Genomic DNA, 57671 nt, shown 5'->3' on the forward strand with positions numbered 1-57671 from the left:
TAGCTCAAACGGTTTTAAAGTGCCAGAAGAATATAAATCTCGTGTAAGACGTCGGATTGCCGTGTTGAAGAAGTTGGATACCATGGAGCGACTAATTGGTTTTTTGATGCTTTTAAAAGAATTAAATGCTGTTTCGGCGAATCTAAAACCGCTTTCTGTCGGTGGTCTGCGGGAATGGGAAAATGGGACTTTGCGCATTCATGACATTTGTCGCTATGTGAAAGAAAATTTCAAAAGAAACATTAGCCTAGAAGAGGTGGCAAGCCATGCGAACCTGACACCTCAAGCTTTTTGCCGCTACTTTAAAAAGCATACTGGATTGACCTTTGTAAGCTACATGAATGAACTTCGTATTCAGGAAGCCTGTGAATTGATCACGTCTGAACGCTATGAAAGCATAGGATTAGTTGCCTATAATTCGGGGTTTAATAGTATTACCAACTTCAATCGCGTATTCCGCACCGTAACGGGTTTTTCTCCCAAAGAATATTATGGACGATATAAAAACAATGTCCATTGACCGTTATGTTAAAATTTGGTAAGACTTGATTAAAACACGAGGAGTATCTTACTGCGATTGGCCATAATTTTGATGAAAACAAAAATATAATATGGCTAATTTAAATTGGAGCGGAATTTTTCCGGCTACGTTGACCCCGTTTCACGAAAATGGTGAATTAAATTTTGAAATGCTTTCTGTTAATATTGAAGCTCAACTGGAGGCTGGTATTGAAGGTATAATTTTAGCAGGTTCCCTAGGCGAAGCAAGTGTATTAACTGCAGACGAAAAATTTGAACTTTTGACCTACGCCTTGAATGTTATAAAAGGGAGAATACCGGTACTTCTTAATCTTACTGAAAATACGACAAAAGATGCGGTGGAATTTGCGCAAAGAGCGGAGGCGCTAGGAGCAGATGGGTTGATGGTACTTCCGCCGATGCGATACCGAGCTGATGATAGAGAGGTGGTGGATTGGTTCCGTACAATAGCGCAGAGTACGAAACTACCGATACTTGTTTATAACAATCCGGTTGATTACGCTACATATATAACACTGGACATGTTTGAAGAATTGCTTCAAGAACCTAACATTGAAGCGGTGAAGGAATCGACTCGTGATTTGACAAACATCACCAGATTACGTAACAGATTTGGAGATCGTTTAAAAATCTTAGCGGGCGTTGATACCATTTTTGTAGAATCCCTGATCGTCGGTGCTGATGGAGTAGTGGGAGGGCTTGTCGACGCTTTTCCAAAAGAAACGTTTGCTATTTTTGATGCTGTTAAAAAAGGTAATTTGCAAAAGGCGTTAGAAATTTACCGGTGGTTTATGCCCGTTTTAGAACTAGATATCCATCCGAAGTTAGTACAGTATATCAAATTGGCAGCGAGCAAGGAAGGATTATGTACGCCTTATACTCGTGCACCAAGACTACCGTTGGTTGGCGAAGAAAGCGACAGGATAAATAAAATAATTGATGATGCGTTAGCATCAAGACCTCAAATTTGATTTTTTATGCATATTGAAATGTCCAGTGAACAAATCCAAGCTATTGTAGAAGATTCATTAATTGGATACCAATATTTACAGCGTATTTCGTTAGCAGAGCGTGCAGCATTGATGCACATTGTTGCGGATGAAATAGAAGCTTTAGATGACGAATTGATCCAAACTGCCCACGACGAGTCGGCGTTGCCGATGGCGCGTCTGGTAGGAGAAAAAGCGCGTACCGTGAATCAATGGCGTTCCTATGCGAACGCCATTAAAACGGGAATTTATGTGGAAGCTCGAATAGATACAGGTGATGGAGCAGCAAAAGCGAATATCCGTAAATATAATAAAGGGATAGGTCCTGTCGCTATTTTCGGTGCCAGTAACTTTCCCTTTGCTTTTTCTACAGCAGGGGGTGATACAGCGAGTGCAATAGGTGCCGGTTGCTCGGTCGTATTTAAAGAACATCCGGGACATCCGAAAACGTCGCAGCTTATGGCAAAGGCAATTGTGCAGGGTTTGACACGATTCGGTGCGCCGGAATCTGTATTTGGTTACGTGCAAGGAGGTTCCCATGAGGTGGGTGAAACCTTAGTGAAGCATCCGGTTATTAAGGCCGTAGCTTTCACAGGGTCTTTCGGGGGCGGAAAAGCCTTGTATGATATCGGTGTGTGTCGGGAAGAACCGATTCCCGTATTTGCAGAAATGGGAAGTATTAATCCTGTTTTTGTCCTCCCGGGATATTTAAAGGGTAATGCCGCTCGTTTTGCTACGCAATACGTGGCTTCTGTGGTCTTAGGTGTTGGACAATTCTGTACAAACCCCGGGCTTTTACTTGTCGTTAAGGATGATCCAGTGGAAGATTTTAAAAGAGAACTGTCCGCGGCGATTACCCAGGTCGGCGATGCCAAGATGTTACATGCCGGAATTACGAAAAGCTATATCGAAGCAAAATCCAGATTGGTAGATCAAACAGGAGTTACGCTTATTGGGGAAGGAGCGGCAGCGCAAGAAAATACAGCAGTAGCCGCAATTTATAGTGCTTCTGCCGCCACTTTCTTGGAAAATAACGTGCTGTCAGAAGAGGTTTTTGGGCCGACGAGCTTGTTGATCGAGTGTGAAAATGTGGAAGAAATGGAAGCTGTGTTAAAGGTTCTACCCGGTCAGCTCACGATGACATTTGCCGCAACCGAAGATGACATAAAGCAGCATACATCGCTGTTTAATATAGCGCAGGAAAAATGTGGGCGTTTATTGTTCGGTGGCATGCCGACGGGTGTAGAAGTGGTATATGCGATGCATCACGGTGGGCCATATCCGTCTACAACTGATAGCCGGTTCACTTCCGTTGGTCCGGATGCCGTGAAGCGTTTTATGCGTCCCATAAGCTATCAAAACTGGCCGAACGAATTTTTGCCGTTGGAGCTAAGGGATGAAAACCCATTGCAAATAGAAAGAATAATAGATAATCGTCGTACAACAGCTTCACACTAAAATGAAGAAAACTTTTTTTTGTATAGACGCACACACCTGTGGTTGTCCTGTTCGATTGGTTGCGGGGGGCGCACCGCTACTCACTGGAAATTCCATGATGGAAAGACGTTTGCATTTTATGAGGGAGTATGACTGGATACGCAAAGGACTTATGTTTGAACCTAGAGGCCACGATATGATGAGTGGAAGCATGTTATATCCCCCGGTCGATCCCGAGAATGATATTGGTATACTCTATATCGAAACAAGTGGTTGCCTACCGATGTGCGGACATGGTACGATTGGCACGGTGACAATTGCTATAGAAGAAGGCTTAGTCATACCCAAAGTGCCAGGGAAACTACGCTTGGAAACGCCTGCTGGTCTCGTTCTGGTAGATTACAAACAAATTGGTGAAAAAGTAGAATTTGTCAAATTCACCAATGTAAAATCTTTTCTGCATAGTGAAGCATTGGCCGTAAACTGTCCAGATCTGGGAGATATAACGGTGGATGTAGCTTATGGCGGTAACTTTTACGGAATTATTGATCCACAACAAAACTTTGTCGACATCAGCGCTTTTTCAGCAGGCCAACTTATTTATTACGGTAAGATCATCCGCCGCTTATTGAACGAAAAATATGAGTTTATACATCCCGAAGATAGCCGTATACAGGGGCTGAGTCACATCCAATGGACGGGAAAACCGACGAAACCTAATTCATCCGGACGGAACGCTGTGCTAGTAGGCGAAAATGCTTTGGATCGATCGCCCTGCGGAACAGGTACATCGGCTCGGATGGCGCAATGGTATGCAAAGGGAAAACTACACCGAGGAGAAGAGTTTGTACACGAAAGCTATATCGGGTCACAATTCATCGGGAAGATCGAAGAAGAAACCAGCGTGGCCTCCCGACCTGCGATTGTCCCGTCGGTGGAAGGTTGGGCAAGGATTACAGGTTACAATACCATCTTTATAGACGATCAAGATCCTTATAAAGAAGGGTTTCAGGTTATATAATACTATTAAAACAACGTAAATGTTGAACGCGGAATCAAAAAATAAGGGAACAGTAATCATTATTGGAGCTGGGATAGCGGGTTTATCTTCGGCTTTTTATTTGGTACAGGAAGGCTGGAAAGTGGTTGTATTGGAACAAAATACATTAGATAATAGTTGCTCTTACGGGAATGCCGGAATGATTGTGCCGAGCCATTTCACGCCGTTAGCTGCTCCGGGAGTTGTGGCACAAGGTATCCGGTGGATGTTTAATAAAAAAAGTCCTTTTTATGTACGCCCTAGTTTAAGCTGGAACCTGTTGCGTTGGGGAGTGAATTTCTTAAAGTATGCGAATAAGCAACATGTAGATAAACATGTCGAGATTTTGCGTGATGTAAACCTGTATAGTAGCGGTTTATATGACGAATTGGCAAAAATGCCGGGATTCGATTTTGAATTGGAACAGAACGGAATTATGTTGCTTTATAAGACCAAAGAGGTGCAACATGAGGAAATAGAACTTGCCAAGCGTGCACAGGATTTGCAGTTGGATGTAGAAATCTTGGATACAGAAGCGATACAAGCATTAGAGCCTCAGATGAAATTGGATGTGTTGGGTGGAGCATTCTATAAATGTGACGGGAAATTGTATCCACAAAAACTTATGAAACAACTGATTGCCTATTTAAAAGACGCTGGTGTAGAATTTCATGAGCAAACGACCGTTACGAAGTTCCTGCTCAGCGGACAGAAAATAAAAGAAGTAAATACGACCAAAGGCAATTTCGCTGCGGATGAGGTGGTACTTGCAACGGGAGCAGATATTTCTAAATTGGCCGCGAAACTTGGTGTGAAAATACCGATTATGCCCGGAAAAGGATATTCCTTTATGTATACCCCCTCGGAAAGCCATCGTCTTCGACACGCCGCGCTTTTGTTAGAAGCGCGTGTTGCGGTCACACCCATGGCGGGACAAATTCGGTTCAGTGGAACGATGGAATTGGGGTCGACAAATGATATAATATATAGAAATAGGGTACAAGGTATTGTGGAATCTATTCCGAAATATTTCCCAGATTTGAACGTGGCATATCCCGAAGATAACGTCTGGTTCGGATATCGACCTTGTTCTCCTGATGGCATACCTTATTTAGGCCGGCTAAGTAAAATCTCAAATGTGACGGTTGCCGGAGGAGCAGGTATGATGGGGTTGAGTGTAGGTCCGGCATTCGGAAAGATTGTCGCCGATACGCTGGCGAACCGATCACCGCAAATAAAAATCGAGACGTTTAAACCAGATAGGTTTTCTCCATAATAAGACGTAAATCCCTAAAATATGATGATATCAATAAACGTAACCAAGACGATGGCCTGCCTATCGTTCGTATTCTTTTCAACCATGATCAGTGCCCAAAAACAAAATCTATACAATCATACCACACCTATTGAACCGCTTGTTATACAATATGGTCATGATGTACAGGCAATAAACTATTTTTACGGTCCTATGCCCAAAGACTGGGGCACTCAGCGGGCGACCGCTTCTCCGGAGCAGCTGCAACGCTTGGCGGAATTAGACCAATCGTATTTGGAGAAACTGAAAGCTTTTCCATATGACCTGCTGGAAACAAACGGGCAGGTAGATTATATTCTGCTGAATCGGAAGATAAAACAAAATATAGAGAAACTACAGGACGAGAAAAAGCAGTATATGCAATTAGGACGTTATTTCCCATTTGCAGAAGATATTTACGACTTGGAGAAGAAGAGAAGAAGAGGTGTCCCGATTAACGGAGAAGAAGTCGCCGGAAAACTAAACGCTATCACTAAAAAAATAGAACAAACAGAAAAAAGCGTTGCATACGATACCTCATTGACGTTTGAGGATGTGGCGTTCTTAAACCAGGTGCTGGAATCGCTAAAACTTAGATTGAGTAGCGTGTACGATTTTTATAACGGTTATGATCCGATGTTCACTTGGTGGGTACCGCAACCGTACAAGCAGCTTTCTGAAAAATTGGATCAATATACAGCGGTATTGAACGGGTCGGTAGAACGTCAAGTTTTTGATGACGGTAGCCAGATAGGTGGCAATCCTATCGGACGGGAAGCGTTAAACAAACAACTAAGAGACGAGATGATAGTTTACACGGCAGATGAACTGTTACGCTTGGCTGATCAAGAATTTGCATGGTGTCAGGCAGAGCTATTAAAAGCATCTCGGGAAATGGGGTTTGGAGACGACTGGAAAGCTGCGCAAGAGAAATTGAAAGATGCATACGTTTCCCCAGGCCAACAACCAGAACTGATCTTGAAGCTATACAACGCCGCACAGGAATTTATTCGGGAGCACGATTTAATGGATATCCCATCCTTGGCGGATGAAACCTGGGGGATGATCATGATGACGCCCGAACGACAATTGGTGAACCCATTCTTTACAGGCGGTCGGGAAATAAGTATTTCTTATCCTACCGATGGGATGACACATGAACAGAAACTGATGAGTATGCGTGGCAATAACCCCTATTTCTCCTACCCGACGGTGCAACATGAGCTAAATCCCGGACACCATTTACAGTACTTTATGAATAGGCGGCATAAGCCCTATCGTGAGCACGCTTTTAATACGCCATTTTGGACAGAAGGCTGGACATTGTATTGGGAGCTCCTGTTGTATGATAAAGGATTTGCGAAAACTCCGGAAGAACGTATGGGTATGCTGTTTTGGCGGATGCACCGATGTGCGCGAATCACCTTTAGCATCAAGTTCCATTTAGGCGAATGGACTCCGCAACAGTGCATCGACTATTTGGTCGATAACGTAGGTTTTGAAGTGGCGAATGCCCACGGTGAAGTAAAGCGTTCTTTCGAAAGCCATTATGGTGAGTTGTATCAATTGGCCTATTTAGTGGGTGGTTTGCAATTAATGGCAATTAAAAACGAACTGGTAGATGAAGGAGGAATGTCTTACAAAGCATTTCATGATCGTGTTATCAAGGAGAATTACATGCCCATGGAGATGTTAAGGGCTGTTTTGATTGGACAGGATTTGTCTCCTAACCATGAAACGAAATGGGAATTCTATAATTTCAAATAACGGAATTTATGGTAGAAACTAAACAGTCGTTTCATAAATCTATGGGGCTTTTGGATGCAACAATGCTTGTTGCAGGAAGCATGATTGGATCCGGTATCTTTATCGTTTCTGCAGATATTGCCCGTAATACAGGGTCTGTAGGTTGGATGATGCTGGTTTGGGTAATATGTGGTTTTATGACACTCATCGCCGCACTCACCTATGGCGAACTCAGCGCGATGTTTCCGAAAGCCGGCGGACAGTATATATATATCCGCGAAGCCTATAATCCACTAGTAAGCTTCGTATTTGGGTGGACATTTTTTGCCGTGATACAAACCGCTACTATTGCAGCAGTCGGCGTTGCATTTGCAAAATTTACGGCGTATCTTTTTCCTGTATTGGATGAAGATGTGTATCTGTTGGTCGTGGGGAATTATCAAGTATCTTCCGCACAGTTGGTGTCTATAGGCGTCATTATCTTATTAACCTTTATTAATTCGCAGGGTATCAACAGTGGGAAACGTGTGCAAACAACCCTTACGTTGATTAAGATTTTTAGTCTCTTGCTACTCATACTTTTTGGTTTCTTGGCCTTTAAACATGAGATATGGAACCTTAATTGGCATGCAGAAGAGATGTGGAACTTACGACGTTTGAACATCGATGGGACGTTTGAGAATTATACGACGTTTGGCGCCTTTGGCGCGCTTTCCGCAGCTTTGGTAGGAGCACTGTTCAGTAGTGATTCTTGGCATTCCTCATCTGCTGTGGCAGGCGAAATTAAAAATCCGCAACGTAATATAGGTCTCAGCTTGGCGTTGGGAACGACAATCGTAACGGTGGTTTATATCTTGGCAAACATTATGTATACGAGTGTTTTGGATTTGCAAGCGATGGTGAGTGCTCCTAAAGACCGTATCGCGATGAGCGCTGCCCAAGAGATTTTCGGACCTTTTGGAATTACGATTATAGCCGTCATGATTATGATCAGCACATTTGGCTGTAACAACGGTATTATCTTAGCCGGTGCGCGCGTTTATTATTCTATGGCACAAGACGGGTTGTTCTTTAAAAAGGTAGGGATATTGAATAAGAATGCTGTTCCGGCATATGCTTTATGGATACAGTGTGTTGTAGCCTCTCTGTGGTGCCTTAGCGGTAAGTATGGAGACTTATTGGATATGATTACAAGTGTAGTTGTTATTTTCTATGTGTTGGCAGTCGCGGGGGTTATTCGCCTGCGTTATACGCGTCCAACCTTAAAGCGTCCTTATAAAGCTTTTGGATATCCTTACTTACCACTTGTTTACATTTTGATGGGCCTTTCCTTTGTGCTGCTGATGATAATCTATAAGCCAAATTATACGCTCCCTGGGGTTTTTATTGCCTTGTTAGGGATTCCTATTTTTTATGTTGTAAATAATAAAAGAAAGAAACATGTTTAAAAAAAGTTTGAATACATGCCTATGTCTCCTTGTATTCTCTGGAGGCTTTGCGCAAGGTACAATAGAAGATTATGCCCGTGCAAAGGAATTACCCCATAAAATAGCAGACAAACTCTTCGATGTACCTCTACATGTGCAGTGGAATGAAGAAGGTACATTATGTTGGTATGAAAAAAATACCCTGAGCGGGAAAACGTATGTGTTGGTGAATCCTGCGTCGAAATCAAAATCTGTGCTATTTCAAGCAAAAATCGTAGAGCAGGCGCTGAGCAAGCAGCTGGGTAAAACAGCTAAATGGGACGCTGTCTCCACAAGGGACATGAAATTAATCGACACCACACGATTTGAGTTTGTGTATGATTCGGTTCGGTGGATATGGGATAACGAGGTACGAGAATTGACAAAAAGGGATAGTATAAAAAAAGGAGATAGACGCGGTGGTTATTGGGGACATCGTTTTGACGATAGCAAAGGAGAGCCCGTAGAATCACCAGATAAAACAAAGATTGCCTATCTTAAAAATAACAATATATATGTAGCCGACAGGAGTAACCCTACAACGGAACGACAGCTGACGTTTGATGGTAGCCCCGGTGAATTTTATGCGGCTAATATAGTATGGTCGCCTGATGGAAAAAAAGTTGCAGGCATGAAGGTACGGAAGGCAGCGATCCGTCAGCTTACCCTTTTGGAATCTTCTCCCACAGATCAGTTACAACCAAAACTCCAGACAAGAGATTATGTGAAGCCTGGAGATGCATTGCCGCAGTATTACCCGGTAATTGCTAATTTGGAATCAAGCAAGTTGATCGAAGTCGATAAAAAGATGTTGGATAATCAATTTTCCTTGAGTCGACTCGAATGGAGGCAGGATAGCCGAGCAATAACTTTTGAATTTAACAAACGCGGACACCAACAGTACGCTGTTTTGGAACTCGACGCCGCACAAGGAAATACGAGGGCTGTAATTAACGAAACAAATAAGACGTTTATCGATTACAGTGGCAAACGATATCGGTACGACATCGACGATGGGAAGGAAGTAATTTGGGCTTCTGAACGGGATGGCTGGAATCATCTGTATCTCTATAATGGGGAAACCGGACGAGTTACCAATCAGATTACAAAGGGGGATTGGGTTGTACGTAATGTTGTGCATGTAGATGAACAAAAACGAGAGATTATCTTTGAGGCGAGTGGAAAAAATACGAAGCAGGATCCGTATTTTATCCACTATTACAAAATAGGCTTTGACGGAAAGAATTTACGCGAGTTGACGGAGGAAGATGCCAGTCATAAGGCTTATTTTAACACGAGTCACAGTTGTTTTGTGGATGTCTATTCGAGAATCGACCAAACACCTACCGCAGTTCTGCGTGATGCAGCAGGACGTGTGATGATGGAATTGGAAAAATCCGATGACGGAGCATTAAAAGCGACAGGCTGGAAAGCACCAGAGGTATTTACTGCGACAGGCCGTGATGGTGTGCATGCTATATGGGGGATTATTATCCGGCCTACAAACTTTGATCCTCATAAACAGTATCCGGTCATTGAATATATCTATGCGGGGCCACACAGTTCATTTGTTCCAAAGACATTTATCCCTAATCCGAGTGGTATGCAGGAATTAGCAGAACTAGGATTTATTGTCGTGCAGATTGACGGTATGGGAACATCTAACCGCTCGAAGGCTTTCCATGATGTCTGTTGGAAAAACCTTAAAGATGCTGGTTTTCCCGATCGTATACTGTGGCTGAAGGAAGCCGCTAAAAAATACCCGTATATGGATTTAGAACGTGTCGGCATTTACGGAACATCCGCTGGGGGGCAGAGTTCTACCGCTGCCTTGTTGTTTCATCCGGAATTCTATAAAGTTGCGGTATCCTCTTGCGGATGTCACGATAACCGTATGGATAAAATTTGGTGGAATGAACAATGGATGGGATGGCCTATAGGTCCGGAATACGCTGAATGCTCTAACATTGAGAATGCCGGGAAGTTGGAAGGGAAATTGTTGTTAATCGTTGGCGAATTGGATGACAATGTCGACCCGTCTTCGACCTATCAGCTGACAAATGCGTTGATTAAGGCGAATAAAGACCACGAATTAATTATGGTGCCTGGAATGGGGCATTCTTCGGGAGGTGAATATGGTGAAAGGAAACGCCGAGACTTCTTTGTGAAGCATTTGATCGGGATAACTCCGCCGGATTGGAGGATGAATTAGTTGAAGAACAATGACATATAAAGATTTGAATGGTATGTTTTCAGCAGAAACATACCAAAATAGACGGAAGATATTAAAGAAAAATGTATCAAGTGGGGTGATCCTTTTGTTAGGTAATATTGAAAATCCCATCAATTTTGAGCATAATACTTATCCTTTTCGACAAGACAGTTCTTTTCTATACTATGTAGGTGTGCGGGAGCCGCGGCTAGCCGCTGTTTTCGATATAGAAGAAAATTTGAACATCGTCTTTGGGGATGAATTACGTTTAGAAGACTTGGTTTGGAAGGGCAGGCAAGAAACTTTACGGGAGAAATGCTCAAAATCCGGTATTATAGAAGTCCGGCCATTTCATCTGCTGGTAGACTATATCCAACTCGTATTGAAAAAAAACAGAAAGGTACATTATCTTCCGCCTTACCAGTCACATAACAAAATTCTATTAAGTCAACTTCTAGACATCCCTATTGCAGAAATTCGATCTTCCGTAGATTTGATAGAGACGGTTGCAGCCCAACGCTCGGTTAAGGAAGCGCAGGAAATCGAAGAAATAGAACGCGCCATTCAGGTATCTGTGGATATGCATTTGTTGGTAATGCAGATGACAAAGCCGGGGATGAAAGAATATGAACTTGTTAATGCCATTCAGAAATTTGCGGCAGATCAATGTTGTCCTTTAGCGTACCCGCCTATTGTTACGATACACGGAGAAATATTGCATAATCAGTATCGTCAACATACGATTAAAAGTGGTGATATGATTTTGAATGATTCCGGTGCCGAGACAGCGCTAGGATATGCAGCTGATTTAACACGCACGTTTCCGGTGGATCGATCATTCACCGTACAGCAAAAAGAGATATATAATATTGTGTTGAAAGCTTTTACAAGTGCTCGCAATATGTTGCAGCCAGGAACCAGATTCAAAGATGTACATCTGTATGCAGCGAAGACATTGGTAGAAGGTTTGATCGAACTGGGGATCATGCGTGGAGATCCGGAAGAAGCTGTCCAAAACCACGTCCATACACTATTTTTCCAATGTGGCTTAGGGCATCTGATGGGATTGGATGTACATGATATGGAAGATTTAGGCGAACAATACGTTGGCTATACAGCGGATGAGCCTAAAGATACAGCGACTTTTGGATTAAAATCTTTACGGCTGGGGAAAGCGTTATGTCCCGGCTATGTCGTAACCATAGAACCCGGTATATATATTATTCCAGATTTGATTGACCAATGGAAAGCAGAAAAAAGACATGAAAGCTTTATTAACTATGCCACACTGGAACGATATCGAAACTTTGGAGGTATCCGTATAGAAGATGATTTTTTGATCACAACGGATAGTTACCGCTTATTAGGCCCGGAACTGGCAAATACGGTAGAAGAAATAGAGGGAATGAGAAGTTAGAGCAATACTAAAACGAACTTTCCCAAAATTCATTTAGGTGTTTCTTATGTTAAAATTTGGTTAATCTTTGGTAATATAGATGTGTTATTGACATTTATTCGATTGTAACTTTAATGTTATTAAACACTAATAACATTTAGTTATGAAAAGAATCATGATATTGTTTTTATTACTGTGGAATGTAAGCTTTTCGACCCACGCTCAGCAAAAGTTGAGTTTGCGTGGAAAGGTGATCGATTCCACCGGAGACCCGATAACGGGTGCAACGCTATCTGTTGAAGGACAAGATGGTCAAACCTCCTCTAGGGCAGATGGCACATTCTCGTTGGAATATCAGAAGGGGGATGTGCTACTCGTTTCCTCGATCGGATACCTGCCATTTCGTGTAGTATTAGCGGGACAAACAACATTGGATGTACAATTACAGTCTTCATCCGAAGCCTTGGATGAAGTGGTGGTTGTGGGTTATGGAACACAGAGGCGAGGGGAAGTAACCAGCTCCATAGCCAGTGTAAAATCAGAAGATTTTACGAAAGGAGCTGTAAAGGATGCCGGGCAGCTTGTCCAAGGTAAAGTTGCCGGATTGCGGATCAGTACACCGAGTGGAGATCCCGGAGAATCCTCACAAATAAACCTTCGGGGGCTTAATTCCATCAACGGTTCACAAAACCCATTGGTTATCGTTGATGGTGTCCCCGGCGACCTGAATACCGTAGCGCCCGAAGACATCGAATCTATCGATGTACTGAAAGATGGATCGGCAGCGGCAATTTACGGAACACGGGCAACAGCCGGGGTCATCTTGGTGACGACACGCAGGAATACGGCTACCGAAAACCGGACCACAATCGAATACAACGGCTATGCAAGTTTGCAGACCTTGTTTAGAAAACCGGAAATGATGGATGCAAGTGATTACCGTAGGCTGATTGCCGAAGGCGTTCCTTATGATGATTTAGGCGGTGAAACCAATTGGATCGATGAGGTGACACGCAACCCGTCTAGCCATAACCACAACCTCACCTTATTTGGTGGAAATTCACGCACCAACTTTACCGGATCGATCAATTACCGAGATTGGCAAGGTGTTTTGTTAAAAAGCGGACAAGAACGCTTGAATATCCGCACCAATCTGAACCACGATATGTTTGATGGTAAGCTGAAGACCAATGTGCAGTTGATCAGCCGTAGTGCGAAGAGTAATAATGGAGGTTCCACTCCTTATATGTGGAGACAAGCGATTATTCGGAACCCAACGGATCGTATATATAATGACGAAGGGAAATGGCAAGAGCGTGATGCTTACTTTTATGACAACCCACTGGGTATGATCCACGAGTCTATCAATGATTCGCAATTTCGGGAAACCCGCTTGAATGGTTCGGTAGATTACCGACCGCTTGAAGGGTTGAGTTTGAAAATGCTATTGTCACGTGTGCAAAATAATAATTTGTTTGGAGGGGCAACAACGTTTGATCACGTGAACACTACAAAAAATAACTTGAACGGTACCGCATCCCGCGATACACGTTCGGCGGTTGAAAACCTGATGGAGCTCACGGCCAATTATACGAAAACCTTTGAAGGACATAAAATAGACGTTCTTGGAGGATATAGCTGGCAAGACGATACCTATGAACAGTTTTATGCTTATAACTTTGATTTCCCGACCGATAATTACACCTATAATAAGCTAGAAGCCGGTATGGCACTGCAGCGTGGTCTGGCAGAAATGACGAGCTATAAAGAGAATCGGAAGTTGGCTGGTTTTTTCGCCCGTGTAGCCTACAATTACCAAGAGAAGTATATGGTCATGGCGAGCATCCGTCGAGAAGGATCCTCAACTTTCGGTGAAAATAATAAATGGGGCAGTTTTCCCGCGATTTCCGTTGGTTGGGATATTGCCAAAGAGGATTTTATGGCGAATGTAACACCCATAAATCAGTTGAAATTAAGAGCCGGATTCGGTGTGACAGGTACAATCGTATCGGCCGCGTACATGTCGCAGACCAGCTATAATTTTGATAGGGGCCAAGGAGGTTATGTCAATGGCCGATGGGTGCCGGGCTTTGTGCCGACACGAAACTTCAACCCCGATTTACGCTGGGAGAGAAAGCACGAATACAATGTCGGACTGGATTTTAGCATACTCGACAATAGAGTTTACGGATCACTCGATTATTATACTCGTCGGGTAAAAGATTTGCTGTACCAGTTTAATGTACCCTCGCCACCTTATCTGTATCCAAGTATGATGTTAAACTCCGGAGAGATGAGCAACAGTGGTTTTGAAGCCTTGATCAATGTGGACGCTTTTCGTCAGGGCGAATTTAAATGGAAGACCGGCTTGACAGTATCGACCAATAAAAATAAGCTGATCAACCTTTCAAACGATCAGTTTAACGTAACGGTTCCTTTCTTTGAAGCAGGCTATACGGGCGAACCGATACAGATTGCGACACACCGCGTAGAACTGGGTCGTGCAGTGGGTGATTTTTTTGTATTGAAAACAGTGGGCGTAGACGAAAATGGGAAATGGCTGGTTGAGAACAAAGAAGGTGAAACGATACCGATCAGTGAATCGTCGCCAGACGATCGACAATATTACGGGAACGGGATACCGGATGTCAATTTAGGCTGGAACAACAGCTTCAGTTACAAAAATGTCGATTTCAGTTTCAACTTACGCGGTTCTTTTGGTCACCAGATACTGAACATGACGCGATTGTATTACGAGAACCCGATCAATAAAGCTTATAATGTACTGAAAACAGCCTATGATCCGGTGTATGGACAAACGTTGACCAACGACCTTGTGTACGTATCGCACTATATCGAGGATGCTGATTTCCTCAAACTGGATAACGTGACCTTAGGGTATACCTTTAAACCCAATGCGATCAAAGGAATCCAGAACCTGCGTGTATATGCGTCTGGTTTTAATCTTATGACGATAACGGGCTACAAAGGGCTAGATCCGGAAGCTGCGAGCTATGAAGGAGATTTTACGTTTGCACCAGGTATAGAACATCGGGATCGTTATCCTACAACGCGGACGTTTACTGTTGGATTGAATGTTACATTTTAAAATACCTATATCATGAAAAGAATATATAAATCTATATATAGTACAATGTTGATGGGTGTCGGGCTGTGCGGCTTCGTGTCATTCAATGCCTGCACCAATCTGGACGAAGAAGTGTTTTCGGAAGTTCTGGAGAAGGATTTTGCGCCGACAGAGCGGGATTTGCCATTTATCGTTGCACCTGTATATGCCTCCTTTCGTAACCTGATGTTTGGATGGCAGGGCTATTTCGACCTGCAGGAAGAATCGGCAGATCATATTATTACGCCGGTCAGACCCAATGGATGGGACGATGCCGGAACATACCGGCGTATGCACCAACATACGTGGAATACCATCCAATGGCAACCTTACAATACTTGGCAACAGGCCTATTCCAGTATTACCAAAGCTAATATGATCATCATGCAAATTGAAGAGGGAACGCTCCCTTTGCCTGAGGATATTGCTGCTTCCGCTATTGCGGAACTGCGCGCTGCGCGGGCTTTAGCCTATTATTTATTGTTGGATAATCACGGGAATGTACCGATCGTAACGGATTACAGGGACGTTGATCTGCCCGATCAAAAAACGAGACAAGAGGTTTATGACTTTGTTGTTGACGAGTTGAAGGAAGTGATCCCGCTACTGTCTGAAGATGTAAGTGCCATGTACGGGCGTATGAATGTATGGGCCGCAAAAGCGCTTCTGGCAAAAATATACCTCAATGCCGACGTGTATATCGGGCAGCAACGCTGGGGCGAGGTTATCACAGAAACGAATGATATCATCCAATCTGGCGCATTTCGGTTAGATCCCGAGTATAAGAATATTTTTTCCCATACGAATGATGAATCTCCTGAAATTATTTTTGCCGTACCTTATGATGAAGTGTATGGACACGGAAACCAATTGCACATGAAAACCTTATCTCCGCTGAGCCGCCTGGTATATAATATGGCAGCAGGGCCGTGGGGTGGAAATTGTGCGGTACCACAGTTTATCGATACGTATGATGAGGACGATCAACGTCTTTATGACAGTTGGTTGCAGGGACCGCAATACCATGCCGTAACCGGAGAACTGGTGATTACCTACGGTAAAGAGGTTCCCGGTATTGGTGGAGATGGAACGATTGCCGCTGATAATGCGGGGTATCGACTAGGGAAATATGCTATTAAAAACGGGGCAACGAACAATTTGGACAATGACTACCCGATGTTTCGTTATGCGGATATTTTAATGATGAAGGCGGAAGCACTCCTCCGTACAGGAAGATCAAATGAGGCAGCCTTGTTAGTTTCCGAAGTTCGGGAACGCGCATTTAAACTAACTCCTGAAAAAGCGACAGTGACGGGGGCAGATCTTGAAAAAGGAAGTACATACAACTATGGTTGGCAAGATAAAGACGGAACAGTTGCCGGTCAAAATGGTGGAGCAGATATCGAGTTCGGTCGGTTCTTGGATGAGCTGGGATGGGAGTTTGCCGGAGAAGCACGCAGACGTCAGGATATTATCCGCTTCGGTGTGTTTCAGACAAAATCATGGTTTAACCACCGTCCGCATGCACGGGCACAAAGCCGGACATTATTCCCTATTCCGAATGATGAGAGAAACAAAAATCCAAAGCTAGACCAGAATCCTGGTTATGATGATTAAGTTTAGCTTGTTTTTATAAGAAAAAGGCTATCGCATTACGCGATGGCCTTTTTTGTATGCAATTACTTAATCTGTTTTTGTTTTATTTCAACGTGACATCCAAATAAACAGAATGACGTCCATAAGTATCGTAAAACGGTTTAAAGACGATATCATCTATTGAAAACTGCAACTGTTGCGGATCGCCTTTGATTGTCTTGCCGATATCGTTGGCATCCAATGTTACTTTCCGCCATTCTTTTCTAGCTTCTGTTTCCTGAGCTGCGAGTAAGATCGGGCCATAAAACAAACTAGCAACATTTTGCTGATCCATCACGGGATCCAAGTGGAATTGGAAAGGCATTTTTAATTCAACGACATCGTCATCTTTCCACGCACGGCTTATCTTAAGATAGCTGCCCGGTTTGCTGTCGAGTTTTTGCGCTTTACCGTTGATCGTGACAAAGAAACCTTTGGTAGCCCAGTTCGGTACACGTACGTGAAGATCAAACTTACCGCTTCCTTTTATGGTTAGGCGCGTATGGTCTTCTTTCGGGAAGCTTGTGGTCTGCTCCACAGTTATCTGGCGCTCTGTCCAGTCAAGGGTAGATGGAATATAGAGATTGACGTAAAGAGCCTGGTCATCCTTGCTCTTAAAGTAAATGGAGTTTTGAAGTTTTGTGCTGCTCTCTATCGCCGTTCCATTACAACAGGTAAAGCCGGTCATATTCGGGTTGCCAAACTGTTTGATCGATCCCGGTCTAAGCGGAACGTGATAGGTGTTGGCCGGGCTATCTTCAGCGACAGACGCCAGGATATGGTTGTATAGCGCACGCTCATAGTAGTCCATGAGTTCTGCCCGCTGGTCGAAGAGGAAAAGGCTACTGGTGAGCTTTAACATGTTGTACGTCGCGCAGGTTTCATTTTGTCCGCCACTGGAAAAGCCGTTTTCGTATAAGGTAGCTGGCTGGCTGATAAAACATTCTGCATTGGCTGGGTTACGTGCACCGGCAACACCGCCGATACTGTACATGTAATCATTGACCGCCTTATACCAGAAATTGTCTGCTACTTTATAATATTCCGGGAAGTTCGATACATGATACATTTCTATACTTCCAACAACCTGCGGAATATGCTGATTGGCATGCAGTCCACGGAATGTATCTACATTTTTGGCCAGTCCGTGTGCGTGGTCGGCATCTCCAAAGAACATATCGATATTATCAAATAATTGGGCCGCTTTGAGGTATTTCTCTTGATTGGTGATGCGGTATAGGTGGGCCATGGTCTCGTTCATTCCGCCAAACTCACCCGCGATATAGGTGTTCCATACGCTGATGAGCGTTTCCTTAGGTAGTTGCTCCAAACGCGCGTATACCCAGTCACTCATGCCGATGGCTATTTCAAGCGCTTTCTCATTGCCACTGACCTCATATATATCGATCAAACCAGCCAAGATTTTATGAAGGGTATAATACGGCGCCCAAACTTGCGTGTTTTGCCCACCGTAAGTAGCTCCTTTTTCGAGCATAATAAATTGATCCGGTGGATAAGCACTGATATATCCTTCTCCCCAGTTCCAATAATCGGTGCGGATGCCTTCTTCACTAAGATCCGAATCGTAGCCTGATTTGCCCGGACCCGGTGGCACGGCAGTAGGATCGGAAACAAGCTCGCCACCCGCTGTAGCTGCTTTGCCAGACAATTGATATAAGTCGTAGAGGGCATTGACCATGTACGCTATTTTTTCGGAGAAATTGGCCTGTAGCTCCTTATCATAACCTGTGCTGGCGTAGGCTTGAGCTATCGCTGTCAGGTAATGACCCGTCGCATGCCCTCTTAACTTTGTATCCTGGCTATCCCAGACGCCTAGAGGTTTGGCACCCGCCGGCTGTGGTTGGCCAAAGGCATTACGGAACATATAAAGGAAAGAGTTCGGATCGGTTTGCACTAAGGTATTGATAAATTTATCGCGATTTTCGATAAATTTCGTTTCGCCATTGTGTGTGTCCGTCTCCAACGAAATCTGATCCAGATTAAAAGTTGCTAGGGTGACACTCGGGGTAGCCGATTTGTTGTTGCCTTTAATCGTGACGCTCGCTTTCGGTCTGAAATCGGTGCCGGGTACGCGTCCTGTAATCGTATAACGACCTGCACTTAGGACAGCACTGTTATCGATAGGAGAAGGCCAGAGGACACGGACTTTGGGGCCTACCATGCCGTCTTTGTATGTGCCCTGCACATAGGCCGGTAGCCGGGGAAGGTATCCTATTTCAGTTTCGACCTCAACGTCCGAAACTTCCAAGAGATAGGCATTATAAAGCTGTGCATGGGTGAGTGCAAACTGCTGAACGTCATCCTCCGATTCGCGTACATTGACCGAAACGTCTGCGGCAACGCCCCAGGAGTTGTTGTAAATACCCGCTACCTGATTTCTGCTCAGTGCAACACGGTACACGCGGAAGTCGTGTATCAGCGCGTTTAAATTTGGTGTGCCACCGACGAAAGATTTTCCGATATAAAGTTGGTTTTTGTCTGTCGACTGCTTGCCGAATACTTCAGCCAATTCCGCAGGGATGTCTTTTGTTTCGCCTGCCGGTTTGCCATCCACGTAGGTTCTTAACGATTTTGACGGAATATCGACCACAACGGCTATATGTGTCCATTTATTGGATGCAACAGCTGGAGAGACAGCTTCTTTTTTATCGCTTCCACCGGATGTGATAATCGCCTGAAAGCCGTCTTGTCCGTTGCGCCCTACGGGAGCCGCAGAAAAATGTTTCGAGGCATCCTGACCAAAATCAAACAGATGTTGGCCGGATTGATCGGAGCGCAGGTATATCCATCCCGATATACTCAGGGACTCGAGGTCTGTCAATACCGCGGAGGGTAGTGTGATAAAGGCAGAACCGTTGCCAGAGAGCGATAGAACTTTTCCGAATCGCTCATCGCTCGTAAATTCGGCTTCGCCTCCGCTGAATTTAGCATGTAGGTTGTTTCGTGACCAGTCTCTGAGATCCCCGTCGAAGAGGTAGCGTGCAATCATGTCTGTCTCGCCGATCCCATCCAATATCTGGTCTCCACTTTGTGCGTGGATGATGTTGATACCTAGTGTATAACCACCAATAAATAAGATAATACGTAAGAGTATGTTTTGTATTTTCATTTTATAAAACTAATAAGACACTTCGTATTTCTGTACGTCTATTTTAGCTAATGATCACAAGATATTAACGCATTATCCTTATATTAGCCCTATGAGACTATCATGATTTATTCAACCATTATCTTTAAAGACAACCGAGTGCAACGAGTTCATTTATTTCATTGAAATCTTACACTTATAAATAATTATATCGATGAGAATAGCTTTCTTTTCAACCCAACCTTATGACCGTATGTTTTTCAATCGCGAAAACCAAGACGAACGGTTTACGTATCAGTTTTATGAAACACATTTAGGCCCGCATATCGTGCAAGCTATAAACGATGTGGATGCGGTATGTGTCTTTGTCAATGATCGCGTAAACCGTGAAGTAATCGAGGTGCTCGCATCGCGTGGCGTGAAAATAATAGCATTGCGCTGTGCCGGCTTCAATAATGTCGACTTGGATGCAGCCAGAGAATTTGGTATATCCGTATGCCGCGTGCCGGCCTATTCTCCGGAAGCAGTGGCAGAACATGCGATGGCTATGCTCTTGACGTTGAACCGCAAAACGCATAAAGCCTACAACCGGGTTCGAGAGCAAAATTTTTCGTTAAACGGTTTGTTAGGTTTCAACCTTCACGGAAAAACAATTGGTGTTGTTGGAACCGGGAAGATTGGCAAGGCCTTTTGTCGGGTAGTAAAAGGGTTTGGTTGTGAATTGCTTGCTTTTGATGTCTATGAAGATGAACAACTAAAGGACATAGGCGTGTTGTATGTTGATATGGATACTTTATATAGATCCTCCGATATTATTTCACTCCATTGCCCATTAACACCCGAGAATAAACATATGATTACTCAATCGACCATTCAACAAATGAAAGATGGGGTTATTTTACTCAACACGAGTCGAGGTGCGTTAATCCATACTGAAGCGGTTATCGATGGGCTGAAGAAACACAAAATTGGGGGGCTCGCCCTCGATGTGTATGAACAGGAAGAGAAATTGTTTTTTAAAGATTTAAGTGGTACCATCATCGAAGATGATACGATTCAGCGCCTGATGAGTTTTCCGAATGTATTGATTACAGCCCATCAAGCATTCTTTACGGAGGAAGCATTGACGCAAATAGCCTCTACCACGCTAAGGAATATCGAGGAATTGCTCCTCGGTCGTGAACCGTCTAATAAGCAAGCTATACTTGTGTAGACGCTGTTACAGTTTTACCCAGGTATATACTATCGGTGCTGATATTACTCCCATCAGAAGCAAGAAACGCTAGGTATATGTGATAGACTATGTCTTGGGGTGCCTGTTCTATAGAAATAATCTGTTCACAATATTCTAGATAACTATCTTGCAATACGCCGGCAGTATGTGTAGGATCTACACCGTTATCGGGATAGAGTAATGCTATGCACCGAAACATTCTGTCTCCGTACTTCTGTCTGAAGACATCGTCGACATTCCATCGTATGATGATATGTCCGCTCTCCTGATGGAATTCAGCACTGGAAACCGGAGATGGCAGTCCGCGGCTTATAGCAAACTTTTCGTAATCCAAACGATAGCATCCATTTTCCACGATGACACTTTCACGTAAATTATACGACATCGCCGAGTTATGGCCTGTACGATTTGGAGCATACTGCATAAAGCCTAAACGGACAAAACGGACAATGGATGACAGAGATTCTTGCATAAAAGCAAATTTGCTCTGATTCTTTTGCTGCCCTAAGGTAGGTTTTCGCTTTTTCTTTATTCGGGGCAAGCTTCTAACATAATAAATGTCTTTCCATTTACAAAAAACGGATGATCCTACTTTACCTGAAACAGTTCCATTCACACCATTTTTAACTCTTGCCATAGTCTGAGAATTTATAATACAGGATTAAAATAAGAAATAGTAAGACATAAATCAAATATTAATTTTATAACAAAAAAATATCTTAAATTGATATCATAGGAATTTAAATCGGATTTTATTCGTTTTTATCCGAATAAAGTCCGAATAAGGTCCGAATAATACCCCTATAAAACCCTATCTATTTATTGAATAAAAGATAAATTGAAATAGGGATCCTTAGCGGAATTTTTATTCTTGATAAGAAAGATGTTATTTTTACATTTGTAATCAAGAATCTAAGTAAACCTAGGCGTATAGTGGTCACAAAAGTTGTTTGGGATAAACTGATGTTACTCGTCATCATGATGATCATGGGCACTATGGTCCTGGCTCAGGAGCATTATATTTTCAGACATATCGATGCGAATATTGGACTGTCGGATAACATGGTGAAAGGGATAAGTAGCCTGCCGGATGGCCGTATTAGTATTCGTACCCAAACCATGCTGAACCTCTATAACGGAGCAACATTTGATTATTTTAGAAAAGGAATCAGTTCTGTATATCAATGGCATTTTAATGGTTACGAGCGTGAGTACATCGATGCCCAAGATCGTTTGTGGATCAAACAACATCAACAATTACAATTATTGGATCTGAAAACGAATCGGTTTGTAGGAGATATTAGCCACGTGATAAGGTCCTATGGTGTTCAAAAGAAACTTGTCGATTTTTTTATAGATAAATCAAAAAATCTCTGGTTTCTTGCTGACGACAACGAATTTTCATACTACGATGTCGTAAAAGAAGAGTTGGTTTCCTTGCTAAAAATGGATTCGGTGTCGCAAAAGAAGTATGGTGTGCCGCGGCAGATCGAACAGGACGGTGATGACTGTTGGATTCTCTATTCTAAAGGGCTGGTGCAGAGGTGGAGTTATAAAACGCGGAAGATCATCGGTCATGATGAGCGTTTGACAGGACAGATAAACCCCGATTCCCATAATATGGTCATGCGAATATCCGCTAAGGGAGGCCTTTGGTTGATGCATCATACGGACGTTTTCTTTTATTCCTTTTCATCGGGGAGCTGGGATGTCATTAACAGTATTTCAGGTCTGTCCAATTTCTTCACTTGTATGGATGTTGATAACGAAGGGTTGGTATGGATTGGAACGTCCCAATCTGAAATACGCATTATCCGGGGAACAGGACAAAAGGTACAATCATTTGTGGGTATGCCTTTGACTTCTGGCGGGGTGCTCATAAACGACATCAGTTCATTGTATATTGATGACGACAATGGGGTGTGGATAGGAACATTGTTTCAAGGCGTATGTTACTATCACGCCAGCATGCGAAAGATTCACCTTCTGCACACGGGGGCACATGATAGTCCTATTACCAATGAAAATGTACGTTGTTTTCTAGAAGAGCCAGACGGCACGATATTGATCGGTACGATAAACGGCTTATTTAGATATTTCCCCCGTTCCGGTAAAATCATACCGGTTTATAAAGAACTGAATGGAAAGCTCTGTATGTGGATCTATCGGGATAGTAAAGGGCGCATCTGGATCCCTACCTTTCTAAATGGTATCTTCTGTATCGAAAACGGAAAGGTAAGGCAATATGAAAAGAAGGGAATATCCATACATGCTGATCCCAATCCCAATAACGGTCGGATGATCATGGAAGATGGACAAGGGCAGTTATGGGTCAGTGTGTATGGAGGCGTTGGACGTTTCGATCCGAATACGGGAGATATTGATTTTCTGTATGAAAAACATCCGGAAATCAAGCACCTGAAATTAGGGTTGACATTTTCACGTATGGATGAAGAGACAATCGCCGTTGCTGCGGAGGAATTGTATTTTTACAACACCGTCAAAGATAGCGTTTGGTTCCCTTCTTATCGTAAACAGATAGACACCTATGGCGCTGAATTTAACTTTATTCATCCAGACAATAGAGGTTTGCACTGGATTAGTGTCGACGGCTTGAAAGTATGGGATGAACAGGATAAAAAGCTGTATGAAATCATGTTGCATGATGATATACCAAATCAAACGGTGTCCGCTATATTAGAAGACAAAAATGGAGATATATGGGTGTCTACTGTAAATGGAATTAGCAAGATAACCACCGAACGCCAAGAGAATGGATATGTTTTTTCCGTCACGAATTTTGGACGTATAGATGGAGCGGGTATACAGGCGGGACGGTTCAATATAGGAGCATCCTTAAGAGCAAGCGATGGTACGATGTATTTCGGTGGTGTACATGGTGTAAGTGTTTTCAACCCGAGTCGATTTATCTACAACGCCAGTAACCATAAACCAATTCTTTCCGGTTTCCGGTTGTTTAATATACCGGTTCGATTTGGAAGTGAATATAACGGTCGGGTTTTACTGGAGCAGCCCATTAATCAAAACCGTAAAATCCGCCTTAAGCATGACGAAAACTTTATTACGCTTGAATTTGCCGGGTTGAACTTTGTAAATCCATCTCGAACCTATTTCCGTTATATCATGGAAAATTACGATCAGGGTTGGACAGAAATACAATCTGATGGTGTAGGCCGTATCAATTATACGGGTCTGCCTCCCGGAGATTATACATTTAAAGTTTATACCGCCAATAGTGATAAAGTATGGGGCGAGGAATACGCCGAAATCATTATTATTATTGCTCCACCGTTTTGGGCAACAGCGTGGGCCAAGGCTTTCTACGCTATATTGTTTGTTTTGGCTATTATAATAGTTATCCGCTATTTCAATAGACGAAATCATTTGCGTCTACTACGTCAACAAGAACTGGAGACACAACGACAAAAAGAGGAACTGGATCAATTTAAACTGAATTTTTTTACCAACTTAAGCCATGAGTTGAGGACACCGTTGTCGCTCATCATGACGCCGCTTGACTTATTGATTAAAGAAGCTGCAGATTTATCCATGAAAGATAAGCTTACTTCGATATATCGGCGGTCCAAGGATCTTCTTCTAATGGTCAATCAACTGCTCGACTTTCGCAAGTTAGAGGTGAAGGGGGAAGAATTACGTCTTAGCCATGGCGATATTGTCGAATTTGTGGAGGGGATTTATACCGCTTTTAAACAGTTAGCAGAAAGCAAAAAGCTAAATTTTATTTTCGAAGGATCCGATACAGCGATATACCTTTATTTTGACAAAGACAAACTATTAAAAGTGATAAATAATCTTTTGTCCAATGCTTTCAAATTTACGGATATAGGGGATGTAGTTAGGTTATCCATATCCAGAGAGGATGTTTCTTCACGGGATTATGTCAAGATTATGGTTGCAGATAGCGGGGCGGGAATTCCGGATGCGGATCTTTCGGGAATTTTTGATCGCTTTGGACAAGCTAATAATCAGCGGGACGATCATACAGGAACAGGAATCGGACTGTATCTCGTAAAGGAATACGTACAATTGCATGAGGGGCAAGTCGATGTCCGGAGCAAATTGGGAGAAGGAAGTACTTTTACCGTGCAGCTTCCTACTGATTTATTTGAAAAGCAAGAGGAGCCTTTACCGATGGAGGACGTTGAACATCCAAAAGATAATCTTTTGCAGCATCTTCCAACAAAAAAGATTCTTATCGCCGAGGACAATTATGAGTTTCGTAAGTTTCTGCGCGATGAGCTCGGCAAATATTACATCGTCATGGAAGCTCCCGATGGAAAACAGGCTTACCAACTGGCTTTGACGGAAGAACCGGATCTTATTCTTTCAGACATGATGATGCCTAATGTAGACGGTATTACCTTATGCCAGCAGTTGAAAAGTAACATCGAGACTTGCCATATTCCAATAATACTGCTCACGGCACGTATGTCTGATGAAGCACGTATGTCTATATATGCGGCGGGTGCTGATTCCTATTTGTCTAAACCTGTTGTATTCGATGTATTGCATACCCGTATCGAGAGTCTGATCGAACAACAGGAAATGCGGAAGAAGTTATTTCATACGACTATTGAAGTTACGCCGAGCAGCATTACGATCAATTCGTTAGATGAGGAACTGGTGCAAAAAGCATTACGAAGTGTAGAAAAAAATATGGATAATCCGGAATATGGTGTCGAACACCTTGGACAGGATATCGGCTTGAGCAGAGGTCATCTCTATCGCAAGCTACAGTCTATAACAGGACAAAGTCCGGCAGATTTCATTCGAGCTATACGTCTAAAACGAGCTGCTCAGCTCCTACGGGATAGCCAACTAAACATAACGGAGATTGCTTACATGGTGGGTTTTAATACGCAAAAGTATTTTAACAAACATTTTAAAAGTACTTTCGGTGTGACTCCATCACAATATAGAAATAACGAAGACGATTCGATTTAAGTCCCACGCCCTTACTGCTCTTATAACACTATTTATAACGGATGATTTGTACCATTTTAGGTGCTTATTTATGCTTATTTGATGTGTTATGTTTTCATTACTAGTCTGTTATGTGGTTGGACAAATGAACCCATGATTTGAGACAAAATGTCCTAGTGTATCCGCATCAAAGGGCTGATATTTGTTTCGTTCAAGGTTATGATACCAAGAATTGTCACAATGATGACAACCAATTTTAAACAGTTAAATTAATAAACTAACTATGTATGAAACAAATTACAAACTTTAATTTTTTTGCATTTGTTGCGATGTGTAGTATCTCGTTGTTCTATTTAACACCGATATATGCGCAGCAGATACAGGTGCGGGGACTTGTGAAAGATGCCGCTACAGGGGATCCACTTGCTGGAGTGTCCATCCGTGTGGATAATGTGTCACTAGGAAGCTCCGGGGACAATGGACGATTTTCGCTTGAAGGCGTTTCGGCTGGCGCTTCGGTAGAATTTCGTTTGATCGGCTACGAAACGCAAGTACAAAAGGCAGCCGCCAACATGGAGGTATCGCTGGTTTCTACCGGCGATGAATTGGAAGAAGTGGTCGTGGTGGGTTATGGTACGCAGAAAAAGGCAACGCTGACGGGTGCCGTGGAGGTGGTAGACAGCAAGGTGTTTGAGGACCGTGCCGTCACCAACGTAGGTTTGGCATTGCAGGGGCAGACCCCCGGTTTGGTGGTTACCCGTAACTCACCGCGTCCGGGCAACGAGGGTCTGGGTTTTCGGATTCGTGGTAATTCATCTGTTAATGGTAGTGATCCTTTGATTATCGTCGACGGTGTACCCACATTAAATTATTATTCCTTTCAGAATTTGAACAGTGATGATATCGAATCTGTGACGGTATTGAAAGACGGAGCAGCGGCGATATATGGTTCACGTGCTGCTAACGGCGTGATCTTGGTGACGACTAAACGCGGCAAAGGAAAAGTAAAGGTCGACTATACCGGCAATTTCAGATTTAATACGAACGGATTGGTCAATTACTCGCCCACGATGCAGGAGTATGCTAATGTATGGATTGAAGCGAATAAAGAAGAGACGGTGCCAAATTGGTGGATATGGGGGGAAGACAATCTGAGAGAAATGGCTGCCGGTCATGAGGGATTGTATAATATGTCTAATATCACCGCTTCGGATTTCTATATTTATAATGCGAACCGTATTGATGAGATGTTTGCTACCCGGTACTCGTATCAACATAATTTGAGCTTATCTAATAGCGGCGATCGCTCTGGCTACCGGTTGTCATTTAGCTACGCCGATAACCAAGCCAATCTAGCAACGGCGTATGACGGACAAAAGCAAATGAATGCACGTTTCAACTACGACTATCAACTTACCGATAAATTAAAGTTAGAGTCGGGTGTCAGCATAATTAATGCCCGCACGGCTATGCCATCCAGAGGGTTAGGGAATATCCTATATTCTTTTGATATGCCATTTTATCCGGCAAAGAATCCGCTCGGGCAGTGGTTGGCTCCTTTTAATGGTATCGACAATGGCTCGATTAGAAACGCTGCAGCTACGACTTCCGATGCAGGGCGGTTTAATAAAAACTCCTTGACAGGGAGATTAGATCTAAAAGCCACTTATGATATATGGAACGGGATATCGATCGAGGGGATGGCCTCTGTCCAGACGGAGCGCTACGATGATGAACGCTATGTAGTACCGGTGATGCTGTACGATTGGTATGGCAACCCTACTCGAAATGCACACATGACAGATGGTACAAACAATACTTTCGGAACGAAGTATTATACAAGTTATTATGAGTACTACCAAGGCTTATTACGCTATGACAAAACATTTAATGGCGTACATAATCTGTCGGCTATGGCAGGTATCACGGCAGAAAAGACGCGATCACAACAACTAACGGGCAGTAGATTAGGATTTGAAGATAACGGTATCTACGATATTGGCTTGGCCGATACCGAGCTGCAGACAAATACGGGTGGGAAAAGTCTGAATGGTCGTTATTCGTATATATCTAGGTTGAACTATAACTACGATGAAAAATATATTATCGAATTAATCGGCCGTCGCGATGGTAACTCCCGTTTTGCAAGAGGATTTAAATTCAAGAATTTTGGATCAGCACAAGGAGCGTGGGTCTTCACGAGAGAAAGCTTTATGGAGCCCGTTTCGCATATCCTGAATTTCGGTAAAATTCGGGGAAGTTATGCTTCGACAGGGAACGAAGCTTCTGGTTTGGGGGAATTTGATTATTTATCCTTGATTCAAATCCTAACCACGACACTGGGGAATCCAGCTTCCTCTCAGACGTCTTCGGGTTTGATCAATGACGGATTAATTTCTTATACCCGTACCTGGGAAACCGTCGCTCAAAAGAATATCGGTATTGATTTAGCTTTTTTGAATAACAGGTTGACGACCTCTTTTGATACGTATGAGAAAGAGAATATTGGCATGTTAACTGGTGTAACATATCCTAGTGTGTTAGGTGGAAGCGCGCCTTTAACCAATTCCGGCAATTTTAATACGCGAGGTTGGGAGTTTGTGATTGGTTGGAAAGAGACCAAGCCAGATTTCAGTTACAATATCTCCTTTAATATCGGCGATGCAACAAATATTGTTTCAGGTGTTGAAAATGCAGATCAATTTAAGGTAGGTGAAAATAATATTGTCAACGGGTTTCCGCACAAGTCGTGGTTTTTGTTTAAAACCGATGGCTTTTTTAAAGACCAGGCTGATGTGGATGCTTATTATGCGAAATACGGTGAAAACGAAGCTTTAGCGGGAGTACCGTCGACCAATCCACAGAGAACATTACGTCCCGGCGATACGAAAAGAGTGGATGTAGCGGGTACAGGTGAGATCACCCCTGCAGGTAGCGAGGCCAGCTCTTTGGTCTACATGGGTGACGGCATGCCGCATTATACGTATGGGATTAACCTTGGCGGATCTTGGAAAGGAATCGACTTGAATATGTTCTTTCAGGGACATTTAAAGCAGAATGTCATGCGGGACGGCTATATGGCTTATCCGTTCCGCGCACAATATACCAACCAGAATCCAGCATTTTTGGGGCAGACTTGGACGGAAGATAACCCAAATGCTCCGTTTCCACGTCTAACGACGAATGTTGACCGTGCTAAATGGAATTATGAGAACAACGATTTTATGCTTCAAAATAGTCGTTATATCCGCCTAAAAAGCTTAATCGTCGGGTACACCCTCCCGAAACATATTACCGACCGGGCCAAGATGAGTAGAGTAAGGGTTTATTTTTCGGGTAATGACTTGTGGGAGGCAACGGCTATTAAAGACGGGTTTGATCCAGAAACAGGTAGAAACTCGACCGATGGCGATAATGCGGGATATCCGTTTGCAAGAACCTGGTCATTTGGTGTAAACATTGGTTTTTAATTTTCAAAACAGATTGTAACATGAAAAGTATTTTAAAACATATATTGATCGGCGGTTTCTGTATGAGTCTGGCAGGCTGTCAGGACAGCTTCATCGATTTGACCCCGCCGGCGACACGTACTGATGCGGTATATTTTAAGCAGGCAAAGGATTTTAAGGAATATACCGGACGTTTTTATGGTTATCGGGAGACATGGGGAGGTATGGCTTGGAGAAATGGTATTCTCGAGGGCTGGAGTTTTGGTAATATGGACAACTGGACGGATTTATCGGCCAATAATAACAATAATGGACAAGGCTTAGGAACAGGAACCATCGGTTCGGCTGGTACCGATTGGGGATATGGTGGGATACGACATTGTAATATCTTGTTGGAAAAGGCTGCTGAGTATACCGGAACGGATATCGACCAATATGTGGGAGAGGCTTACTTTTTCCGAGCATATTCCTATTTTGGGTTATTAAAATCTTATGGTGGGGTTCCTTTGGTAACAACCGTATTGGACGTCGATTCTCCCGAATTGTTTGGGAAACGAAACAGCCGATACGAAGTTACTGCACAAATTTTAGCCGATTTGGATGAAGCTATAGCCAAATTGCCGGTCGAACAAAATATTCCGGCTGCTGACAAAGGCAGGGTGAGTAGATGGGCGGCAAAAGCGTTCAAGGCTCAGGTACAATTATATGAAGCTACTTGGGAAAAATACGTCGGACGTGGGCCTGACGGAGATGGAACATCGATAGGAGCGGGTACAGCAGGCTATGACCCCGCTAACGTCAATAAATACCTAACCGACGCGATTGCCCAATGTGAAGATATCATAGCCAACGGAGGTTATGAATTGTGGAACAAGAATTCAGATTCCAGAATGGGTAACCGAAGTTCTTGGTATCTATTTAATCTGGAAGACGAAGAATCAAATCCTGGCGGATATGACAAGACGACCAATAAAGAATTTATATTGTACAGTGTGTATGATTTTACGCATCGGCAGGGAAGGCTTAATGTGACCTGGACTTCTGATCAATTGGCACCAAGCCGTAAGTTTGTCGATATGGCCGTCTGTACCGATGGTTTGCCACCAGAGAAATCGCCTTTATTTCAGGGATATCATACGGTTACTTCTGAGTTTCAGGATAGGGATTTACGTTTGTTGAGTTATCTGTACGGGCCGTCTAACCCACCAACAAGTGTCACATTGGATTACGCAAGTCTTTACTCAACCAGCGGATACGGTAACAAAAAATATGCAGCTTATAATGTTGAAGGACGTCGACCCGATGCTACAGAATCTGCTAACTGGTCGATCATCCGTTTGGCGGAGGTATATCTGATGTATGCAGAGGCTCTTTATGAGTTAAATGGTTCGATTACAGATGAGCAATTAAACAATTCGATAAACAGACTACGCGTACGTGGAGGAGTAGCGCCGTTGACCAATGCGTTAGCAACAACACATGGCTTGGATATGTTGGAAGAAATCAGAAGAGAGCGTGCTGTTGAACTATATCGGGAAGGTAAGCGGTTTGATGACTTGAAGCGATGGGGAATCTTGGAAGAAAGCCTAAACGAATCCCGGATGGGAAGAATTGTCGGCAATGCGACGTACGCGACCCCGTTTAAAGATGCCAGTGGCACGCCAACTACTGCGTATAATGCTTCTAGCTTCATCTGGGGAGAGGAGAATGCTGAAACAGCAGATGGAAGTCTGCCGGCAATTGTTATATCCAGCCATTTAAACCATTCGGTAACACAACGACATTATCTGAATCCGATTCCACTGAACCAGCGACAGCTGAACGATGCATTGCTGCAAAATCCCGGTTACTAGTTTCGGAAGCGTAAGTTGATTCGAATACAAAATAAAGAAAGACGAGTGATGAAAATAAAATATCAAAAAAATATGTACACGATATTGTTTGGAGCGATATTGTTGGTTACGGGAGCGTGTAAACACGATGTTCCGGAAATTATACGGCCGACACCGGAACCGCCACAAGAGGAGGACGTTGTATCCGTGATCGATACGTTAGAACCAAATATTCCTATGAAACACGTAGGGGCATTGCATACGCCGGAGGACTTTGCGCGTATCAAGGCAAAACTTGACGCCGGAGAGGAAGCGGTTACTGCAGGATGGGATAGGTTGATAAACAATTCACATGCGCAGTTGATGCGTACAGCTAGCCCTGTGGTCAAATTGGTCAGAGGTGGTGGAAGTCGCGAAGAGCCTGATCCCGACAACTATGGTAACGCGATGCGCGACGTAGCGGCAGCTTATCAATTGGCTTTGCGTTGGAAAATAAGTGGCGATGACGCTTATGCGGAGACGGCCATCAATATCTTGAATGCTTGGGCAGCTACCTGTGAACGGATCAGTGGTGATACCAATACAGCTTTAGCAGGTGGAATCTACGGCTATCAGTTTGCGGTGGCGGGAGAACTGTTGCGCGATTATGACGGCTGGGAAGCTCAAGATTTTGAAGCCTATAAACAATGGATGTTGGATGTATTTTATAGCTTGAATATGGCATTCTTGACGTCGCACTGGGGTACTTGTGATTCGCATTATTGGGCAAACTGGGATTTGGCAAACATTGCTTCAGTAATGGCAATCGGGATATTGACCGATAACCGCAGTATATACAATTATGCAGTAGATTACTTGCAAAATGGTAACGGAAACGGTAACTGGTATAAAGCTTTTAACCATGTATTTGATGGTGAAAATGCCGGATTGGCTCAGATTCAGGAAAGTGGACGTGACCAAGGGCACACCGTGATGGTGATCGGTATTGCCGGACACATTGCACAGCTGGCGTGGAATCAAGGTGACGATTTCTATGGTCTGGACGACAACCGATTCTTAAAGGCATGTGAGTACGTGGCAAAATACAATGTGGCGAATCTAGAGGTTCCGTTTCAGGAATATACCCGTCGATGGGCAGCAAATTGTGCACAGACAGAGATACATACGCAGATCAGCAATGCCGGACGAGGAGAAACAAGACCGGTGTGGGCAGGACCGTACTATCATTATACTAAAATTAAAGACAAAGATGCACAAGCTACACAATACACCGAATTGGGGATGAAATCGGTATACCCCGAAGGTGGTGGCGGTAATTATAGCCCCAATAGTGGCGGTTATGATCAACTTGGGTTCGGTACATTGATGTATACGTTGGATTAATGTAACAGGCGTGAGCAACCAATTAATAAAAAATTATATGAAAAGATTAACATATAGAAAACTGTCACTAGCTTGGCTAGGGATGGTCATGGCGCTAATCATCGCTTCTTGCGAAAAAGGGCCTAATTTTAGAGAATTTTCATACCCTGCACCGATCGTGAATGACTTTTATCCGAAGCAGGGATATGTGGGAAGCCTGATTACCATTGAGGGAGCAGACTTCGGTACAATAAAAAATGCTGTCAACGTATATTTTGGCGATGTAAAGGCAGATTCTGTAAACCACGTGGAGGATAATAAAATCGAAGTATTGGTGCCGGAAAATGCTGTTTCAGGTGTTTTGACGGTAGAAATATTCGGAAAAAAGGATCAGACCAAGGATGATTTAACATTGTTGCCTTCGGCTAGGGTGATTCTGGTTAGTACGGATAAAGCGCAGGAAGGTGATGAGGTAACGATAACAGGAGAGCACTTTGGTGAAAACTTAGAACTGGTTCAGGTATTTATCGGTGAAGCGGAAGTAGACGTAATCAGTGTCAAACCTACAGAGGTACGATTTACAGTTCCAGATGTATCTTCGGGAAGTATTATCTTAATTGTCGACGGCCAACGTCTTACAGCTGGTTACCTGATGATTGGTCTTGAAAAATTAGAGGGCACACTGATCGGACATAGCGGATCTTGGGGAAATGATCCTAACACAACTATCCAAGCGGCAATAGATGGTGATTTCGCGACTTTTGTTGACGGGCCTTCCGGTGTGGTAGGGCATGTAGGTTATGATTTGGGTGTAGGCAAAGCCGCGATATTGAGTTCTGTCCGGTATGCACCACGTACACCTATCAACACCGGAGGAGGTAACTATCCTACGCGTATGATCGGTGGTGAGATCCGAGGATCCAATGATCCTTCGTTGGCGACATACGAAGTCTTGCATACGATTACAGTAGCACCACTGTCCGGAGATTTCACTGAAGCAACAATAGAGACGGAAAATTCCTACCGATATATCTATTACACAAATCCAGCTATTCCCGGCTGTAATATTGCAGAGATCGAGTTTTACGGTAATATCGTCGAGCAAGAAGTGATTGTTGGGCATTATATCTGGGAATTTACCACAGATGGAGATGCTGAAGGTTGGGAAGCACAGCAGGGAGGAGTGATGACCGTGAGCGGAGGTAAATTGAATGTTAAGTTTACACAAACTTCGGGAAATAAACGTGCCGATTTGAAGCAAACCAAATTGCCGGTTATTGTTCATACGGGTACCTATCCGATTTTCGCTATCAAGATGAAAAAACCGGAAGGAGCAAGGATTACCTTCGATACCAATAACGGTGCATTTGGTAATGGCTTTAATAAATATGCCACTGATTATGCAACCGAAGATGTGTATTTCTGGGATATGTCCGCTCTCAGTATGGGCAGTGGACCAGCAAGACCCAATGAAGAAATCAGCCTGAATACGTTCCAGTTGAAAATTGCCGATATACCACAGGATGATCCGGCTACTGACTATGAAATAGATTGGATCCGTACCTTCGAGAGCAAAGAACAGCTTGCAGCATTTTTGGGTAAATAGTGGGTTTACCAAAAAGATAATGAACCATGGAAAAGATAGATTCTTTTGTACGTCCTGTACAGCAGAATCTATCTTTCAAAAATTAATATAGTTTAGATGAGAAAAGCCTTTTTTGTAATGCCCCTGGTATGGATGGCGGTGAGTTGTCAACAGCCAAAATCTGTAGATATTGATGCGGAAAAAATATATATAGTCGATCAGATTAAATCCACCTTACATACGATTCCCGATACCGGTTTGAATATTCCTCGTAATATACAGGACGACGGTAAAACATGGCGCTATGTCTCTTATCAGGATTGGACGAGTGGATTCTGGGCAGGACAACTTTGGTATGCCTACGAACTTGCAGATAAACCGGAACTGAAAGAAGCAGCCAATCGTTTTACGGTAGAACTTAAACCTTTAGCCTATGAACCGGTCATTGACCATGATTTAGGGTTTCAAGTGTTCAATTCATTCGGACATGGCTACCGTTTGACAGGTAATGAATCCTATAAAGAAGTTGTTTTAGCCGCGGCAGATTCGTTGGCAACATTGTTTAATCCTGCCGTGGGAACAATTCTATCCTGGCCCCGATCAGTTCCGAATATGGAGTGGCCTCAACACAATACGATTATCGATAATATGATTAATTTGGAATTGTTGTTTTGGGCCTCGAAGAATGGCGGAGCAGATTCATTGTATAACATCGCGGTTAAACATGCAGAGACGACGATGAAAAATCATTTTCGGGATGACCATACGTCTTATCACGTGGTGATATATAATAAAGATACGGGTGAAATGATTAAGCAGGTGACCCATCAAGGCTACGCGGATGACACGATGTGGGCCAGAGGGCAAGCTTGGGCAATTTACGGTTATACGATGGTATATCGGGAGACGCGTGATCCTCGGTTCTTGGATTTTGCGCAAAAGGTGACTGATGTATATTTGGAACGGCTGCCGGAAGATTTAGTTCCATATTGGGATTTTAATGCACCGGATATCCCGGATGCACCACGTGATGTATCAGCAGCCGCTGTTGTGGTTTCGGCTCTTTTAGAACTGGCGCAATACGTGCCGGAAAACAAACAGGAACTTTATCGCGGCAAGGCAGAAGAGATGTTGAATTCTTTGGCACTTCGTTACCATGCAGGCCCACACAATTCAGCACTTTTATCGCAGTCGACCGGACATTATCCCGGCGGAACAGAAATTAATACCTCTATAAACTATGCAGATTATTATTATTTAGAGGCATTGCTTCGTTTTAAAAAGTTAACTAGTGAGAAACGGTTATACGGAATTAATGATGACAAAAAAAGCTTCTAATATTGCTCTTATTGCCGCTCTGGGTGGTTTTCTTTTCGGATTTGAAGTATCTGTTATATCTGGTGCGGAACAGGTCATTCAAAAATTATGGGAATTGGATTCTTTTTGGCTGGGCTTCACGGTTGCTTCTAGTTTGATCGGCACAGTATTGGGTTCCCTAATTATTGGAAAACCAACACAAAAATATGGGCGTAAGCCAGTTCTTTTTTTAATAGCCGCATTGTATTTGCTATCGGCTATCGGTTGTGCGATAGTATCCTCTTGGTTGATCTTTGTTTTATTCCGTTTCTTAGGGGGTATCGCTGTGGGGGCATCTTCAGTTGTCGGTCCGATGTATATCTCGGAGATCGCACCAGCTAAAATCCGCGGCCGATTGGCGGGTATGTTTCAGCTTAATATCGTAGCGGGTATCTTGGTCGCCTATCTAACGAATTATTTATTGGCTGGATATGGGGGTGACGAATCCTGGCGCTATATGTTGGCGGCAATGGGTGTTCCGGCAATTGTATTTTTTATATTATTGTTCTTTATTCCCGAGAGCCCGCGGTGGCTCGCTGTATCAGGGAAAATTACGGAGGCACAGCTCATTTTTCAGCAATTAGGGCAAGAAGAAGCGCTAAAACAGGTGTTAGATGAGCATAATAAACAAGATAAAGGAAAGAAAGAAAGCTTGTTTAACGGCAAGTACAATAAACCTATTTTTTATGCGATGTTGCTCGCGATGTTTAACCAGCTCTCGGGTATCAATGCGATTTTGTATTATGCTCCACGTGTATTTGAGATGGCCGGATTTGACCGGGCGGATGCGTTCCAGCAGTCTGTCTTTATCGGTTTGGCCAACTTTATTTTTACGATGCTGGCCATGACGGTTATCGATAAGTTTGGACGTAAAAAGCTCTTGCTTATTGGTGCTGCAGGAATGACGGTATTCTTAGTATTGACAGCGACTAATCTGATGAATGTATCCGAAGCGAATCCGTTGACTTTGGTGTATTTGGTTGGATTTATTGCCTGTTTTGCTTTTTCTCAAGGTGCCGTTATCTGGGTATTTATAGCGGAGATTTTTCCCAATGCCGTACGGGCGCAAGGTGCGGCACTCGGAAGTTTTACACATTGGATTATGGCTGCTGTAATTTCGTGGGTATTTCCGATTATTGTCGAAGGTAGTGTTTTGGGTGGATTTTATTCCTTTGTTTTCTATGGAATCATGATGCTGCTGTCGTTCTTGTTCATTTGGCGGGTAATGCCCGAAACAAAAGGTAAGAGCTTGGAACAGATACAGCAGGAGCTGGGAATTAAGTAAATCCCCTATCCCCCAAAAGGGGAAAATAAAGGAAAGGATAAAATAATAAACGTAACGATTATGATGTATAAAAGCGGCTTAATTATTTTTTTGATCAGCATGGCGTTTTATTCGAACGCACAGACCATCTTGGAGAACACAATACAACAGTTGGCTTCGCCTGATGGAAATTATCAGTATACACTGTATCAAAAGCAATTTCCGGATAATACAAAACAACTTTTTTACTCCGTCTCCTACAAAGGGAAAAGCATAATTAAAGAATCGGAACTAGGCGTGCTGATCGAGAACCAGCTATTTGAGTCGGCATTGGCCATTCCTAACGATACAAGTAAGATTTGGGGGGAGAATTTGTCGCTTACAGATGTTGAAACAAGAACGGTAAACGAAACATGGACACCTGTATACGGTGAGAGGAACAAGGTGAAAAACCACTACAACGAATTGGTGTTGAAGTTCCAAAAAGGCGGTGTTCCCGAAGCAGAAGGTATTTCTTCGACTTCTTCGGAAGGGCAGGGGCAAGCCTATGATAAAAGACAATATTATTACATGGATTTTATTGTTCGCGCTTATGATGAGGGCGTTGCTTTCCGCTACTTCTTTCCAGAAGCCACTAATGGACTTTTCCTGCATATCGTTGGCGAGCAAACACAATTTACCCTGCCAGAAGGTACTATGGCCTATCACGAACATTGGGCACAAGCGCCTTCCTTGTTAAAGCCGCTGAACGATTGGGATGGTGAAAGTGAGCGTCCATTGACCATGAAACTTGCCAACGGACTAACGGTTGCTTTGCTCGAAGCAGAAATGATCGACTACGCCCGCATGAAATTCCGTTTGGCAAAAGAGAATACCTTACAAGCATCACTTTACAGTTCAGTAGATGTCATTACGCCTTATGCAACGCCCTGGAGGGTGATCATGGCGTCGGAAAAACCGACTACACTCATCGAGAACAATGATATTGTCCTGAACCTAAATCCCCCGAACAAGATAGAAGATACCTCGTGGATCAAGCCCGGTAAAGTCATCCGTGTGGCAAGGCTGACACAGGCTGATGCTATAAAATGCATAGACTTTGCTGCCGAACGGAACTTACAATACATCCACATCGATGCCGGATGGTACGGTTCAGAAGTGCTGATGGCTTCAGATGCCACTTCTGTCGCGGAGAACCGTGATTTTGACATGCCGGAACTGATCAGCTATGCGGCTTCCAAGGGGATAGGTGTTTGGGTGTATGTTAACCAACGTGCCTTGTTGCAACAGCTGGACCAACTCCTTCCGCTTTACCAGAAGTGGGGATTAAAAGGGATTAAATTTGGTTTTGTTCAAATCGGTAACCAACGTTGGTCTACATGGCTACACGATGCGATACGCAAATGTGCTGAATACGGCTTGCAGGTAGATATCCATGATGAATACCGCCCTACAGGATTTAGTCGTACATATCCTAATCTATTGACACAGGAAGGTATCCACGGCAACGAAGAGTTTCCGGACGCGACCAATAACACAATTTTACCGTATACCCGCTTTCTTGCTGGCGCGGGAGATTACACCATCTGTTATTATGATCCACGTATAAAAACAACACATGCCCACCAACTGGCATTATCGGTTATCTATTATAGTCCACTCCAGTTTTTGTATTGGTATGATCAGCCTTCCGCCTATCAGGGCGAGCCGGAAATTGCATTCTTCGATAAAGTAAAGACCGTTTGGGATGATACGAAGGTACTTAACGGGGAGATCGGCGAGTATATCACCATGGCACGTCGGAGCGGCGAAGAGTGGTTTATCGGGGCAATCGGTAATAACGAAGCACAGCAGATTTCTGTATCGTTTGATTTTTTGGATAAAGGAAAAACCTATCTCGCCGATATATACATCGATGATGATTCGATAGATAGTCGTACGAAAGTTGGCGTATCACAAATGAAAATGAACGCTGCTACGGTCAAAGAATTTAATTTAAAACCAAGTGGTGGTGTGACACTACATGTTTACCCGAAAAAATAATATGTTATCTGTAAAACTACATACTATGAAATCTCTTTCTTTTTTATTTTTTTTTCTCGCGTTTGTTTCCGTATCGTTTGCGAACGATCCTTCTCAATTAGTGGTTTACCCAGCTCCGCAAGGCGCTTTATTGAATGACGATTTTGTGGTCAAAGTAAAGAATCCTGGCAAGGACTGGCAAGTTGTTCCAAACCATCTCGTTAAAGTTGATGAAGTTCGGGATGCGAAACATCATGTAGAGGATGCCTCTATGGCGTTTTTTGATTTTTCAGGAAACGTAGAAGTGTCCGTTACTTACAAAAAGGGAGATATATCCAAAGCACGCGTACGCCCCTTGTCTTATGGTATTGAACCGCAAATTAAAGGCAATACGTTGACATTTGTTTTGGATGAACCGCGTAATCTATCCGTGGAAGTGAACGATGATATTTTTCATAACCTGCATCTGTTTGCCAATCCAATGGTAGAAGAGATCCCCGATAAAAACCGTGCAGATGTGGTATACTTTGGGCCCGGGATACATGAGTTTAAGGATGCGGAATTTCATGTGCCATCCAACACGACGGTATATGTAGATGGTGGAGCAATCCTACGCGGTCAATTGTTGATACACGATGCAGAAAACGTGAACGTGATCGGTCGGGGCATGGTGGAGCATACAGTGAAGATGGGAATCCATATTGCCAATGCAAAGAATATCTACGTAGAAGGTCTTTTTACGACCCAATGTGCGGTGGGCGGCTCCGATGGGGTAACGGTACGGAATGTGAAAAGCATCAGTTATTATGGTTGGGGTGATGGAATGAATGTCTTTGCCAGTAACAATGTGTATCATGACGGTGTTTTTTGTAGAAACTCAGACGACTGTACCACGGTATACGCCACGCGCAAGGGGTTCGAAGGTGGGTGTAAGAATATACGGATGGAAAACTCCACTTTGTGGGCAGATGTGGCCCATCCGATTTTTATTGGTATCCACGGAAATGCGGATAATCCGGATACGATTGAAGATGTTGTTTATCGGAATATCGATATTCTGGATCATAAGGAAGTACAGTTGGACTATCAAGGTTGTTTGGCGATTAATGCTGGCGACAATAATACCATTCGGAATGTACTTTTTGAGGATATACGCATTGAAGATTTTCGGCAGGGACAGCTTGTGAATTTGCGTGTCTTTTTCAACGAAAAATATTGTCCTGCTCCCGGGAAGTTAATTGAAAATATCACCTTTAAAGATATCAGCTACGAAGGTGACGGTGGAGAGATATCTATTATTGCCGGATATAACGAAGAACGTAAGGTAAAGAATATCACGTTCCAAAATCTGCGTATAAACGGCAAACTGATTACAGACAATATGCCGGATAAACCAAAATGGTATAAGACGGGCGACATGGCACGTATTTTTATCGGGGAGCATGTGGAAAACGTTCAGTTTATTCCGTAATTATAATAATACTTAAAATCATTTTATTTTGAACACTTGCAATAACTTCCTTTCTGGTAAATGTATAACACTTCTGTTTACGTTCTTGCTATCGATTATGCAAGCTAAGGCAACAGAATATCAATGGTCTGTTTCCGTTCCGGGTTATATTTCGGAAGAAACGAAGAACAATCCACGGGCTTTTTTATGGATTCCGGAGGATTGTGTGCAGGTGAAAGCCGTTGTGTTCAGTCAGCAAAACATGTGTGAAGAAACCATTTTCGAGCATCCCAGTTTTCGGAAAACGATGGCAGAACTTGGTTTTGCGATCGTTTGGATTGCACCAGGGATTGATTATCCGTGGGATGAGACAAAAGGTCTACAGGAAATCTTCAATAAAATATTAAATGACCTTGCCGAAGTCAGTGGTTACACCGAGGTGAAACATGCGCCGTTGGTTCCTTTGGGACACTCAGCGATGGCTACTTTTCCGTGGAATTTTGCCGCTTGGAATCCTGGTCGCACTTTAGCAGTAGTGTCGTACAAGGGAGATGCCCCCCGAACCAATTTGACCGGATATGGTCGGGAAAACTTAGAATGGGGGCGTAATCGTAATATCGACGGTATCCCTGGATTGATGATAGAAGGGGAGTACGAATGGTGGGAAGCGCGCGTCAATCCTGCGTTAGCCTTTCGGATGATGTATCCCGAAAGCTGCGTTTCATTTCTTTGCGACCGAGGGCAAGGACATTTCGATGTGTCGGATAAGGTGGTGGATTATATCAACCTGTTTCTGCGAAAAGCGGCGCAATACCGCCTACCGGAAAGCCAACCGCTGGAAAAGCCTATGGAATTGAAAAAAATCAATCCAACGGACGGTTGGTTAGTCGGTCGTTGGGAGGCTAATGCGAAACGTGAAAAAGGGGCTCCTTTCAACCAATATAAAGGAAATAAGCATGATGCATTTTGGTATTTTGATCAAGAAATAGCACAAGCAACGGAGGATTATTACAGAGAAATCCCAAACAGAAAATTACAGTATATCAGTTTTCTTTCGGGTGGTAAATGGTTGAATTTCAAAAAAGAAAATCATTCGCAATATGAGCTGACTCCTGAGATCAATGATAAACTCACGTTCAACCTTTCAGCAGTTTATTCGGATGAAAATCACGTACAACTATCTGGCAACCATGCAAAGGAAAAGATTGTAATACATAAGGTAAACGGACCCATAGAAAAATTGAACGATACGACTTTTGCTTTACAGTTTTATCGCACAGGGTTCAACAACATAAAGCGCACCGGAGGAATCTGCTTAGTAGCCCAAAGTCCCGGTGATGAGAAATATAAGAGTGCCGTTCAACAGATTTATCTGAAGATACCTTACCCATTGAACCAAGGTGAAAGGCAATATATTCTGTTTCCGGGATTGCCCGATGTTGGTCAGCAAACCAAAGAAATGAAATTGAACGCAACAAGCGACAAGAATCTTACGGTTTCTTATTACATTCAGGAAGGTCCTGCCAAAATAGAAGGCGATAAAGTAATCCTAACAAAGATTCCGCCACGCGCTAGGTTCCCGATAAAAGTGACGGTTGTGGCATGGCAATACGGCGTGAATGGTAAAATTCAATCGGCGCAGCCGGTTGAACGTAGTTTTTACATTAAAAAATAACTATATGAAAAAGATTTACATATTCATATGGACATTGGTTATCGGAGGTTCTCTGTATGCGCAGCGGATACCATTACCCGCAACACTACCCGATACGCGACCTCGGCTGTTGAGTAATCCATCAGAAAAGCAACCATTGTTGCAGAAAATCCAACAGGAAAGATGGGCTGCTGAAGTGTTTTCCGGTATCAAAAATCGGGTGGATGGTTATGTGGAACGAACCACGACTCAGCCCGACTGGCTCTATTCCCGACTGATGATGTACTGGAAAAGCAAGGCTACTCAAGTTTATATCAACGGAGGTGTATATGCGAAAGCGGATGGCGAAGCACCAGTCCCTACGGTGCGTTTTGGGAGTAGCCGTGGGGTGAGTTCCCCGATCAAACGACCACAGCTAGAAGACATCGTGCCGTATATGGACGATACCAAAGGCGTTTATTTCCACAATACGGCAAAGGAGGGAAATCCTTTGGAATGGGCTGAGCAGGCAAATGTGTCTGGCAGTCAGATTGAAAGTGTGAACGAAGAAATTATTCGTATCGGTCGAGATGCTGCATTTTTATATTGGACGACGGGAGAAGAACGCTATGCAAAATTGGCGTATGGTGTGCTGGATACCTATCTGATGGGAATCTATCATCGTAATGAGCCTATTGATTTAGGCAACGGACATGCACAAACCTTGGTAGCTATGACGACTTTTGAGGTTATTCAAGAGCGTATTCTTGCCGATTTGGCCGAATATTATGATTTTCTACACGATTATATCAAAGAAAAACATGCCAATAAAATAACGGTATTTGAAAGTGCTTTCAAAAAATGGATAGATGTTACCATCAAAAATGGCGTTCCGCACAATAACTGGAATCTTCACGGGGATAAATTTATTCTACCAGTGGCGATGGTATTAGAAAACAATGCAAAATACGAAGATGGCAAAGGACGGGAATACTATATCGATTATATCCTCAACAAGAATTCGGCACGTCAATGGTCCGTACCGAAGTTGATGGCTTATGGCTACGATGCTGACAATGGCATTTGGAACGAATCTCTGGGCTATGCGCAGAGCGTGACGAGTATCTTTATGGATTTTATTGTTCACTACGACCATACGTTTCATCAGAACCTGCTGCCGTATATGCCGGTGATGCACAAAGCGGTGCAAGTGTTGCCACAGTATCTGTTCCCGAATGGACAAACCTCCGCTTTCGGCGATTCGTATTATGGGGGACTCAATACATCGGCCATGTATCAGATGATTCGATTGGCGCAAAAATATGGGCAAACCGACGACGAAGCGTTATATACGCGAATGTATAAATTGTTCAGCGGTGAGCAGGAGCTAAGTGATAATAAGCCGGTAAACTATTCGGCGCAAGTTGCTTCTTTCTTTTCGAGTAATCCGATAACGCTTCGAAAAGATGTATCGGCAGGGAAGCTATCCGATTATGTTACGCAGACTTTTTATGCACCCAATGTCAGTTGGTTTGTGCAGCGGAACAAGTTTACCGACCCCGAAAATGGGATGATGATTTCGCAATACGGTTCATTGGGAAATCACGCACATGCAAACGGCGTGGCAATGGAGCTTTATGGTAAAGGATATGTGTTGGGCGCGGAATCCGGCATAGGATCTTCCTATTTTGAAAAACCGTATTTGGAATATTACTCACAGTTTCCAGCGCACAATACCGTGATGGTGGATGGTGTTTCCAAATATCCGGAAATGTTGAGCAATCATCCTTTTGACTTACTCAGTAATTATCCTGCATCCGGACAAAAAGAAGGATATTACACCGATATTTCTTACTCGGATGTATATTTTCTCGAACCCGAAAGCCGAAGCGACCAGCGGCGTTTTTTAAGTATTGTACGTACAGGCGAAAATACAGGCTATTACATTGATGTTTTCCGCTCCAAGAAGCAGCGGTCGGGCGATAAATTCCATGATTATTTTTATCATAACCTCGGTTTGGAATTAACGATTCAAGATACCAAAGGCCAACAACTTGATTTGCAAACCAACGATGAAATGGCGTTCGCCGGCGGACATTTGTTTGCTTTGGATTATATGTGGGACAAGCGTTCGGCACGATCCGAAGACGATTACGAAGCGGTTTGGAAAATGCCAAGGCCGGATAGTAACCAAGTTTATATGCACTTATGGATGAAAGGCTACCCGGATCGAGAGGTATTCTCTATCAAGGCGCCGCCGGCGAAATCGTTCCGCGGAAACGGTGGTTTGCCATACGACCCCGCTAAAGTGCCGTTCCTAACAATTGCTGCGCGCCAACATGGCGAAGCGTGGAATCGTCCGTTCGTTTCGGTATTTGAACCTTACACCAGCAAAGAAGGGCGCTCGATCACTTCTATTCAGGCATTTGAAGTTGCAGGTAGTTCCGCTGATTTTGTTGGATTGGAAATCGAAAGTAAAAGTGGTCAGAAGGATATTGTTTTTTCTTCTGTAAAAGACGAGAATATTACGTATAAACAGATCAGCGCTAACGCAACGTATGCGATGGTCCGTGAGCATGGTAAAGATTTTGCCCTGTTTTTAGGAGGGGGGAAGGTGCTGCAGGCGAAAGGAATTACGATTCATGCTGAAAATCCAACGAATGTAGTTTTGGAATACAAGAGTGGGAAATATTACTTGCATACTGAAGGGACGATAACCGTCGCTAGGGGAAAAAGTAAAAAGAAGAAAATAGAAGCGCAAGGTTACAGTGAGATACTGTTGTAGATAGAAAACTAAAGAAAATGATAAACTCGATTATTCATAGATACTTTCTGGCAATCTTTTTGGTGTCGTGCATTGCGTTACCTGTTTTGAAAGCCCAAGTTCCGATTTCGAAAAGCTGGGTCTCCGACCAAGGCAACGGTACGTACAAAAATCCGGTTTTATACGCTGATTATTCCGATCCGGATGTGATCCGCGTCGGCGACGATTATTATATGACGGCTTCCAGTTTTAATTGTGTGCCTGGCTTGCCGATATTGCATTCCAAGGATTTGGTCAACTGGCAGATCGTGAACTATGCCCTTCGCGACTTAAATCTGGAAGGCACACCCGAAGGATTTTTTGATAAAGCGCAACACGGAAAAGGGGTATGGGCACCTTGTATCCGTTATCATAATAATGAATATATGATCTACTGGGGAGACCCGGATTTTGGTATTTATGTGGTCAAGACCAAAGATATTTTGGGTAAGTGGGACGAACCGATTTTGGTCTTGCCAGGTAAGGGACGTATCGATCCTAGTCCGTTATTTGATGATGATGGCAAAGTTTACCTAACACATGCTTGGGCGGGAAGCCGTGCTCAGTTCAATAGCGTAATGACCGTTTGTGAAATGGACGAAACGGGAACAAGGGTAATCAGTGAAGAAAGTCTGATTTTTGATGGAAATGATGGGGTCAATCACACGATAGAAGGGGGGAAGTTTTATAAAAAGGACGGATATTATTACCTATTGGCACCAGCGGGTGGGGTAGAAATGGGGTGGCAGATTGCTTTGCGTTCAAAAGAAGTATTTGGTCCTTACGAGGTTAAACGTGTTTTGGATCAAGGGAATACCAATATCAATGGTCCGCATCAGGGTGGGCTGGTACAGACACAGACCGGTGAATGGTGGTTTATTCATTTTCAGGATAAAGGGCCCTACGGTCGCGTGGCACATTTACAGCCTGTGCAATGGAAAGATGGTTGGCCGGTAATGGGCATAAACGATAAAGACTATTGTGGCGAGCCGGTTACAACCTATCAAAAACCGAATGTGGGAAAGCTATATCCCATTGCCACGCCGGCAGAGAGCGATGACTTTAACGCTCCAAAGCTCGGCCTGCAATGGCAATGGCACGCCAATCCACAACAGGGGTGGGGATTCCCATCGGCCAATGGCTATATACGTTTATACGGACAATACTATCCGGAGAACTATACCAATTTCTGGGATGTTCCTAACTTATTATTGCAAAAGCTGTCAGCACCGAAATTTACAGCTACAGCGAAACTTACGGCTGTATTACAAAATGAGGGTGACCAGGTCGGTTTGATCATGATGGGATGGGACTACGGTTATATTGCATTGAAAAAAACAGCTGATGGTTATGCCATAATATATGCGACTTGTGAAGATGCGGAACAAAAAGGAGAGGAAAAATTAAGGATAACTATCCCTGCCAAAAATTTGAAAACAGACGTGAAATATAATTACCAAACCCGGTTGGAACCGACGGATGTCTATTTGCGTGTTCACGTAGATGAAGGTGCTGTTTGCCGGTTTTCGTATAGCGTGGATGGCAAAGACTTTGTTCCAGTCGGTCAACCATTTCAGGCGAGACAGGGGAAATGGATTGGTGCTAAAACGGGGTTGTTTATATTAAATAAAGAACAGAATACAGCGCGTTCTTGGATGGATGTGGATTGGTTTAGGGTGGAGTAAAATAGTATTGATATGAATGATTGTACAGAAGAAAATAGGTTATTATGGCTTTCTTTTTTAAAGGGAGATCAAGATGCTTTTTCTACACTGTATAAAAACAATTATAGGATGTTATACGCTTACGGTCGGCGATTGCAGATGGAAGAGAACCAGATACGGGATATTATCCATGATATATTTCTAAAACTTTATGCTAAACCTGATCTCATAAAAAATGTGACGACGATAAGGCCCTTTTTATTGGTGTCTATGCGTAATGCATTTATTAACTGGAAAAAGAAAATGCAACGGCAAACCGATATGGATGTGTTGGATTTTGACCTTCATTATACAGTAGAAAATGAATTTTGGGATAAAGAACAGTTAATGGATGTTAAAAAGAAAGTAGAACATATTGTTCAACAATTGACCCCCCGTCAAAAAGAGATTATTTATTTACGTTTCCTATATGAGATGAGTTATGAAGAAGTGGCACAGATCATGGGCATGTCTGAACAAGCAGCTAGAAATCTGGTTTACCGTACAATGGATCGAATCAGAAAAGATAATTTGCAGGCAGCATTTGCACTTTTTTTATTTTAGCCCACCCCCTAAAAATTTTTTTCATAAAAAGTAAAAAAGACTGATTACATAATCGGTCTTTTTTTGTACTACCTATATAACCACTGATATAAACATGGGGAAAACAGCAGAAGATATGATGGAGCAGTTCCTGTTTCATGCAGAATTGATGGCCATTGCAAAAGAAAATAACGAGGAAAAACTTGCGACATTTCTAGATCGACATCCAGGTCAAGAGCAAGTTATTCGTCAAGCATTTTTATTACTTCAAAATTTAAAAATAGAGGAAGAAGAGGTCTCCGAGCAGCTGATAGAAGCAGATTATCAACGTTTACGAAAACAAACGAGTCGTACTAAGATACGAAAAATGTATCTATGGATTGCGTCGCCCGCAGCTTGCATACTGTTAGTTTTGTTTTCATTATGGTTTAAAAAAACAACTTCAGATTCTTCTGCTATACGGAAGGATGTGCTCATTCTCTTGGATTCTATGAACGTGGATACCGGATCGGTTTATCTGGCAAATGGGCAATCGCAAGTGTATATTACCGATGAAAAAACTATTCAACAGACAGCGGAAGGTGGAATCGCGATACATGATCAAGATTTGTTACAATCAGCGGATATAAAGAGTGATTTTCTTCAGCTGGTAGTGCCTAGAGGAAAAAGAACGACGATCAATTTTAACGATGGCACACGTGTTTGGGTTAACTCGGGGACCAAACTTATTTATCCCAAAAAATTTGCATCAGATACGCGTGATATTTTTGTTGATGGAGAAGTGTATTTGGAGGTGGCCAAAGATACAAACAGACCTTTTTTTGTACATACGAAGCATATAGATGTACGGGTTTTGGGTACAAAATTCAATGTTAACGCATACTCGAGCGAGGAAGAGATGTCTGTTGTGCTAGCTGAAGGTAGTGTCGACGTGTTGGCAAAAGATGCACAGAAGTCCGGTATCTTAAAGCCGAGTCAAGGATTCTTTATTAAAAACGATGAAGTGAAAATACATGCTGTAGATGCTTATGCCTATATTTCTTGGAAAGACAATGTGATGAAGATTAACCGACAGCCGCTTCATATAATCTTGAATCGATTATCTAGACATTATGCCGTTAAATTTCATGTCGATAAGGATTTATCAAATGAGCGATACACCGGTACGTTGAAACTAAACGAATCCTTGGATAAAGTGCTGAATAGTTTGTCGTTTAGTACAGCATTCACCTATGTTCGAGAGGGAGATGATATTTATTTGAAATTTTAAGACAATAATGAACACCAAATTATGATGAAAGGAGGGTGCATCAAGTAATAGAGAATAAAAAAGCCGTATAATACTTCGACTCATTATACGGCTGTAATTTAATTAGAACATAAACACGTAATTAAATCATTTCAAATTTATGAAACCATCATGATTTATCGAAATCACGCTTCAAAAGAATGAAATCATGATAGCTTCATCTCCATTGAAGAGAAAATTAAACAGATGAAAAAAGCCAAGAAAAAAAACACGAAAGCTAGTTGGGGCTTTCTATTTAAAGTTATGAGGATACAAGTAATAATATTTTTAATAGGCCTATTGAATAGTGGTCTATTTGCTAATCCTGCCCTGTCACAAACGACAATTTCTTTAGATTTAAAGAAAGCGAATCTGAAGACACTGTTTACGGCGATCGAAGGGAATACAGAATATGTTATTTTGTATAAGGATAATGTTCCGGTCAATACGACAGTTTCTATACAGGTGAAAAATGAGGCAGTGGGAAAAGTGCTAGAAACAACATTAAAGCCTTTGGGATTGAAATATAAAATTGTCGATAATCAAATTATAGTAACAGCTAATGTACAGGCTTTAGAAAGTTTCCCTACTTCGAATCGTGTAGTCGATCAATCGGAAGTAGCGGGGACGGTATTGAATAACCAAGGCGAGCCATTGCAGGGTGTTTCTGTTGTGGTTAAAGGAACATCGAAAGGTACCACAACGGATGCTGGAGGAAAGTTTTTGCTCTCCGATCTAAATGATAGCGATATACTGGTGTTTTCTTACCAGGGGTATGCCCAGCAGGAGATATCTTTAAACGGTAGAAATCTACTCCATATACGGATGCAGGAGCAGTTGGAGGAATTAGAAGATGTTGTCGTTGTAGGATACGGTACACAGCGTCGGTCAGATTTGACCGGTGCCATTACCAGTGTCAAATCGGAAGAAGTTGCCCGCACATCAGGTGGAAATGCAACGGAAGCTCTGCAGGGTAAAAGTGGGGTACATATTTTAAGTGCCGGAAGCCCGGGAACTTCTCCCGTAGTGAGAATTCGTGGTGTAGGTACCAATGGCGATCCAAATCCGCTATATGTAGTTGACGGAATGTTTGTGGATGACATCCAGTACTTAAATCAACACGATATTGAATCCATGGAAGTTTTGAAAGACGCGTCAGCGACCGCTATTTATGGTTCGAGAGGTGCCAATGGGGTGATCTTAGTGACGACAAAAAAGGGACGTTCTGGCCGGGCATTGATCAACTTTACAGGTGGGGAAGGTTTTCAGTTTCTCGCACGGAAATATCAAATGGCAGATGCCACAGAATATGCTACACTTCAAAATATAATAGCCGACGGGCGTGGCGTGGATCGAAATCCGGCATACAGCAATCCATCTTCATTCGGAAAAGGAACCAATTGGATCGACGCAACAACACAAAATGCGGCTATGCGAGATTATCAGCTTTCTGCTAGCGGAGGGAATGAAGATATTACCTATCATGCCAGCGTGGGCTGGTTCGATCAAGATGGAGTATTGCGCCATACGGATTATGATCGATTGACGGCTCGGTTGAATAATACCTACAAAGTGCATGACAAAATTCGTTTGGGACACAACCTGACATTTAGCAATGCAAAGAATACACCTTATGGCAGTATGGCGGCTATGCGGATTATGAATTCAATTTACACAATCTCTCCGCTTATCGCAGCAAGAAATGATGCTGGCGATTTCAATGTAGCGCAACACACGGAGATTATTAACCCGTATGCTGCATTATATTATAGTAAGGATGCCGTGTACAATACGAAACGCTTTATGGGGAATGCCTATGCGGATGTAGATCTTCTACCTGGATTGACCTTCAGGAGTAGCTTCGGTTTTGATTACTCCGATGTTAAAAATAAGATATTTGAAGATGCTTACGATCTGGGAACTACTCATCAACAGCATTTTGTAAACAGTTTACAGTACGATTTTAATTCCCTGTATACCTGGTTGTGGGAAAACACCTTGACATACGATAAGCAGTTTGGTAAACATCATCTTAATCTATTGGGGGGTATTACGGCACAGAATACGGATGCTGATTTTATGACGTTGACAGGTTCGGGTGTACTCTCGAACGATCCGCGTTTTCTTCAACCGCAAACCATCCCACCGTCCAGTATAGGTGTAGGAACAGAGTTATATCCGTACTCAAATTCGATTATGTCATATCTGTTTAGGGCAAATTATAACTATGAGGACCGCTACTTATTGACAACAAGTTTCCGGGCAGATGGGTCATCAAAATTCCATCGTGATAACCGATGGGGTTATTTCCCTTCCGTCGCTGTTGGCTGGCGTATTTCGCAGGAAGATTTCATGCAAGATGTGTCTTGGGTGAATAACCTGAAACTTCGTGCCAGCTGGGGGCAAATCGGTAATGAAAAAATCGATAATTATCTTTATATCCCCGTAGCTATACAGGATCCGGTATACAATGGTGTGTTCAATGGCGCACCCATGGCTAATTTTGCGATTACCAATGAATTTAACAGAGATATTAAATGGGAACATACGGAACAACTTGATGTCGGGTTAGAATTTTCGACGTTGGCAAACCGTTTGTCTGTTGAATTTGATTATTTCAATAGAGATACTAAGAATTTATTGTTTGCTCCGGCTCATCCGGGAGGCTCTACAGGTATTGCACCAGCGACCCGAAATGTGGGATCAGTGCGCAACCGTGGGTATGAATTTACAATAGGTTGGAATGATAATATCAATGACTTTAACTACGGTGTGCGGTTTGCCGGAAGCCACTTTAAGAATACGGTACTGAATTTTGACAATCAAATATTGACTGGAGGAGAATGGATGTCTAGTGCTGTAACACGTGGCGAAGAAGGATATCCACTTTGGTATTTTTACGGGTATGATGCTATAGGTGTATATCAAACATCGGAAGATCTTCAATATTGGAATGACTATGCAAGTGCATTGGGAAGAAGTCAATACGATCCGAATGCGAAAGTCGGTGATCTGATTTTCCGTGATGTTAATGGAGATGGTCAGGTTACCGGTGATGACCAAACGTACCTCGGTTCTCCTTATCCTAAATTTACGGGTAGTCTTTTTTTAAGCGCTTCATATAAAGGATTTGATTTGGCAGTAGATGTGACAGGCGTATGGGGTGCTTCTATATATAACAATGCCCGTAATCGTTTTGTTGATGCTTCTTTCAATATGCACCGGGAATGGTTGGGGGCCTGGACGCCGACAAATACAGATACGGATATGCCTCGTTTGGATCCCAGCGCTATATCATTCAATAGGAGCTCTAGTTTTAATGTACAAAATGCAGATTATGTGAAATTTCGGCATATTGAATTGGGATATACGTTTGGTGAAAACTTTCTTTCTAAATGGAACATACAGAAAATTCGCTTATTCGCCAATGCTTCTAATCCATTTTACATAACTAAATATCAGGGCTTTTCTCCCGAAGTATCATCCGGTATTGATTTCTCCACATATCCAGTGGCAGGATCGTTTAGGGCAGGGCTTAATTTGACATTTTAATAGGTTTATCAATAAAAGAACATCATAATGAAAAGGAAATATATATTAGTTTTACTTTTAGCGGTATCCCTGTCGGGATGTAGTGATTTTTTGGATAAGGAGCCTCTAGGAAGAGCATCGGATGAAGTGATATTGGCGGATGAAAACAATATCGATATGTTTGTGAGTCGATTGTATGGAACACTTAATTGGAGAGAGTGGTTCATCGGAAGACAAATGTATAACCTATGGGAATTTGGGGCGGACGATTATGCGGGAAGGCCGGGAAATGGACAATACAGCAATTACAAAAATTTCACGTATGATCCGTCAGAAGGAGCCATTAATGAGTATTGGGACCGCACGTATAACTGTCTGAACCATTGTAACCAAATTATTGCCCGGACACCAGACTTTGAGAATCGTGAAATAGCGGAACTTGCAGAAGCACAGGCCAAGTTTTTTAGGGCATACTACAATTTTGGGTTGGTGACGATCTTTGGAGAAGCACCGTTGAGGGATAAGATTCCCGAGGATCCTGCTGAGTATGATCTCCCCAAAAGCTCTTCGCAAGCTTTTTATGAGTTGATTATCGCTGATCTCGAGTATGCTATAGCACATTTGAGAACACGTACGGAATGGGGAGCTGAAGGTTTAGGTAGGGTAACAAAGGGTACTGCACAAGGATTGTTGGCTAAAGTCTATCTGTATATGCAGGACTATCCAAATGCCCAAAAATACGCCAGTGATGTGATTATGGGGCAAGAGTATCAACTGGAGAACAATTATCGCGAACTGTTTAGTCCCAACAATCCCTATTCTGCGGAGAATATGATGCCTGGACATTACCAATTTGACGACCAAATCTGGAATGGACGTTGGTGGAACCCGTTAGCGCAGTATAATGGGATTGGTAACGGTGTCGGGAATGCGGAACTCATCGTAACACAACATTTGGTGGATAGCTATGAAAATGGGGATCCGCGTAAGGAAGCATCTATTTTTGAGGCGGGTACAGATCAGATTCAGGGAGCTGAAGACGTGACGCCGGCGGATTATTTGGATTATGCGAATAAGAAGTTAATTTGGCCAAAATCGTATTGGAACCAAGAACAGTTCAGTTGGACAAATGTTAATCCGATGTTTTTGCGATATGCGGATATTCTTTTGATATACGCGGAAGCTAGTAACGAATTGGGTACTTCTCTTTCCGGATTGACCGCCGAACAGGCTTTAGAACAAGTACGCTTCAGAGCCCGCGGTAACAAAACGTTTGCAGAGGCCGGCGTGTTGCCGGAGATAAATGGCTTAGGCAAAGATGCGATGCGGCTAGCGATTTGGCAAGAAAGACGTGTGGAACTGGCGTTCGAATTTCAACGTTGGCCGGATTTGGTACGTTACGAAAAGGTGGTGCCGGGATACATGACAAATCTATTGCGGAATACTTATGGAAAAACGGCTTTCGATTATGAGAAACATAGTAAATTCCCAATTCCGCTGTTAAAAATAAATAGTTCCCAAGGGGTGTTAATACAACATGACGCTTGGAATTAAAGCCATACTTTTGCTATAACCGATATGTGGAATATATTTATCACGTATCGGTTATGGCTAATAAAAACAATAAAAGAAGTTTAATCATTTGCTCGATAGGATGAATCTTGACAGATATCTGGGAACCTTCGATTCATAGTGGACGTTTAAAACGACAAATCTCCACTTTTCTTCCGTTCGCCCTTTTCCTGCCGAGACAAAATTGCCGTTTTTGTGCTGTTCACGGAGGGATTCGCTTATCTTTCGATATCTTCGGAATTTACACTGCCATTTATAGCGTTAGAATAGTTATATTTACCATGTACCAAATATCAGACTGATGCAAGATCATAAACTCGCAGTTTTAATTGATGCTGATAATGTTCCGTACGCTAACGTGAAGGAGATGCTAGAAGAAATATCAAAAAGTGGAACGCCTACCGTAAAGCGCATATACGGGGACTGGACTAAGCCAACTGTTTCCGGTTGGAAGAATGTTTTACTCGAAAATGCTATTACACCCGTGCAGCAGTACAGCTATACCACAGGTAAGAATTCTTCCGACAGTGCATTGATTATCGATGCCATGGATATTCTGTATTCAGAAAAAGTAACCGGTTTTTGCATCGTTTCAAGTGATAGTGATTTTACCAGATTGGCAACTAGGCTTCGGGAGGCTGGTATGCTTGTCATTGGTATAGGCGAGAAGAAGACCCCTCAGCCATTTATTGCTTCGTGTAATAAGTTTATCTATCTGGAGATATTGAAACCTGTTGAAAAGGAGGAAGCAATTAAAGCACCGGTTAAATCAGTGACTAAGCAAAAGCCTGCTCAAAAAGCAATCGATAAAGTGGATAGGCGGACTATCAAAATGATTGTCGACAGCGTCGATGACCTGGCAGATGAAACAGGTTGGACTTTCTTGGCATCCTTGGGTAGCTTCATTTCAAAAAAGAAACCAGAGTTTGACCCTCGTAACTACGGATTTAATAAACTATATGACCTAGTTAAATACATCGATAGGTTTGAAATAGACGAAAGAGATTCGGGTGGGTATAAGCATGTGAAACATATTTATTTGCGGTTGAAGTAAAATCATGAGATATTCTACCATAATTATATTGATCTGTCTAGGTTTTCTTACACAGGCTTGTCAAGGTTCTAAGGCACAGAAAAATGACGAGGGATGGATAGAACTGTTTAATGGAAAAGACTTAGCAGACTGGTTTGTAAAAATAAATGGTCATGAAATTGACGTAAATTACGGGGAAACCTTCCGGGTAGATAGTGGTATTCTAAAAGTGAGTTATGATCAATACGACGATTTTAACGAGCAGTTTGGTCATCTCTATTATAAAAGACCATTTTCCCACTACCATTTGGTGGTTGAATATCGTTTTGTGGGAGAACTGCACAAAGGAGCACCAAGTTACACCTTACGCAATAGCGGTGTGATGTTCCACGCTCAAGATCCTCGAAAAATGCTTAAAAATCAAGATTGGCCCATATCTATTGAGATGCAGTTTCTTGGAGGATTGAGTGATGGGAAAGAAAGGCCCACAGGAAATATGTGTTCACCTGGCACGCATGTCGTGTACAACGGAAAACTGTCTGAAGAGCATTGTATTAACTCTACATCCAAAACATACGATGGCGATCAATGGGTTACGGCAGAACTTATCGTCCTTGGGGATTCTTTAATCCAACATGTGATCAATGGGGACACGGTGTTGCAATATTCAAAACCCCAAATCGGTGGACCTGTGGTCAATGGTCACGATCCGGCAGAAAAAATCGACGGTAAATTACTGAACAATGGTTTTATTGCATTGCAAAGTGAGGGACAGCCAGTGCAATTTCGAACAGTGAAATTATTAGATCTTAGTCAGAAAACGCGATCAGGACAGAAAGATAGATCCTTAAATTAAACACCGCTCCGTTGATTAACCCAAACCTTGAGCTGATATCTTCATAGTCCCCGGATGAGATCTAAAATATTCACGGATCCATATGTGGGAGTATCTAGTTTTTTTACGCTTTAATTTCTGGATTTTACTTGTTAAAATCCTTATCTTCGTGCAATGGATAATTTTATTGTTTCAGCACGGAAATATCGCCCCGTTACCTTCGACTCTGTTGTTGGTCAGCAGCATATTACCAGCACGCTCAAAAATGCGATCCACAACAATCAACTGGCACAAGCCTTTTTGTTTTGTGGGCCACGTGGCGTAGGGAAAACAACCTGTGCCCGTATTTTGGCGAAAACAATAAATTGTGAACAGATCAGCGAACAGGTAGAAGCTTGTGGTACTTGTGATAGCTGCAAATCTTTTCAACAAGGAAATTCCTTCAGTATTCATGAGTTAGATGCGGCCTCTAATAATTCGGTAGACGATATCCGGAGCCTAATTGAGCAAGTTCGAATTCCTCCTCAAGCCGGTAAATATAAAATCTATATTATTGACGAGGTGCACATGCTTTCGCAGGCAGCTTTCAATGCCTTTTTGAAAACGCTGGAAGAACCTCCGTCGTATGCTATTTTTATCTTGGCAACGACAGAAAAACACAAGATTCTTCCTACTATTCTTTCCCGTTGTCAGATATTTGACTTCAATCGGATAAAGGTAGAGGATATGGCGAACCACCTAGCTTCCATTGCACAAAAGGAAGAAATAGCGTTTGAGTCGGATGGATTGCATATTATTGCCCAAAAAGCGGATGGCGGACTTCGGGATGCGTTGTCCATGTTTGATCAGATTGTTAGTTTTTCGAATAAAAATATTACGTATCAAACGGTTATCGATAATCTGAATATCCTGGATTACGATTATTATTTTCAGCTGATGGATCGTGTGGCGGCAGAAGATGCGGCACAGGCATTGCTGATTTTTGATAAAGTCTTAAATAATGGCTTCGATGGAGGTCACTTCATTAGCGGTCTGGCAACACATACGCGGAATCTATTAGTTTCTAAAGAACCGGCAACGCTAAAATTGCTTGAAGTGAGTGAGAATATAAAACGAAAGTATCTGGAGCAATCCCAGGCACTTAGTTCAGGACTCTTACTCTCGGTGTTGAATATTGCCAACCAGTGCGAAATTAATTATAAAAGCAGTAAGAACCAACGTTTACAGGTAGAGTTGGCATTATTAAAGATGTGTCATCTCGCGTCAGCTATTTTACTGAGTCAGCAGGGAAATTTTACACCCTCTGTTACGGCAGAGGTAAAAAAAAAACTCCCTGACCCAGCTGTAAGCCGCCCAAAGGCTGTCGTTAACGATATTCCTACACCAAAACCATCAACAACACCTACGGTACCGCAAGCATCTGCGCCTATACAGGTACCAGCTACCGCTTCTACGCCGGTTATAGAGAAATCTACCGGAGCAGATACGAATACCTCCGTGAAAAAGGGATGGGGTAAAATTTCAGCCTCTGTGAACGTACCCAACTTAAATACGATATTTGAGGATAAGGTTGAAGCAGAGACGGATGAACCAGACCTTGTTCAAGGGGATACGTTTCGAGAGGTTACTTTCAATACATTTATTACGCAATGGAATGCATTTGCAGATCGTTTGAAGCAAACGAACCGCATTACGCTATATACGATTATGACGGCTAACCCTCCACGTTTAAACGGTGTGATGGTTGAAGTGGACGTGGAGAACGGGGTACAGATGGACGAACTCAAATTAGGTAAAATAGATATTCTAAATTACTTGCGCGTGGAGCTGCAAAATTTTTCACTCGACTTAACGGGTGTACAAGTAGAAGTCACCAAAGTTCGAAAGCCTTATACTTCGGTGGAAAAATACCAGGCAATGGTTTCTAAGAACCCTGCATTGGAAACCTTGCGTAAAGCATTTAATCTCGGGTTGAGTTAAATACTTCTTTCTTTTCTTATCTTTGCCGGATAAAAATGTGTTAGATATTTAAAAATTAAAATATGCGAAATTTCCAACAACGGGAAAGAGGAGAAAAGCGCGAATCAAACCACATGGTGTTTGGTATCCGTGCTGTTATTGAAGCCATAGATAGTGGTAAGGAAATAGAGTCGTTGTTTGTGCAGCGGGGATTGAGTGGTAGTCTCTTCCTAGAGTTGAAATCGTTGTTGAAAGAGCATAA

Annotated in this window: 34 protein-coding genes (2 of these 34 cut by a window edge); 32 read left to right on the plus strand and 2 right to left on the minus strand. The window is 42.8% G+C overall.

Annotation, left to right across the window (positions count from 1 at the left end; genetic code table 11):
• The 11 genes from H8B06_RS00245 to H8B06_RS00295 all read left to right on the plus strand — a co-directional run.
• A protein-coding gene (locus H8B06_RS00245) for an AraC family transcriptional regulator (protein WP_190992281.1) crosses the window boundary here: on the plus strand, nucleotides 1-520 show its 3' portion. It extends 341 nt beyond the left edge of the window; 520 of the gene's 861 nt are visible here — the last part of the coding sequence; its start codon lies off the left edge, out of view; it ends in the stop codon at nucleotides 518-520.
• A gap of 91 nt (nucleotides 521-611) precedes the next feature.
• Nucleotides 612-1511, plus strand: a complete 900-nt coding sequence (locus H8B06_RS00250; protein WP_190992282.1) for a dihydrodipicolinate synthase family protein — start codon at nucleotides 612-614, stop codon at nucleotides 1509-1511.
• A 6-nt stretch (nucleotides 1512-1517) separates the two neighbouring features.
• A complete protein-coding gene (locus H8B06_RS00255; RefSeq protein WP_190992283.1) occupies nucleotides 1518-2987 on the plus strand; it encodes an aldehyde dehydrogenase (NADP(+)) in 1470 nt (489 codons plus the stop codon).
• Nucleotide 2988: 1 nt separating this feature from the next.
• Nucleotides 2989-3987, plus strand: coding sequence for a 4-hydroxyproline epimerase (locus H8B06_RS00260; RefSeq protein WP_190992284.1), 999 nt, complete (start codon nucleotides 2989-2991; stop codon nucleotides 3985-3987).
• Nucleotides 3988-4006: 19 nt separating this feature from the next.
• Complete coding sequence (locus H8B06_RS00265; RefSeq protein WP_190992285.1) at nucleotides 4007-5281, plus strand: NAD(P)/FAD-dependent oxidoreductase; 1275 nt, start codon at nucleotides 4007-4009, stop codon at nucleotides 5279-5281.
• Nucleotides 5282-5302: 21 nt separating this feature from the next.
• Nucleotides 5303-7066: a DUF885 family protein gene (locus H8B06_RS00270; RefSeq protein ID WP_223857388.1), complete on the plus strand. Its 1764-nt coding sequence runs from the start codon at nucleotides 5303-5305 to the stop codon at nucleotides 7064-7066.
• Nucleotides 7067-7074: 8 nt separating this feature from the next.
• Nucleotides 7075-8493 (plus strand): APC family permease, encoded by a 1419-nt coding sequence (locus tag H8B06_RS00275; protein ID WP_190992286.1) that lies wholly within the window; start codon nucleotides 7075-7077, stop codon nucleotides 8491-8493.
• Nucleotides 8486-10723: a S9 family peptidase gene (locus H8B06_RS00280; protein WP_190992287.1), complete on the plus strand. Its 2238-nt coding sequence runs from the start codon at nucleotides 8486-8488 to the stop codon at nucleotides 10721-10723. The genes H8B06_RS00275 and H8B06_RS00280 overlap by 8 nt, the downstream gene beginning before the upstream one ends.
• 10 nt (nucleotides 10724-10733) lie before the next feature.
• On the plus strand, nucleotides 10734-12140 hold the full coding sequence (locus tag H8B06_RS00285) for an aminopeptidase P family protein (RefSeq protein ID WP_223857389.1): 1407 nt from the start codon (nucleotides 10734-10736) through the stop codon (nucleotides 12138-12140).
• Between the two features lie 142 nt (nucleotides 12141-12282).
• Nucleotides 12283-15228 (plus strand): SusC/RagA family TonB-linked outer membrane protein, encoded by a 2946-nt coding sequence (locus H8B06_RS00290; RefSeq protein ID WP_190992288.1) that lies wholly within the window; start codon nucleotides 12283-12285, stop codon nucleotides 15226-15228.
• A 12-nt stretch (nucleotides 15229-15240) separates the two neighbouring features.
• Nucleotides 15241-16863, plus strand: a complete 1623-nt coding sequence (locus tag H8B06_RS00295; protein ID WP_190992289.1) for a RagB/SusD family nutrient uptake outer membrane protein — start codon at nucleotides 15241-15243, stop codon at nucleotides 16861-16863.
• Nucleotides 16864-16945: 82 nt separating this feature from the next.
• On the opposite strand, the gene H8B06_RS00300 is transcribed toward H8B06_RS00295, so the two are convergent.
• Entirely contained in the window at nucleotides 16946-20011 is a 3066-nt protein-coding gene (locus H8B06_RS00300; RefSeq protein WP_190992290.1) for a beta-L-arabinofuranosidase domain-containing protein, read from the minus strand.
• Nucleotides 20012-20204: 193 nt separating this feature from the next.
• Between H8B06_RS00300 and H8B06_RS00305 the strand changes: the two genes are divergently transcribed.
• The gene (locus H8B06_RS00305) at nucleotides 20205-21203 is read left to right on the plus strand and encodes a 2-hydroxyacid dehydrogenase (protein ID WP_190992291.1); all 999 of its coding nucleotides are present in this window, start codon (nucleotides 20205-20207) and stop codon (nucleotides 21201-21203) included.
• On the opposite strand, the gene H8B06_RS00310 is transcribed toward H8B06_RS00305, so the two are convergent.
• Nucleotides 21190-21861: a DUF6266 family protein gene (locus tag H8B06_RS00310; protein ID WP_190992292.1), complete on the minus strand. Its 672-nt coding sequence runs from the start codon at nucleotides 21859-21861 to the stop codon at nucleotides 21190-21192. The two genes, H8B06_RS00305 and H8B06_RS00310, sit on opposite strands and share 14 nt — an antisense overlap.
• Nucleotides 21862-22157: 296 nt before the next feature.
• On the opposite strand from H8B06_RS00310, the gene H8B06_RS20865 reads away from it, so the two are divergent.
• The 20 genes from H8B06_RS20865 to rlmB form a co-directional block, all read left to right on the plus strand.
• Complete coding sequence (locus H8B06_RS20865) at nucleotides 22158-26210, plus strand: hybrid sensor histidine kinase/response regulator transcription factor (RefSeq protein WP_190992293.1); 4053 nt, start codon at nucleotides 22158-22160, stop codon at nucleotides 26208-26210.
• Between the two features lie 266 nt (nucleotides 26211-26476).
• Nucleotides 26477-29659 carry a SusC/RagA family TonB-linked outer membrane protein gene (locus H8B06_RS00320; RefSeq protein ID WP_190992294.1) on the plus strand — a complete coding sequence of 1061 codons (3183 nt, stop codon included), beginning with the start codon at nucleotides 26477-26479 and terminating at the stop codon, nucleotides 29657-29659.
• 20 nt (nucleotides 29660-29679) lie between these two features.
• Nucleotides 29680-31491 (plus strand): RagB/SusD family nutrient uptake outer membrane protein, encoded by a 1812-nt coding sequence (locus H8B06_RS00325; protein WP_190992295.1) that lies wholly within the window; start codon nucleotides 29680-29682, stop codon nucleotides 31489-31491.
• Nucleotides 31492-31563: 72 nt separating this feature from the next.
• Nucleotides 31564-32853 carry an alginate lyase family protein gene (locus H8B06_RS00330; RefSeq protein ID WP_190992296.1) on the plus strand — a complete coding sequence of 430 codons (1290 nt, stop codon included), beginning with the start codon at nucleotides 31564-31566 and terminating at the stop codon, nucleotides 32851-32853.
• Nucleotides 32854-32890: 37 nt separating this feature from the next.
• Nucleotides 32891-34438 carry a DUF4979 domain-containing protein gene (locus tag H8B06_RS00335; protein WP_190992297.1) on the plus strand — a complete coding sequence of 516 codons (1548 nt, stop codon included), beginning with the start codon at nucleotides 32891-32893 and terminating at the stop codon, nucleotides 34436-34438.
• A 96-nt stretch (nucleotides 34439-34534) separates the two neighbouring features.
• On the plus strand, nucleotides 34535-35755 hold the full coding sequence (locus tag H8B06_RS00340; RefSeq protein ID WP_190992298.1) for a glycoside hydrolase family 88 protein: 1221 nt from the start codon (nucleotides 34535-34537) through the stop codon (nucleotides 35753-35755).
• Complete coding sequence (locus tag H8B06_RS00345; protein ID WP_223857390.1) at nucleotides 35733-37058, plus strand: sugar porter family MFS transporter; 1326 nt, start codon at nucleotides 35733-35735, stop codon at nucleotides 37056-37058. Before H8B06_RS00340 ends, H8B06_RS00345 begins: the two co-directional genes overlap by 23 nt.
• A gap of 60 nt (nucleotides 37059-37118) precedes the next feature.
• Nucleotides 37119-39080, plus strand: coding sequence for a glycoside hydrolase family 97 protein (locus H8B06_RS00350; protein ID WP_190992299.1), 1962 nt, complete (start codon nucleotides 37119-37121; stop codon nucleotides 39078-39080).
• 25 nt (nucleotides 39081-39105) lie between these two features.
• Nucleotides 39106-40530: a glycosyl hydrolase family 28 protein gene (locus tag H8B06_RS00355; protein WP_190992300.1), complete on the plus strand. Its 1425-nt coding sequence runs from the start codon at nucleotides 39106-39108 to the stop codon at nucleotides 40528-40530.
• Between the two features lie 97 nt (nucleotides 40531-40627).
• Complete coding sequence (locus H8B06_RS00360) at nucleotides 40628-42184, plus strand: hypothetical protein (protein WP_190992301.1); 1557 nt, start codon at nucleotides 40628-40630, stop codon at nucleotides 42182-42184.
• A gap of 4 nt (nucleotides 42185-42188) precedes the next feature.
• On the plus strand, nucleotides 42189-44927 hold the full coding sequence (locus H8B06_RS00365; RefSeq protein ID WP_190992302.1) for a heparinase II/III domain-containing protein: 2739 nt from the start codon (nucleotides 42189-42191) through the stop codon (nucleotides 44925-44927).
• Between the two features lie 17 nt (nucleotides 44928-44944).
• Nucleotides 44945-46630 (plus strand): glycoside hydrolase family 43 protein, encoded by a 1686-nt coding sequence (locus H8B06_RS00370; RefSeq protein WP_190992303.1) that lies wholly within the window; start codon nucleotides 44945-44947, stop codon nucleotides 46628-46630.
• 12 nt (nucleotides 46631-46642) lie between these two features.
• The gene (locus H8B06_RS00375; RefSeq protein WP_190992304.1) at nucleotides 46643-47212 is read left to right on the plus strand and encodes an RNA polymerase sigma factor; all 570 of its coding nucleotides are present in this window, start codon (nucleotides 46643-46645) and stop codon (nucleotides 47210-47212) included.
• A 94-nt stretch (nucleotides 47213-47306) separates the two neighbouring features.
• Nucleotides 47307-48461: a FecR family protein gene (locus H8B06_RS00380; protein ID WP_190992305.1), complete on the plus strand. Its 1155-nt coding sequence runs from the start codon at nucleotides 47307-47309 to the stop codon at nucleotides 48459-48461.
• 282 nt (nucleotides 48462-48743) lie between these two features.
• On the plus strand, nucleotides 48744-52031 hold the full coding sequence (locus H8B06_RS00385) for a TonB-dependent receptor (RefSeq protein WP_190992306.1): 3288 nt from the start codon (nucleotides 48744-48746) through the stop codon (nucleotides 52029-52031).
• 27 nt (nucleotides 52032-52058) lie between these two features.
• Entirely contained in the window at nucleotides 52059-53564 is a 1506-nt protein-coding gene (locus H8B06_RS00390; protein WP_190992307.1) for a RagB/SusD family nutrient uptake outer membrane protein, read from the plus strand.
• Nucleotides 53565-53883: 319 nt separating this feature from the next.
• A complete protein-coding gene (locus H8B06_RS00395; protein WP_190992308.1) occupies nucleotides 53884-54636 on the plus strand; it encodes an NYN domain-containing protein in 753 nt (250 codons plus the stop codon).
• Nucleotides 54637-54640: 4 nt separating this feature from the next.
• Nucleotides 54641-55471: a 3-keto-disaccharide hydrolase gene (locus tag H8B06_RS00400; RefSeq protein WP_190992309.1), complete on the plus strand. Its 831-nt coding sequence runs from the start codon at nucleotides 54641-54643 to the stop codon at nucleotides 55469-55471.
• Nucleotides 55472-55624: 153 nt separating this feature from the next.
• Nucleotides 55625-57430: a DNA polymerase III subunit gamma/tau gene (locus tag H8B06_RS00405; RefSeq protein WP_190992310.1), complete on the plus strand. Its 1806-nt coding sequence runs from the start codon at nucleotides 55625-55627 to the stop codon at nucleotides 57428-57430.
• Between the two features lie 62 nt (nucleotides 57431-57492).
• Nucleotides 57493-57671, plus strand: partial view of a 23S rRNA (guanosine(2251)-2'-O)-methyltransferase RlmB gene (rlmB, locus tag H8B06_RS00410; protein ID WP_190992311.1) — the 5' portion only. The gene runs 595 nt beyond the window's last position; 179 of the gene's 774 nt are visible here — the first part of the coding sequence; it begins with the start codon at nucleotides 57493-57495; its stop codon lies beyond the right edge, outside the window.

The organism is Sphingobacterium micropteri, assembly GCF_014692515.1.
Lineage (GTDB): Bacteria > Bacteroidota > Bacteroidia > Sphingobacteriales > Sphingobacteriaceae > Sphingobacterium > Sphingobacterium micropteri.

What these genes read in the sequence shown, in the direction of transcription:
- H8B06_RS00250 (WP_190992282.1), top strand. Translation starts at nt 612, where the DNA reads ATGGCTAATTTAAATTGGAGCGGAATTTTTCCGGCTACGTTGACCCCG.
- H8B06_RS00255 (WP_190992283.1), top strand. Translation starts at nt 1,518, where the DNA reads ATGCATATTGAAATGTCCAGTGAACAAATCCAAGCTATTGTAGAAGAT.
- H8B06_RS00260 (WP_190992284.1), top strand. Translation starts at nt 2,989, where the DNA reads ATGAAGAAAACTTTTTTTTGTATAGACGCACACACCTGTGGTTGTCCT.
- H8B06_RS00265 (WP_190992285.1), top strand. Translation starts at nt 4,007, where the DNA reads ATGTTGAACGCGGAATCAAAAAATAAGGGAACAGTAATCATTATTGGA.
- H8B06_RS00270 (WP_223857388.1), top strand. Translation starts at nt 5,303, where the DNA reads ATGATGATATCAATAAACGTAACCAAGACGATGGCCTGCCTATCGTTC.
- H8B06_RS00275 (WP_190992286.1), top strand. Translation starts at nt 7,075, where the DNA reads ATGGTAGAAACTAAACAGTCGTTTCATAAATCTATGGGGCTTTTGGAT.
- H8B06_RS00280 (WP_190992287.1), top strand. Translation starts at nt 8,486, where the DNA reads ATGTTTAAAAAAAGTTTGAATACATGCCTATGTCTCCTTGTATTCTCT.
- H8B06_RS00285 (WP_223857389.1), top strand. Translation starts at nt 10,734, where the DNA reads ATGACATATAAAGATTTGAATGGTATGTTTTCAGCAGAAACATACCAA.
- H8B06_RS00290 (WP_190992288.1), top strand. Translation starts at nt 12,283, where the DNA reads ATGAAAAGAATCATGATATTGTTTTTATTACTGTGGAATGTAAGCTTT.
- H8B06_RS00295 (WP_190992289.1), top strand. Translation starts at nt 15,241, where the DNA reads ATGAAAAGAATATATAAATCTATATATAGTACAATGTTGATGGGTGTC.
- H8B06_RS00300 (WP_190992290.1), bottom strand. Translation starts at nt 20,011, where the DNA reads ATGAAAATACAAAACATACTCTTACGTATTATCTTATTTATTGGTGGT.
- H8B06_RS00305 (WP_190992291.1), top strand. Translation starts at nt 20,205, where the DNA reads ATGAGAATAGCTTTCTTTTCAACCCAACCTTATGACCGTATGTTTTTC.
- H8B06_RS00310 (WP_190992292.1), bottom strand. Translation starts at nt 21,861, where the DNA reads ATGGCAAGAGTTAAAAATGGTGTGAATGGAACTGTTTCAGGTAAAGTA.
- H8B06_RS00320 (WP_190992294.1), top strand. Translation starts at nt 26,477, where the DNA reads ATGAAACAAATTACAAACTTTAATTTTTTTGCATTTGTTGCGATGTGT.
- H8B06_RS00325 (WP_190992295.1), top strand. Translation starts at nt 29,680, where the DNA reads ATGAAAAGTATTTTAAAACATATATTGATCGGCGGTTTCTGTATGAGT.
- H8B06_RS00330 (WP_190992296.1), top strand. Translation starts at nt 31,564, where the DNA reads ATGTACACGATATTGTTTGGAGCGATATTGTTGGTTACGGGAGCGTGT.
- H8B06_RS00335 (WP_190992297.1), top strand. Translation starts at nt 32,891, where the DNA reads ATGAAAAGATTAACATATAGAAAACTGTCACTAGCTTGGCTAGGGATG.
- H8B06_RS00340 (WP_190992298.1), top strand. Translation starts at nt 34,535, where the DNA reads ATGAGAAAAGCCTTTTTTGTAATGCCCCTGGTATGGATGGCGGTGAGT.
- H8B06_RS00345 (WP_223857390.1), top strand. Translation starts at nt 35,733, where the DNA reads ATGATGACAAAAAAAGCTTCTAATATTGCTCTTATTGCCGCTCTGGGT.
- H8B06_RS00350 (WP_190992299.1), top strand. Translation starts at nt 37,119, where the DNA reads ATGATGTATAAAAGCGGCTTAATTATTTTTTTGATCAGCATGGCGTTT.
- H8B06_RS00355 (WP_190992300.1), top strand. Translation starts at nt 39,106, where the DNA reads ATGAAATCTCTTTCTTTTTTATTTTTTTTTCTCGCGTTTGTTTCCGTA.
- H8B06_RS00360 (WP_190992301.1), top strand. Translation starts at nt 40,628, where the DNA reads ATGCAAGCTAAGGCAACAGAATATCAATGGTCTGTTTCCGTTCCGGGT.
- H8B06_RS00365 (WP_190992302.1), top strand. Translation starts at nt 42,189, where the DNA reads ATGAAAAAGATTTACATATTCATATGGACATTGGTTATCGGAGGTTCT.
- H8B06_RS00370 (WP_190992303.1), top strand. Translation starts at nt 44,945, where the DNA reads ATGATAAACTCGATTATTCATAGATACTTTCTGGCAATCTTTTTGGTG.
- H8B06_RS00375 (WP_190992304.1), top strand. Translation starts at nt 46,643, where the DNA reads ATGAATGATTGTACAGAAGAAAATAGGTTATTATGGCTTTCTTTTTTA.
- H8B06_RS00380 (WP_190992305.1), top strand. Translation starts at nt 47,307, where the DNA reads ATGGGGAAAACAGCAGAAGATATGATGGAGCAGTTCCTGTTTCATGCA.
- H8B06_RS00385 (WP_190992306.1), top strand. Translation starts at nt 48,744, where the DNA reads ATGAGGATACAAGTAATAATATTTTTAATAGGCCTATTGAATAGTGGT.
- H8B06_RS00390 (WP_190992307.1), top strand. Translation starts at nt 52,059, where the DNA reads ATGAAAAGGAAATATATATTAGTTTTACTTTTAGCGGTATCCCTGTCG.
- H8B06_RS00395 (WP_190992308.1), top strand. Translation starts at nt 53,884, where the DNA reads ATGCAAGATCATAAACTCGCAGTTTTAATTGATGCTGATAATGTTCCG.
- H8B06_RS00400 (WP_190992309.1), top strand. Translation starts at nt 54,641, where the DNA reads ATGAGATATTCTACCATAATTATATTGATCTGTCTAGGTTTTCTTACA.
- H8B06_RS00405 (WP_190992310.1), top strand. Translation starts at nt 55,625, where the DNA reads ATGGATAATTTTATTGTTTCAGCACGGAAATATCGCCCCGTTACCTTC.